General features: G+C 44.9%; 41 protein-coding genes. 11 read left to right on the top strand and 30 right to left on the bottom strand.

The window, feature by feature from the left end; genetic code table 11:
- Positions 1 to 145 precede the first annotated feature (145 nt).
- Positions 146 to 772 (bottom strand): uracil phosphoribosyltransferase, encoded by a 627-nt coding sequence (upp, locus tag R7Q39_RS27055; protein ID WP_005380401.1) that lies wholly within the window; start codon positions 770 to 772, stop codon positions 146 to 148.
- A gap of 179 nt (positions 773 to 951) precedes the next feature.
- Here upp and purM point away from each other — a divergent pair, with 179 nt between their 5' ends.
- Positions 952 to 1992 carry a phosphoribosylformylglycinamidine cyclo-ligase gene (gene purM, locus R7Q39_RS27050; protein ID WP_262689175.1) on the top strand — a complete coding sequence of 347 codons (1041 nt, stop codon included), beginning with the start codon at positions 952 to 954 and terminating at the stop codon, positions 1990 to 1992.
- 151 nt (positions 1993 to 2143) lie between these two features.
- The gene (purN, locus tag R7Q39_RS27045) at positions 2144 to 2800 is read left to right on the top strand and encodes a phosphoribosylglycinamide formyltransferase (protein ID WP_318077075.1); all 657 of its coding nucleotides are present in this window, start codon (positions 2144 to 2146) and stop codon (positions 2798 to 2800) included.
- A gap of 389 nt (positions 2801 to 3189) precedes the next feature.
- On the opposite strand, the gene R7Q39_RS27040 is transcribed toward purN, so the two are convergent.
- Entirely contained in the window at positions 3190 to 4035 is an 846-nt protein-coding gene (locus R7Q39_RS27040; protein ID WP_005385395.1) for a class II glutamine amidotransferase, read from the bottom strand.
- A gap of 50 nt (positions 4036 to 4085) precedes the next feature.
- A complete protein-coding gene (lpcA, locus tag R7Q39_RS27035) occupies positions 4086 to 4661 on the bottom strand; it encodes a D-sedoheptulose 7-phosphate isomerase (RefSeq protein ID WP_005380392.1) in 576 nt (191 codons plus the stop codon).
- 376 nt (positions 4662 to 5037) lie between these two features.
- On the opposite strand from lpcA, the gene fadE reads away from it, so the two are divergent.
- Positions 5038 to 7482, top strand: coding sequence for an acyl-CoA dehydrogenase FadE (fadE, locus tag R7Q39_RS27030; protein ID WP_206225626.1), 2445 nt, complete (start codon positions 5038 to 5040; stop codon positions 7480 to 7482).
- Positions 7483 to 7688: 206 nt separating this feature from the next.
- Positions 7689 to 9464, top strand: a complete 1776-nt coding sequence (locus R7Q39_RS27025) for a SulP family inorganic anion transporter (RefSeq protein ID WP_005380390.1) — start codon at positions 7689 to 7691, stop codon at positions 9462 to 9464.
- 73 nt (positions 9465 to 9537) lie between these two features.
- Here R7Q39_RS27025 and R7Q39_RS27020 read toward each other — a convergent pair whose 3' ends face one another.
- The 5 genes from R7Q39_RS27020 to dnaQ form a co-directional block, all read right to left on the bottom strand.
- Positions 9538 to 9948: a GNAT family N-acetyltransferase gene (locus R7Q39_RS27020; protein ID WP_017633770.1), complete on the bottom strand. Its 411-nt coding sequence runs from the start codon at positions 9946 to 9948 to the stop codon at positions 9538 to 9540.
- Positions 9949 to 10032: 84 nt separating this feature from the next.
- Entirely contained in the window at positions 10033 to 10425 is a 393-nt protein-coding gene (locus R7Q39_RS27015; RefSeq protein ID WP_318077074.1) for a DUF1353 domain-containing protein, read from the bottom strand.
- A gap of 191 nt (positions 10426 to 10616) precedes the next feature.
- Positions 10617 to 11147, bottom strand: coding sequence for a hypothetical protein (locus R7Q39_RS27010; RefSeq protein WP_031780222.1), 531 nt, complete (start codon positions 11145 to 11147; stop codon positions 10617 to 10619).
- 224 nt (positions 11148 to 11371) lie between these two features.
- The gene (locus tag R7Q39_RS27005; RefSeq protein WP_054574852.1) at positions 11372 to 12622 is read right to left on the bottom strand and encodes a TIGR03503 family protein; all 1251 of its coding nucleotides are present in this window, start codon (positions 12620 to 12622) and stop codon (positions 11372 to 11374) included.
- A gap of 8 nt (positions 12623 to 12630) precedes the next feature.
- Entirely contained in the window at positions 12631 to 13353 is a 723-nt protein-coding gene (gene dnaQ / locus R7Q39_RS27000) for a DNA polymerase III subunit epsilon (protein WP_318077073.1), read from the bottom strand.
- A gap of 59 nt (positions 13354 to 13412) precedes the next feature.
- On the opposite strand from dnaQ, the gene rnhA reads away from it, so the two are divergent.
- A complete protein-coding gene (gene rnhA, locus R7Q39_RS26995; protein WP_005380384.1) occupies positions 13413 to 13877 on the top strand; it encodes a ribonuclease HI in 465 nt (154 codons plus the stop codon).
- Here the strand turns inward: rnhA and R7Q39_RS26990 are convergent.
- Complete coding sequence (locus tag R7Q39_RS26990; RefSeq protein ID WP_017636046.1) at positions 13874 to 14620, bottom strand: class I SAM-dependent methyltransferase; 747 nt, start codon at positions 14618 to 14620, stop codon at positions 13874 to 13876. The genes rnhA and R7Q39_RS26990 overlap by 4 nt on opposite strands.
- Positions 14621 to 14657: 37 nt before the next feature.
- Between R7Q39_RS26990 and gloB the strand changes: the two genes are divergently transcribed.
- From gloB to R7Q39_RS26975, 3 genes are all read left to right on the top strand, one after another.
- On the top strand, positions 14658 to 15416 hold the full coding sequence (gloB, locus tag R7Q39_RS26985; RefSeq protein WP_005380380.1) for a hydroxyacylglutathione hydrolase: 759 nt from the start codon (positions 14658 to 14660) through the stop codon (positions 15414 to 15416).
- Between the two features lie 254 nt (positions 15417 to 15670).
- A complete protein-coding gene (locus R7Q39_RS26980) occupies positions 15671 to 17254 on the top strand; it encodes a LysM peptidoglycan-binding domain-containing protein (protein WP_318077072.1) in 1584 nt (527 codons plus the stop codon).
- Positions 17251 to 17937, top strand: coding sequence for a YIP1 family protein (locus R7Q39_RS26975; protein ID WP_005380375.1), 687 nt, complete (start codon positions 17251 to 17253; stop codon positions 17935 to 17937). The genes R7Q39_RS26980 and R7Q39_RS26975 overlap by 4 nt, the downstream gene beginning before the upstream one ends.
- Before the next feature lies 1 nt (position 17938).
- On the opposite strand, the gene R7Q39_RS26970 is transcribed toward R7Q39_RS26975, so the two are convergent.
- From R7Q39_RS26970 to rpsB, 21 genes are all read right to left on the bottom strand, one after another.
- Positions 17939 to 18784 (bottom strand): endonuclease/exonuclease/phosphatase family protein, encoded by an 846-nt coding sequence (locus tag R7Q39_RS26970; RefSeq protein ID WP_025768251.1) that lies wholly within the window; start codon positions 18782 to 18784, stop codon positions 17939 to 17941.
- A gap of 140 nt (positions 18785 to 18924) precedes the next feature.
- Entirely contained in the window at positions 18925 to 19263 is a 339-nt protein-coding gene (glnB, locus tag R7Q39_RS26965) for a nitrogen regulatory protein P-II (RefSeq protein WP_005380372.1), read from the bottom strand.
- Between the two features lie 186 nt (positions 19264 to 19449).
- A complete protein-coding gene (locus R7Q39_RS26960) occupies positions 19450 to 19764 on the bottom strand; it encodes a c-type cytochrome (RefSeq protein ID WP_017636043.1) in 315 nt (104 codons plus the stop codon).
- Positions 19765 to 19834: 70 nt separating this feature from the next.
- The gene (gene tilS / locus R7Q39_RS26955; protein WP_213867013.1) at positions 19835 to 21145 is read right to left on the bottom strand and encodes a tRNA lysidine(34) synthetase TilS; all 1311 of its coding nucleotides are present in this window, start codon (positions 21143 to 21145) and stop codon (positions 19835 to 19837) included.
- 107 nt (positions 21146 to 21252) lie between these two features.
- The gene (accA, locus tag R7Q39_RS26950) at positions 21253 to 22212 is read right to left on the bottom strand and encodes an acetyl-CoA carboxylase carboxyl transferase subunit alpha (protein ID WP_104975538.1); all 960 of its coding nucleotides are present in this window, start codon (positions 22210 to 22212) and stop codon (positions 21253 to 21255) included.
- 46 nt (positions 22213 to 22258) lie between these two features.
- Entirely contained in the window at positions 22259 to 25738 is a 3480-nt protein-coding gene (dnaE, locus tag R7Q39_RS26945) for a DNA polymerase III subunit alpha (protein WP_005385364.1), read from the bottom strand.
- Between the two features lie 81 nt (positions 25739 to 25819).
- The gene (rnhB, locus tag R7Q39_RS26940) at positions 25820 to 26455 is read right to left on the bottom strand and encodes a ribonuclease HII (protein WP_005380361.1); all 636 of its coding nucleotides are present in this window, start codon (positions 26453 to 26455) and stop codon (positions 25820 to 25822) included.
- 9 nt (positions 26456 to 26464) lie between these two features.
- Complete coding sequence (lpxB, locus tag R7Q39_RS26935; RefSeq protein ID WP_017636041.1) at positions 26465 to 27604, bottom strand: lipid-A-disaccharide synthase; 1140 nt, start codon at positions 27602 to 27604, stop codon at positions 26465 to 26467.
- 119 nt (positions 27605 to 27723) lie between these two features.
- The gene (gene lpxA / locus R7Q39_RS26930; protein ID WP_047102604.1) at positions 27724 to 28512 is read right to left on the bottom strand and encodes an acyl-ACP--UDP-N-acetylglucosamine O-acyltransferase; all 789 of its coding nucleotides are present in this window, start codon (positions 28510 to 28512) and stop codon (positions 27724 to 27726) included.
- 1 nt (position 28513) lies between these two features.
- Positions 28514 to 28966, bottom strand: coding sequence for a 3-hydroxyacyl-ACP dehydratase FabZ (gene fabZ / locus R7Q39_RS26925; RefSeq protein WP_005380349.1), 453 nt, complete (start codon positions 28964 to 28966; stop codon positions 28514 to 28516).
- A gap of 233 nt (positions 28967 to 29199) precedes the next feature.
- Positions 29200 to 30231: a UDP-3-O-(3-hydroxymyristoyl)glucosamine N-acyltransferase gene (lpxD, locus tag R7Q39_RS26920; protein WP_170894017.1), complete on the bottom strand. Its 1032-nt coding sequence runs from the start codon at positions 30229 to 30231 to the stop codon at positions 29200 to 29202.
- A gap of 6 nt (positions 30232 to 30237) precedes the next feature.
- Positions 30238 to 30747 (bottom strand): OmpH family outer membrane protein, encoded by a 510-nt coding sequence (locus R7Q39_RS26915; protein WP_005391804.1) that lies wholly within the window; start codon positions 30745 to 30747, stop codon positions 30238 to 30240.
- A 13-nt stretch (positions 30748 to 30760) separates the two neighbouring features.
- Positions 30761 to 33175, bottom strand: a complete 2415-nt coding sequence (gene bamA / locus R7Q39_RS26910) for an outer membrane protein assembly factor BamA (protein WP_005391802.1) — start codon at positions 33173 to 33175, stop codon at positions 30761 to 30763.
- A 44-nt stretch (positions 33176 to 33219) separates the two neighbouring features.
- Positions 33220 to 34578 (bottom strand): sigma E protease regulator RseP, encoded by a 1359-nt coding sequence (rseP, locus tag R7Q39_RS26905; protein ID WP_005380334.1) that lies wholly within the window; start codon positions 34576 to 34578, stop codon positions 33220 to 33222.
- Positions 34578 to 35783, bottom strand: a complete 1206-nt coding sequence (gene ispC / locus R7Q39_RS26900; protein WP_054577587.1) for a 1-deoxy-D-xylulose-5-phosphate reductoisomerase — start codon at positions 35781 to 35783, stop codon at positions 34578 to 34580. Before ispC ends, rseP begins: the two co-directional genes overlap by 1 nt.
- Before the next feature lie 50 nt (positions 35784 to 35833).
- Positions 35834 to 36676, bottom strand: a complete 843-nt coding sequence (locus R7Q39_RS26895; RefSeq protein ID WP_170894015.1) for a phosphatidate cytidylyltransferase — start codon at positions 36674 to 36676, stop codon at positions 35834 to 35836.
- Positions 36677 to 36688: 12 nt separating this feature from the next.
- Entirely contained in the window at positions 36689 to 37444 is a 756-nt protein-coding gene (locus R7Q39_RS26890) for an isoprenyl transferase (protein WP_005380331.1), read from the bottom strand.
- A 96-nt stretch (positions 37445 to 37540) separates the two neighbouring features.
- Positions 37541 to 38098: a ribosome recycling factor gene (frr, locus tag R7Q39_RS26885; RefSeq protein ID WP_005380330.1), complete on the bottom strand. Its 558-nt coding sequence runs from the start codon at positions 38096 to 38098 to the stop codon at positions 37541 to 37543.
- Between the two features lie 100 nt (positions 38099 to 38198).
- Positions 38199 to 38924, bottom strand: a complete 726-nt coding sequence (gene pyrH / locus R7Q39_RS26880) for a UMP kinase (RefSeq protein WP_005380329.1) — start codon at positions 38922 to 38924, stop codon at positions 38199 to 38201.
- A gap of 147 nt (positions 38925 to 39071) precedes the next feature.
- Positions 39072 to 39917: a translation elongation factor Ts gene (gene tsf, locus R7Q39_RS26875; protein WP_005380328.1), complete on the bottom strand. Its 846-nt coding sequence runs from the start codon at positions 39915 to 39917 to the stop codon at positions 39072 to 39074.
- 132 nt (positions 39918 to 40049) lie between these two features.
- Complete coding sequence (gene rpsB / locus R7Q39_RS26870; RefSeq protein ID WP_005380327.1) at positions 40050 to 40778, bottom strand: 30S ribosomal protein S2; 729 nt, start codon at positions 40776 to 40778, stop codon at positions 40050 to 40052.
- Between the two features lie 384 nt (positions 40779 to 41162).
- Here rpsB and map point away from each other — a divergent pair, with 384 nt between their 5' ends.
- The 3 genes from map to R7Q39_RS26855 all read left to right on the top strand — a co-directional run bounded on the left by map (position 41163) and on the right by R7Q39_RS26855 (position 45300).
- Positions 41163 to 42041, top strand: coding sequence for a type I methionyl aminopeptidase (map, locus tag R7Q39_RS26865; RefSeq protein ID WP_005380326.1), 879 nt, complete (start codon positions 41163 to 41165; stop codon positions 42039 to 42041).
- Between the two features lie 108 nt (positions 42042 to 42149).
- Positions 42150 to 44774 carry a bifunctional uridylyltransferase/uridylyl-removing protein GlnD gene (glnD, locus tag R7Q39_RS26860; protein WP_017636037.1) on the top strand — a complete coding sequence of 875 codons (2625 nt, stop codon included), beginning with the start codon at positions 42150 to 42152 and terminating at the stop codon, positions 44772 to 44774.
- Between the two features lie 142 nt (positions 44775 to 44916).
- Positions 44917 to 45300 carry a DUF3461 family protein gene (locus tag R7Q39_RS26855; RefSeq protein ID WP_005380322.1) on the top strand — a complete coding sequence of 128 codons (384 nt, stop codon included), beginning with the start codon at positions 44917 to 44919 and terminating at the stop codon, positions 45298 to 45300.
- Positions 45301 to 45389 lie beyond the last annotated feature (89 nt).

Genomic DNA, 45389 nt, shown 5'->3' with positions numbered 1-45389 from the left:
AGTTCTTTTAGTTGTTGATTTCATAACACTCTCCAATTTTGGGGGTGGAAAGTGTCAACCTTATTTAGGACGGCACAGTAGATACAAAAAAGGCTTGGTTTTCACCAAGCCTTTTTCTGTTCAGTCATAGTAATACATCAAAGAATTACTTAGTACCGAAGATCTTATCACCTGCATCGCCTAGACCCGGAACGATGTAGCCTTTGTCATTAAGCTTCTCATCGATTGCCGCAGTGTATAGCTCAACATCTGGGTGTGCTTTTTCTAGCGCTTCAATACCTTCTGGTGCAGCAACAAGTACCAGCACTTTGATTTGGTTACAACCTTTCTCTTTTAGGAGATCGATCGTAGCAATCATAGAACCACCTGTTGCAAGCATTGGGTCAACAACAAGCGCAATACGCTCCTCGATGTTTGAAGCAAGCTTGTTGAAGTAAGGAACTGGCTCAAGCGTTTCTTCATCACGGTAAATACCCACAACACTGATACGTGCGCTTGGCATGTGCTCAAGAACTCCATCCATCATGCCTAGACCTGCACGTAGGATTGGCACTACGGTTACTTTTTTACCTTTAATCTGGTCTACTTCTACCGGACCGTTCCAACCATCAATGGTCACTTTTTCTGTTTCAAAGTCTGACGTTGCTTCGTAAGTAAGTAGGCTACCGACCTCAGTCGCTAACTCACGAAAACGTTTTGTGCTGATGTCACCTTCTCTCATTAGACCAATTTTATGTTTTACTAGAGGGTGCTTTACTTCAACAACTTTCATGTCCATCTCCGGCTATAGTTGGCAATATTTAAACAAACCTTCAGATTATACATGATTTCCACAGGGATATCAGGATAAATCACTAAAGAAAAAAACAGACGCAAACGTTTGCTATCTATGTTTAAGCACTGTTAGAATAGCGCCGTTTTCATATCCAACTTAATACCGAGGACTTCCCTGTGAGTGGTAACAACTCTTCTCTTAGCTATAAAGACGCTGGTGTAGATATTGATGCAGGCAACGCGCTTGTGGATCGTATTAAGGGTGCGGTAAAACGTACTCGTCGCCCTGAAGTTATGGGTGGTATCGGTGGTTTTGGCGCGCTATGCGAATTGCCAACTAAATACAAACAACCTGTACTGGTTTCTGGTACTGATGGCGTTGGCACAAAACTTCGCCTAGCACTGGATATGAACAAGCACGACACGATTGGCATCGACCTAGTGGCAATGTGTGTAAATGATCTTATCGTGCAAGGCGCAGAGCCACTGTTTTTCCTAGATTACTACGCAACAGGCAAACTAGACGTTGATACCGCAGCGGATGTTGTTTCAGGTATCGCAGAAGGGTGTGTTCAAGCAGGTTGTGCCCTAATTGGTGGCGAAACTGCGGAGATGCCGGGCATGTATGAAGGCGAAGACTACGACGTAGCTGGTTTCTGTGTTGGCGTAGTAGAAAAAGAAGACGTGATTGACGGCACGAAAGTCGCTGCTGGTGATGCACTTATCGCTGTTGGCTCAAGCGGCCCACACTCAAACGGTTACTCCCTTATCCGTAAGATCCTAGAAGTATCTGGTGCAGATAAGAGCGAAGAGCTAGCAGGCCGCACTATTGGTGAGCACCTACTGGAACCAACAACAATTTACATCAAGTCAGCACTTAAGATGATTGAGAAACACGACATCCATGCGATTTCTCATATCACTGGTGGTGGTTTCTGGGAAAACATCCCACGCGTACTGCCTGAAGGCACGAAAGCAGTTATCGATGGTAACAGTTGGGAATGGCCAGTTATCTTCAAGTGGCTACAAGAGAAAGGCAACGTCGACACACACGAAATGTACCGCACATTCAACTGTGGTGTAGGTCTAATCGTCGCACTACCGAAAGACCAGGCAGATGCAGCAGTTGCTCTTCTTAAAGAAGAAGGCGAAAACGCGTGGGTGATTGGTCAAATCGCACAAGCAAACGCGAACGAAGAGCAAGTTGAAATCCAATAATTTGCAAATCGAGCTCAAAAGATAAGAAGAATGAGGACACTAGATGACTAGGTCCTCATTTTGCTATCTAGAACACTAAAAACCATTCTATTAGTAGGTAGTTTAGAAGCTACATAACTCCAACCTACAATACCAAGGCGCTCTCGACATCATGAAAAACCATACCCTAAAAAACATTGTGGTCCTCATCTCGGGTAACGGAAGTAACCTGCAAGCTATCTTGGAAGCTTGCGAAGACAGCATGCCAAACGCACGAGTGGCAGCCGTGTTCTCTAACAAAGCAGATGCTTTGGGTTTAGAACGTGCAAAAAAGTTTGATGTGGACGGTCACTTTGTCGACCCTAAAGCATTCAGATCGCGTGAAAGCTTTGATGCAGAGCTAATGAGTCAAATAGATGAATACCAACCAGACGTGATTATTCTTGCTGGTTACATGCGCATTCTGAGCAGCGCATTTGTTTCTCATTACATGGGTAAGATGATCAATATCCACCCTTCTCTTCTACCAAAATATCCTGGGCTACACACACACCAGAGAGCAATTGATGCTAGCGACAAAGAACATGGTACGAGTGTGCACTTTGTAACGGAAGAGCTTGATGGTGGCCCTGTCATACTGCAAGCAAAAGTTCCTGTGTTCGAAGACGATGATGCTAGTGTACTTGCGGCACGTGTTCAGGCGCAGGAGCACCGAATCTACCCTATGGTGGCTAAGTGGCTGGTAGACGAGCGGTTGATCATGAAGGATGGTAAAGCCTATTTAGATGGCGCAGAGCTTGGCGTACATGGGTACGCCTCAGATGAGTAGCCCTGAATAATAAACTCCAAGCACAAAAGAGCAGCCTGAGGGCTGCTCTTGGTTGTTTTAATACTTATAAACTTGATTCAAGAAAGCCGTAGTGAGACTAGAAACCTAAAACCCAACATTCTAAAAAATCCCATAACCACTTGAGTAACATAACACTCGGAAAGTAGATTCTGAATCTGGTTCGTTCTTCACCGTTCAGACTGACGAGGTGTTTTATGAGAAATTTCTATCAGTTACGTCTTTACAGCAAGCCTTAGCGAGACTAGGACTCTACTACCAGCACTCTAGAAAGTAAGAATGCTCATCCGTATCCGCCCTCGGTTTAAAACGCATAAAAATAAAGCTCGCGATTAAGCGAGCTTTATTTTTATATTCAGAGTAAGAGACCATCACTCTAACGGTTCGGTTGGCGCTTGATTGCCCGGCTTAGCCGCCGCAAACGGCACATTTACCAGTTCAGAGGCATTATTTTTGACTAGTTCACCTAGGTGAAACAAGCCGTATTCGCCAGGTTTCATACGCTGCCAAGCTTCGTTGCCCGTCAAAGGTTGAGTTGCAATCACAGAAACGATGTCGTGTGGCGTTGTTTCTTCTTGGAAGTTAATTTCCACATCTTCATCAAGCAACGCGGCTTTTCCAAACGGTGCGCGTCTTGTGATCCAATACAAATGATTGGTGCAATACGTCATTACATACTCACCATCACTCAGAAGCATGTTAAATACACCCTTCTCTTTTAGCTCATCACAACATTTAGCAACATATAAGAATACCGACTCCATATCCTTTGGTGGCTCAGGATATCGATCTTCCATTTGCTTCAATAACCAGCAAAATGCCAGTTCACTATCTGTCTCACCGACAGGTCGATGTCGACCTGTATGCAAGTCTTGGTAGCCAGAGAGCTGACCGTTATGCGCAAACGTCCAATACCTACCCCACAGCTCACGTGTAAAGGGATGAGTATTTTCTAAATTAACACCACCACGATTCGCCTGTCGGATATGACTAACGACCGCACGACTTTTGATGGGATAATTTTGTACCAACTCTGCTATTTTAGACTCACAACTTGGCTTGGGATCTTTGAAGGTTCGAAAGCCCTTCCCTTCGTAGAAGGTGATCCCCCATCCGTCACGGTGTGGGCCGGTTCGACCTCCACGCTGCATGAGCCCAGTAAAACTGAAACAAATATCCGTTGGAACATTAGCGCTCATACCGAGCAATTCACACATGGTTTAAAAAACTCCCTAACAACACAGCTCGAAACGGTGGCCGTAAACGATTATTCCATCTCTTTTTCGATCAACTGAATGATGATATGAATAATCTTAATATGAATTTCCTGAATGCGGTCTGCATAACCAAAGTGTGGCACGCGGATTTCAATATCTGCAAGGCCTGCCATTTTGCCGCCATCTTTACCTGTTAGCGCAATCGTCTTCATGCCTTTCGCTTGTGCTGCTTCAATCGCTTTCAGGATGTTACCTGAGTTACCTGAAGTCGACAGACCAAACAGTACGTCACCTTTTCGACCAACCGCTTCTACATAACGTGAAAACACGAAGTCATAACCAAAGTCATTACTCACACAAGAAAGGTGGCTTGGATCTGAAATAGCAATACCAGCATAGCCAGGACGATTTTCTCGGTAACGGCCTGTTAGCTCTTCGGCAAAGTGCATTGAATCACAGTGAGAACCACCGTTACCACACGACAATACTTTACCATCTTGCTTGAATGAGTCAGCAATCATTTTCGCCGCTGCTTCGATTTGCGCAATGTTATGGTCATCGCTTAAAAATTTGTTGAGCACTTCAGCAGCTTCGTTTAATTCACTTCTAATCAGATCATGGTACATAAGACGTTCTCTTTATTATTTCGGCTTCAGTCAGCTCTTGACTCACTGAGCAAATTGTTCTGATACCAATTTGGTATCAGACATTTCATAAACCTGAACTCGGGTTTGATTACTCTGAGTTTACCCACAAACGAGAATTAGTGTCGATAGTGAACCAACAGATTTAGATTAGTGATGGTAATAAACTTGTCAACTTGCTCATGAAACCATCACTCAAATCTCAACTTTAGAATTTTAACTCTACTTAGATCACTTTTTATCCAATCTTATGTTTTACATTTCCTTAATATTTTGATTACACTTAAACCAACTGGTTAGACCTCTTACCTAACATACAGACGTACAAAACTTATAAAGTCTGAAAAGGAAAATACATATGGACATCTTGCTCTCAATCATCACGATGGCGATCGTGCTAGGCATTACGCTCTACCACCGCATGTCTCTCGTGAAATCTATTAGCTTACTCACCGCAGCCATGCTAGCTTTTACAGTAGCTGGAACTGTCGGCGTTATTGGTTGGGCTATTTACGTTCTCGCCGCAGCTGTGCTCGCGGTTCCTGGCGTACGTCAGTCTTTAATTAGCCGCAAAGCGTTAGTGCTTTTCAAGAAAGTGCTGCCAGCTATGTCTCAAACCGAAAAAGAAGCGTTAGACGCAGGTACCGTCTGGTGGGAAGCCGAACTATTTAAAGGCAAACCAGAGTGGCAAAAGCTACACGCAATTCAAGCACCTAAGTTAAGTGCGGAAGAACAAGCCTTTTTAGACGGCCCTGTAAATGAAGTGTGCGCCATGGTGAGTGATTTCCAAGTGACCCATGAACTCGCGGACTTACCGCCAGAAGTTTGGCAATACCTGAAAGATCATAAGTTCTTCGCCATGATCATTAAGAAAAAGTACGGTGGTCTGGAATTCTCAGCATACGCGCAATCTTTGGTGCTACAAAAATTAACGGGTGTTTCTGGCGTTCTATCGTCTACCGTTGGTGTTCCTAACTCTTTAGGCCCTGGTGAACTACTGCAACACTACGGTACTGAAGATCAAAAAAATCATTACTTACCGCGTTTAGCTGAAGGTAAGGAAATCCCTTGTTTCGCCTTAACGAGCCCAGAAGCGGGTTCTGACGCAGGCTCTATTCCAGATTACGGTGTGGTCTGCAAAGGCGAATGGGAAGGAAAAGAAGTACTGGGTATGCGCCTGACTTGGAACAAGCGCTACATCACCCTAGCGCCAGTCGCAACGGTACTAGGCTTAGCATTTAAACTTCGCGATCCTGAAGGTTTGCTAGGCGACAAAGAAGATCTTGGCATCACTTGTGCGCTTATCCCAACTGATGTCAAAGGTGTTGAGATTGGTAACCGACACTTCCCACTCAATGTGCCATTCCAAAATGGTCCAACGCGCGGTAAAGACATCTTTGTTCCTATCGATTTCATTATCGGTGGCGAAAAAATGGCGGGCCAAGGTTGGCGTATGCTGGTTGAGTGTCTGTCGGTTGGACGTGGTATCACGCTACCTTCAAACTCAACAGGTGGCATCAAAACTGCGGCAATGGCAACCGGTGCTTACTCACGTATTCGCCGTCAGTTCAAACAGCCGATCGGCCATATGGAAGGAGTTGAAGAACCATTAGCACGCTTGGGTGGTAATGCTTACGTGATGGATGCAGCAAGCAACTTAACCGTTGCGGGTATCGATTTAGGTGAAAAGCCATCAGTAATCTCAGCTATCGTGAAGTATCACTGTACGCACCGCGGCCAGCAAAGCATCATCGATGCAATGGACATCGTAGGCGGTAAAGGTATCTGTATGGGACCTTCTAACTTCCTAGCTCGTGGTTACCAAGGTGCGCCAATCGCGGTAACGGTTGAGGGTGCTAACATTCTAACACGCTCAATGATCATCTTTGGCCAAGGCGCAATTCGTTGCCATCCGTACGTTCTTGAAGAAATGAACGCGGCGTATTCTGAAGCAAGTAATGCTGTCGAGAAATTTGATAAAGCGCTTGCTGGTCACGTGAGCTTTACAATGAGTAACCTAGTGCGCAGTATCTGGTTTGGTTTGAGCGACGGTCTGGGCTCTTCATCACCAACCAAAGATGCAACCAAGCGTTACTACCAACAATTGAACCGTTACAGTGCAAACCTTGCTCTGCTATCGGATATCTCAATGGCAGTGCTAGGTGGCTCTTTGAAGCGTAAAGAGCGTCTATCAGCGCGTCTTGGTGACATTCTAAGCCAGCTATATTTGAGCTCTGCGACGTTGAAACGTTTTGAGCAAGATGGCCGCCCAGTCGAAGATTTACCATTAGTACACTGGGGTCTACAAGACAGTTTGAAACAAGCGGAAGTGGCAGTAGATGAGTTCTTAGCAAACTTCCCGAACAAAGTGATTGGCCGTGCGCTACGCGTGTTAATCATGCCATTTGGTCGCGTACGCAAAGCACCAAGCGATAAACTAGACAGTAAAGTGGCACGCATTCTACAAACGCCAAGTGCAACGCGCTCACGCATTGGTCGCGGTCAATACCTTGAACCAACCGAGCACAACGCAGCAGGTAAGATTGAGCTGGCGCTGTCAGTCATTCTTCAAGCTGAACCTGTGTTTGACAAAGTATGTAAAGCGCAAGGTAAGCGTCGCCCATTCTTACGTTTGGATATGATTGCTCAGGAAGGGCTAGAGCAAGGCTTTATCACGCAAGAAGAAGCCGATCTACTCAGAGAAGCGGAACAGCATCGTCTAGATACAATCAACGTTGACGATTTTGAGCCGGAACTGCTTGCCGCAAAGCCGCTATACCCTCAGATGGATAGTGTCGCGTAACTCTAGAATCTGAGACCACAAACGGGAGTATCAGCTCCCGTTTTTTATTGCTTCCAGAATCGCATTCATAACACCTCACACCACGAAGCCCCTGCGCAATCGCAATAAAAGCCACGCACTCCAATCTTTCCCCCGATTTCCAGTGATAACTAACTCACAGACGTTCCAACTAAGCGGTGTATACTTTAAGTAACTCACTCACATATATGGTAAATCCGTTGGCTAAAATATTACTCGCACAGTGGTTCCCAGGGCTTGTTCAGCTTAAGCATTATCAAAAAGAATGGTTTGTTAACGACTTTAGAGCCGCCTTTTCTGTTGTCGCGGTTGCACTGCCAGTTGCCATAGCTTACGCACAGTTAACTGGTGTATCCGCAATTGTCGGTCTGTATTCGTGTGTACTGCCAATGTTGGTTTACGCCATGATGGGCACATCTCGACAACTCATTGTCGGACCCGATGCAGCAACCTGTGCAGTGATTGCTGCTGTTGTGACACCACTTGCCGCAGGTGACCCCACAAAACATTGGCAGTTGGTTATGACCATGACAGCGATGACGGGGATTTGGTGTGTACTGGCAAGTCGTTTCAAGCTAGGGGTATTTGCAGATTTCCTTTCTCGTCCGATTCTTTTGGGTCTACTCAACGGTGTTGCTCTCACAATTATCGTTGGTCAGTTTGCGAAAGTAGTCGGTTTGAAATACGAGCAACGTTATTTACTGGAACGTTTATGGGAAGCTCCACAACGATTAACCGATCTTCATTGGCCTACTGTAACTCTGAGTATCGTGACAGTTGTCGTTTATTTGCTCACCAAACGCTACCGACCAACTTGGCCTGCTGCCATGCTGGCGATCCTCGTAACTACTGCGTCAGTTTGGTTTTTCCATTTACAAGAGATGGGCGTATCGGTTGTCGGACTCACTCAAGGTGGCTTCCCTCAGTTTCAAACACCGGAGTTTGAGCTAGGTGAAGTTCGTGAACTAGTGGTCCCGGCTCTCAACCTTGCGATTGTCAGTTTTGTTAGCATGATGCTCACCGCCCGCAGTTTCGCTGCTAAAAACGGTTATGATATTGATGCTAATAAAGAGTTTCAGGCGTTGGGTTTTGCCAACATTGCCTCAGCGTTTTCGCAAGGTTTCGCGATAAGCGGCGCTGACTCACGCACAGCCGTCAATGATGCAAATGGCGGTAAATCTCAATTAGTTTCGATTGTCGCCGCAATCACCATTGCCATTATTGCGGTATTTATTTACGAGCCTTTGCAGTTCATCCCTATCGCTTCACTTGGTGTTGTATTGATCATTGCGTCCCTATCGCTGCTCGATCTTAAAGCAATTTGGAAATTAAAATCTCGTGACAAAGATGCATTTTATCTGGCCATCATTACTTTTATTTCTGTGTTGATCGTGGGTGTAATACCGGGGATCACTTTGGCGGTATTGCTAGGGCTGTTTCAATTTTTACGGATTGTCATGCGACCGAGTGATCAGCTACTTGGCTTGGATGAAAAAGGTACCATTCGGACCATCGACGACTCAGGAAAAGCTTCGCCTATTCCTGGAATGGTGATTTACCGCTTTAACTCACCGCTAACTTACTTCAATGCTCCTTACTTTAAACGTAGAGTGTTAGAGCAGGCAGAGCATCACAAAGACGCAAGTTGCGTTGTCATCGACGCCGTATCGAGCTTTACTCACTTGGATCTCAGTGTGATGGCCACTCTGGCAGATATTCACAATACTTTGAAAAAGAGAGGCGTACGTTTAATCCTCGCAGGAAGGAAACGACGTCTTCGTCAATGGTGTGAGCTTACTGGTATCAGCACCAGTGAAGGAGGCATCTTACTGCGAGCTGATATGTACCTTGCCATTAAACTTAGTGGCTGTTACATCAGTGCTGTGGGTGAGGGACAGATTCCTACTGTTCAAAAAGAGCCTGATTTAGAGCAGCCACCCAAACCAATTCCAGAAGTGGCTTAAATACAAATTTAATATAGAAAACAGGAAATTAAACTCCTGTTTTCTAGTGCTTATCTTCACAGCTGAATACGTGTTACGCCTTTGGCTTAAACTTTTTTGTCATCCCTTGGCTTTTAGGAGCCACCAGCCTATATCCAAGCTTTTCGTAAAAGACCGGTTCATCAGCAATCATAGAAACGTAAGAGCCTTCAAGTGCAACAGATGAAAGATAACCGTCGATGTATTCCATGACTTTTCTACCTAAACCGTTACCTTGATAATCAGAATCAACGGCAACGTCGACAATTTCGAAGTTACACGCCCCGTCACCAACAACCCGACCCATTGCAATGAGCTTTCCTTCATCCCGAACAGATACGCCATATAACGAATTTGGTAGACCAATTTCAGCAGCTTTCAACGATTTGGGTGATAGCCCGGCTTTGACACGCATATCACAGTATTCTTTCGGGCTTGGCACATGCTCTTCATATCTTATTGTCATTATGTACTACTCCTTTGTATCACCTTGGAGCTTACATAACTAAACTGTATAAATAAACAGTTAAACGTTGGAAAGATGTTCCCATTAAGCACACAAAGTATCAGGTCTAGAAAAGAAGCCACCGACAACTCTGACGCCATAATAGATATAAGTTGCTCTGAAGCTAGACATTCCTTTTTCTAAACATGTTTCTCTCAACAACGTATCCGCATGCTTTCGAGCACTTTGAGGCAACACCTCTTCCCTCATGAGTTGGTAAAGAGCATCATGCACTAAAGAAGCTTTCATAATGTTTTTTGTGTCTAACGCTGGCCCACTCGCTCCATCCCATGCATAGCCCTTTTTAATCGTTAACACGCCTTGTTTGGACAGACTAAGAAAAGGGCTGTCATACGCCTGACTCACTGAAATGTGCGTCTCAATCTTTTTTTCAGAATGGAGAGTGTATTTATACTTCTGACGCTTTTTGTATTTCATCAGAGACCTCGCGTTTACTTATTCTTATTTATCACGCACAGCTGAATATTTATCCAGAAACCCTACAAGATCGGCTCTTGTTATTATGACGTACTACCTATTACAAAGCCCAAATCAATATAAATAGAACTCCATGCAATCAATAAAGCCAGAACCCCTGACTTTATTGATCAAAATTTAACCAAGAATCCTTATTCTGAAGGAAGTCTACTCAATTTTTTATGGATATCTTCTACAAAATTGGCTTGTTCACTTGGAGAAACCTCTAGAACATAATGAAAAAACGGACTTGTATGCTCAGTAATTTTATACTCTTCACTTAACAGCTTAATTACTTGTTCATGATTAAATCGTGCGGAGACTAAGCCACTCTCGGTTTCTTGAGTTATAACTATATAGTGAGCGGTTGGAAAAACCGTAAACCTTCCTTCGACAGGAAACCAGGGAGCAAAAGAAATAATCTCGTCATCAATTATGTATGCTTGAGGTTTACTGACATAAGTGTAAGGGTACTTTTCATCTAAATAGGGTCTTGCTGTATCAAACAAGCCATCATAATAAGTTGGTATTTCTACTTTTTGGATTTTACTTAAGGGATCAAAAGTGAAGGTATCAAGTGATTTTAAATTATTACTTCCCGCATCTGGATTATTAATACCATTATCAATAGAAGAGCAACCTACAATTATCACTGCACAAAAAAAAGCTAAAATTTTATTCATTATTTCTTTATCTTTAATTGATTATTTTGAAAGTTAGTCACATAAAAAATGCAACCAATTTAGAAAGTAAAAATGATATATTATTTATATAAAATCCAAAACATATATTTGAGTACAGTAAACTTAAATATTCATAATTTATCCATTTTTCTTCTTCCAATTTGGTAACTTGAAAAAAAACGGAGCCGATTGGCTCCGTTTCTCGCTTTATGTGTGTGTTACTACTATTTCTTTGGTACTTCTAATTGCATCTCTGGCATGGCATCGCGCTTCGCTTTAATTTTGCGCCAAACTATCCATGCAATGATCACAATCAGCAGCATTATCAAGTTACCTACCGCGATAATAATCATGCTGCGCTTACGCTCAGCCTCCCGCTCAGCGATAATTTGCTTTTCCATTTCAATACGGCGCTGCTCGGCTAATTCAGCTTCTTTTGCAATTCGAGCAGCTTCTAGATCAACTTCATCAACAACACTGAAAGTTTGCTCTGGAATAGGAAACACCAACGGACGCTGGGTTGCAAAATCAGTGGCAAAGATCTCGCCGCGCCATGCGTACTTACCAAGCTCAGCATCGTTATTGAGGTCCAACGTAACTCTCATTCCATCTTTAGAGACCTGTCCTTGGCTGTAACTAATGAAGCCATCGGGAGCGTCCTTTTTCACTGTGACTGCAATGGAGCCTGGTGCAATCATACCTTGCTCGCCACTCACCACTAATTGGTGTGGCTTATCGGGATTACGAGCCTGAATAAAAGTACGAGAAATTGGGTTCGGATAAACCAAGATGACTTGTTCTTGCGCTCGTAAGAATACGCCATTGCCAGACGTGATGCGCGCGCGGTACTTACCAGGCTCAACGTCTATTGGGAGCTGAACCGTAAACACACCATCCCCTGCTTTTTCATCCAAGCCGCGGCCGTCATCAGAAAACTCACCCACAACCATCGGCACTGGACGAGCTTCTTTGATCAGCTCATCTTCATTTTCGACAAACTTGGTAAATGTCACGCGCAGATTCACGCGTTCAAGGAAGTCGCGCAGTACAAGAGGTTTGCCGTCGGAGGTCAGGCGAGCTGTAAACTTAAGCGCTTCCCCATTATATAATCGGTTTGGGAACAGATCCGTACTGAGCTTTAGGTGAGAAATTAAGCGGATGTTATTTTTAGGCGTAACTTTCCCCACAGCCTGCCATGGACCTGGCATAGGGTTATCAACGGAAATAATATCGAGTGAGGCTTCTTGATACCAACGTACATTGTCGTAAGAGCCCCAAGCATAGTATTTTTTACCGTCAGGACGGACTAAAACAACTGGCTGAGAACTTTGCTCACGATAAACCAAAAACGTGATCTGCTCGATGGTTGGATCAACTCGAAAGCGATTGTCTAACAAAGACATTGTAGATTCACTCGCAGCACTCGAGAGACTACTCCATATCGCTAAAAACGCGACCAACAAAGCCCTCAACATAGCTTCTCCTATTGATGCCAAATACAGTCGTTCACCAACTCTAATCTTTTTTGGTGAGCTTCTAGTTCATCGGCACTTGCGCGCAAAACCTTTAGCGCTTTTCTTCCTTCAATACGACGAATGGTTTCTACCCCACCCTCTTGTTTATTCGCGTTAAATTCTAGACTCGTTTGACCACCCGTCATAAAGAGGTAAACGTCGGCTAGAATCTCCGCATCGAGCAAAGCTCCGTGGAGTGTACGGTGCGAGTTATCAATACCGTAACGTTCACATAAGATATCAAGGTTGTTTCGCTTACCAGGGAAGATTTTCTTCGCCATTGCAAGGGTGTCGGTCACCTTGCAGTAGTCGTCCGTTTTGCCGATGTTAGGATCGAGCATGCCAAATTCGTAATCCATAAATCCGGTATCGAAGGGCGCGTTGTGGGCAACAAGTTCTGCGCCTTTAATAAACTCAAGAAACTCTTGGTGCACGCTCGCGTATTCCGGTTTATCAACCAAGAATTCATCCGTAATACCGTGAACTTCAACCGCTTCTGGTTGGATTTCACGATCGGGTTTTAAATAAACGTGGAAGTGACGACCAGTCAGCTTACGGTTGATGATCTCCATGGCACCGATTTCAATAATGCGGTGTCCCATGTAGTGAGGACCACCCTCGCGGTTCATACCTGTGGTTTCGGTATCGAGAACGACAATGCGGTTATATTCAGAATTGCTGCTGGTATTCATAAGGTTATGTATGTCAGACTATGCTTTATTAAATGTTTCGGCTAATAGTACCAAAAAATATGACCAAACACGTTGAGATTTTCACTGACGGTTCTTGTTTAGGTAACCCAGGACCAGGTGGTTACGGCATAGTATTGCGTTACAAAGACGTAGAAAAGACACTTTCCAAAGGCTATACGTTAACTACCAACAACCGCATGGAAATGTTGGCGGCTGTCGTCGCGCTGCAGACGTTAAAACAACCTTGCAAAGTCACTTTAACGACTGACAGCCAATATGTGCGCCAAGGTATTACTCAGTGGATCCATAACTGGAAGAAGCGTGGTTGGAAAACAGCGGATAAAAAACCCGTGAAGAATGCCGATTTATGGCAAGCTCTAGACAAAGAAACCGCACGCCATCAAGTTGAATGGCATTGGGTAAAAGGCCACGCAGGCCATCGTGAGAACGAAATGTGTGATGAGCTAGCCCGGACTGCTGCAGAAAACCCAACTGAGGAAGATACAGGTTACCAACCCTCTTAGCGAGATTCTTTCCTCATAGTGTTACCCTCTCGATTCATCACCCCAAGTGGTGTGAGCTTTTTCTTCAAGCGCCAATGCGGTTTGATAGGCTTGAGAGGGTATGTCCGTTTCCGCGCGACTATGTAATACAAACTCCCAGCGGGTGATGCCCAATCACCAAGACTATTTTCCAACCATGTCCACATCGTACGGTAACGTTTCATCGGAAACAGCGCATAACGATCACAATGAATCACTTGATAATTAAGTAACCCTAACCAGTCTTTGATGCGGTTTGACGTAAACATTCGTCCACTCCAAGGCAAATTATGTTTACGCCATGGAAGCAAACTCGCTAATCCAGTCAAGCTTAATGGGTTGAATCCAGTAATAATTACATAGCCATCATCCATCATCACTCTATCGACTTCACGCAACAAACGGTGTGGATCGCTTGCATAGTCGAGCTGATGAGCGAGTATCACAACATCAAAGCTTTTTTCCAAAAAGGGTAATTCGTAACCATCCGCAATCACATTATGCAACGGGTTCTGGATATCTACGTTGACTTGGTGTTGAATGTTACAATTACAGCTGGTTAGCTCACAGCTCAACCCGCCCAGTTTGAGCATATGGTAGCCGAAGAGTTTCGGGCACCATTCATCAAGTCGGGTCTGGATTGACTCAAGCACCCACGGACCGTTGTTCATTGCTGACCAAGTCGACGGGTGTGGTATAGTTTTGTTGCTGAGTGCTGGTTTCATTAACCACCTGACTAAAATGGGTGACGGAGAACGAATCGTGTTAGAGATCAAAAGCATACCCGCATTTAATGATAATTACATCTGGCTGATACAAAATAGCGATAAGCGCTGCGCAGTCGTTGATCCGGGCGATGCGAAGCCAGTATTAGAATTTCTGCAGGCTAACGAATTAACTTTAGAAGCGATTTTAATTACGCACCACCACAACGATCACATTGGTGGCGTTCCAGACTTAGTGCGTGCATTTCCTAACGTCGCCGTTGTGGGCCCAAAATCAGAGCCAATTCCAACCCTAACGACACCAATGGAAGAAGGCGACAAGCTAGAGTTGTTTGGTGAGATTTTCTTAGTACTTGGGTTACCCGGTCATACTTTGGGCCATATCGGTTACGTTGGAGACGGAAAACTGTTTTGCGGTGATGTGCTCTTTTCTGCTGGCTGCGGTCGTATTTTTGAAGGTACGCCTGAGCAAATGTTTGAATCACTGAGCAAACTAACGTCTCTACCAGAAGAAACTCAAGTCTTCTGCGCACATGAATACACGGCGAGTAACGTGGCGTTTGCTCTAGCGGTTGAACCTGACAATGAGCAACTTCGCCAATATCGCGACGATGTAAACCGACTGCGAGCACTCAACATTCCGACACTTCCAACAACAATACGCAAAGAAAAGTGGATTAATCCGTTCTTGCGAACCTCTAACCCTGACGTGGTTCAATCTGTTGCTAGTCGCATTAAAAATAGCGATCCATGCTCGGTTTTTACTGCTTTACGCGAGTGGAAGAACGAATTTTAACCATTTTCTGCTTGTAAGTTTGCAAGACCCCAGTATTATCAGGGACTGATTTTTCGAGAAGCGCCACTGGCGCTTCTCTTACGTTTGGGGTTGATATAAATCTATTTGAATTTCTCCCCATTGCATAATTAGAAGCTCTTTGCCTCTATAAATTAGTTAGTGTTTAAAAGATGTCTATTATCTTGCGACTGCCACGCACATTACGTTGCGCGACAGGCAGGTGAAGATAAACAGGCCCTAAATAGGCTGAATCCATGCGTTTGAAGTATACTTGGGCGTTGGCGTTGTTATTATCTGGCTGTCAATTGACTCAGTCAGATTCAACGTCTTCTACACCAGAAACCAATAAATCTGAGCAGACTGCAAAGCAAAATGCAGTAAAAGCTCAACCGGGCAATAAATCGTCACTAGCAAAAAAATCCGCTAACGACGCGCCTAAAGTTCTCTCCCCCCAAGAACAAGAAGATGTGTGGCAACGTATCGCCATGCAGCTGGACATGGATATCCCAAACCACAAGAAAGTGGACTACTACCGTACGTGGTATTTAAAGCACCCAAATCACCTTTACACGGTATCTAAGCGTGCGACTCCTTTTCTATACATGATCACAAAACGTATCGAAGAGCGCGGACTCCCAATGGAGCTTGCATTACTTCCTGTAGTGGAAAGTTCATTCGATGCCTTTGCCTACTCACATGGTAGCGCGGCTGGGTTGTGGCAATTTGTCCCAGGCACCGGAAAAATGATGGGATTAGAGCAAAACTACTGGTATGACGGTCGCAGAGATGTGGCAGCAGCAACGGATGCAGCGCTGGACTACCTAGTACAACTAAACGAGCGTTTTGATGGTAACTGGGAACATGCAATCGCCGCTTATAACAGCGGTGGAGGCCGAGTTTCTAGCGCAATTCGTAAGAATAAAAAGCTCGGTAAACCTATCGATTTCTTCTCATTAGACTTACCAAAAGAGACCAGCAGTTACGTTCCTAAGCTATTGGCCTTGGCTGACGTTATCGCAAACCAAGACAAGTACGGACTTAATATTCCTGCAATTCCAAACAAGCCTGTTCTAACGCTTGTTGATCCAGAAGAGCAGTTAGATCTGGCTATTGCCGCAGATTATGCCGGCATTAGCGTAAAAGAGTTGCAGAGTTACAACCCAGCATACAACCAGTGGTCGACAGCGCCTGAGGGGCCGCACCAACTTTTGATTCCCGTAGAGAAAAAAAAGACTTTTCTCACCAAGGTGGAGAAAAATCGCGGTAAAGGGATGAAGGTCGCTCGCTACAAGGTGAAATCTGGCGACTCTTTAAGCGTGCTAGCTAATAAATACGGCACAACCACGAAAGTCATTCGACGTGCCAACGGCCTATCGAATAACAATATTCGTATTGGTCAATACCTGTTGATTCCGACATCAACAAAAGACGATGCAAAATACGCATTAACGGCACAAAACCGATTAAACAAGACTCAATCTCGTGCTCGTGGTCAACTCAAGCTCACCCATGTCGTTCAGTCTGGAGAAAGTTTGTGGTCAATCGCACGTAACAATAAAGTGTCGTATAAATCGTTAGCTAAATGGAATGGTATGAGCCCTAAAGATCCATTGCGTGTGGGTCAAAAGCTAGTGATATGGAAGGACTCAGACAAAGGTTCTGTGATCCGTACCGTTTTCTACAACGTTCGCTCTGGCGACACCATTAGCGGCATTGCAAGCAAGTTCAAAGTAAAAACGAACGACATCGTGAAATGGAACTCGCTACACAAGAAAAAATACTTACAACCAGGTCAAAAGCTTAAGTTGTACGTTGACGTAACGAAGGTAAGTGTATGAACCCATCAAGCAATCCACTTGTGATGCTGTTGGACATTTTTCGTTCTCCAACATCTTGTTTTCTTGCGCTTTATCAACGCGGTGGATGGGGATGGCAACCGTTCATCTTCCTGATGCTTAGTCCGTTTTTATTCTGGGGTGCTTACTTTTCGAATGTCGATTTCACGTGGCTCAGTGACCAACTTGCTGCGCAATTTCAGCAAATCGACCCGAAGCAGATTGAGCTATTAGAACCAAACACGCTAATGGCAAGCGCGATCATCAATGATGTATTCAACCGCTTTGCCACCTTACTATTGCTCGCGCTTTGGTTCTTTCTTGCAACAAAGGCAAGCAAACAACAATACGGTTACTGGAAATGGTTTGCCGCATCGTGTGCTATCTTATTCCCAGCAGTATTGGGCGATGTAGCAAGCTACGCGAGCTTGCTACTCAAGCATGGTCAGGTAATGACTTACGCTGCCGATTTAAATAGCCTCAATGGTCTATTAAAGCTGCCTCTTACTAACGAATGGTCTCATTTCGCTAGCTCGTTACCTTTGCTTCTGCCTTGGTACATTGTGCTCGGCTACGGCGTTGTACTGACGTGGACGGAGTTTGAACGTGGCCAAGCTTTGGTGATAGCAAGCCTGCCATGGGTATTCTTCTACGTTATTTGGGCACTTTATATTGTGGTAACCTAAGCTAGTTATTTAACGTAAATGACAATAACAATGGGTTATGATCGGAAGCGTCGCTCTGCGGCGCTTTTGCGTACTTAAGCGTCAGACCTCGGTAAAACACATGGTCCAGTGGTAACCCTGTTATAAATTGGACTCGATGATCCGGCAAGAACGTCACCTCTTGTAAGTCCGCAGCCTTTAAGGCCTGCCTCATCGCATTAACGCGAGATTCACTCCAGCTATTGAAGTCTCCAGCAAATAGAATTGGCCCCACATGATGCTTTAAAAGCATTTCAAGCGCCGTTAACTGAGATACATACTCTTTTGTACCCACGGTGAAGTTAATTGCATGTACATTCACCACTGCGAGTTTCTCGCCATTACTCAAGTGATACTGGCTATATAATGCAGACTTAGGTAAGCGAAGCCACGGCTCTTTAGAGGTGTAAGCGCAGGCTTTTTCTGGTTGCCCTTGAGCAATACTAATTACACCGGCACCGCTACCCAGCGCCTTAAAAGCACTCACTTGATTACTAACCCAGCGACCATCCACCAACCACTGTTTAAATGATGGTGTCATGCTGGCTTCTTGCAATAACAGTAACTGCTTATCAGCAGAAAACTCATCGAGTGCACGTTGCCAATTAGCCCGGTTCTGTTTGTAGATATTCCAGACAAGCACATTGATTTTGCCGTCATGATCGAGAGCTTTTGAATCGCTAAATTCGATGCACCTGATATCTTGTGTCAGCTCGGTACCTGTTTGAGTAATAATTTGCGGCTGATCTGGTACGGTGAAAATAACCTGGAAGCCAACCAATACCGCCATTACGAGAAAAGCTAACGCCAGAAAAAAACGCTTAAACATACGACAAACCTGAATGTAGGCTCCCGAAATCTAGAACAACAAATCTCGGGTTAAATGATTTCACTAATAAGCAAACAACAAAAAAGGAGCCACTTGGCTCCCTTTTAGCATAATAAATACGAAACAAGTGACAAGAAACCTTAGATCGCGTCTTCGTCTTCTTCACCAGTACGAATACGAACCACACGCTCAATATCAGTGACGAATATTTTACCATCACCAATCTTACCAGTTTGCGCGGTTTCAATGATTGTCTCTACGCATTTATCAGCCACATCTTCCGTTACAACGATTTCGAGCTTCACTTTAGGTAGAAAGTCCACCATGTACTCTGCACCACGGTAAAGCTCGGTGTGACCTTTTTGGCGACCAAAGCCTTTCACTTCAGAGACGGTCATCCCTGTAATGCCAACTTCAGCTAGCGCTTCTCGAACATCATCCAGTTTAAATGGCTTGATAATCGCTTCAATTTTTTTCATGTTCATCCCTTAAGCTTCAATCGATTGCGCTTATTATCGTTTAGCGTTTCGCAACATTCAATGTTTGTCTCTGATCCACCAGCGAAAATCCAGGCTGAGCAAATTAACATAGCGAATATCGTGAGTTGATAAAACCCAATGAGGACTGCTCAATGCCCAATCGTCCAAGCTTTTTCAGACTCGCGTTTACTTCAAACTTGCGTAGTAAGCCGCTAGGTTAGCGATATCTTCATCAGACAACAATGAAGCTTGAGCTTGCATCACAGCAGCAAGCCCACCTGTTCGCTCTTTATTTTTATAAGCTTTAATTGAACTGATAATATATTGCTCATTTTGCCCTTTCAGATTTGGGTAACCCGGAATGACAGCAATACCATCAGCGCCATGACACGCCGCGCATACTCCCGACTTTGCTTGACCTGCTGCAGCATCTCCCGCAGCTAGAGCCTGCCCACTGAACATGGTTAACGCCACCATTGCACCCATGATTGTTTTCTTCATTGCTTCACCTAATCAATTATTATTTAAGGATTTTTATATTTTATAATCGACATTGTGGCATGAATTTTCATTACCTGCGCCAAATAAGTTCACAATCTTGACCATTAAACGCCTGATCAACGAACAGATCTGCCACAGCAACGACTCGGTCTTGGTACATTAAAATCGGAATTTGACGACGCAGCCAGCTTGGCACATTGTATTCTTGGAATAACTTCTTCAGTTTTCGACTGTGATTACGCGTGGTTGGATGCGCTGATAAGCCTTCCGGATTGAAGGTCACGCGAAGCAATTCTGGCTGACTCGGTAGCGCAATCGTTGCGTTACTAGAACTCGTCGTTAAGGTCAGCTCCCCTAGCCGCTCTGGAAGCGATAAAACGGTATCGACTTGAATCGTACTTTGCCACTCAGTGACGTCAGCGATTTCCGTTACCCAATAGAGACGATTTCGAAAACGGCGCACTTCACCTTGTTTAAGTTGTAGTTTGGGGTTGGCATCTTGCTGAGCTAATGCGACTTCATTCCAGATAAGATTGAGTTGTACCTGAGTCGGCATACTAGTATTAAGCTTAGCCAGCCACATACGAATCAAGCGCGCACGCGCTAATTCACTGTGCTTAGCCAGTTCTTCAATACTCAAACTAAGATCCGTTTGTAAAGCGCGTTCAAACACCGCGCTCAATAGTTCATCCAATAGCGCTTCTTGTTGAGCACATAAACTTGCACTGCGCTGAACCGCTTGATGGATACTCGGCCAGCGACCAGACAATTCAGGAATAACACAATGACGAAGAAAGTTACGATCATAACGGGTATCTTGATTGCTTTCGTCTTCCACCCACTCCAAGCCTAATTTAGTAGCGGCTTCTTCGATGGTCTTCCGCTTGATAGTAAGCAATGGTCGAACTAGAGATCCGCAAGAAAACGGCATACTCTCCGCCATCGAAGATAACCCTTTAGGCCCGCTGCCGCGCTTAAGCGCAAGGAGAAAAGTCTCTATTTGATCGTCGGCATGTTGACCAGTCAACAGTATATCGCCTTCTTGAATGTACTTAGTTAAGGCTTGGTAGCGAGCTTCACGAGCAAGAAGTTCAATACTTTCACCATTGCTGATGTCTAAGCTCACTCGCTCGATCGAGCACGATATCCCCACTTGTTGTGCCCAAAGTAAGCATTTATCGGCCCAATTATCGGCATTCGAGCTTAAACCATGGTGCACATACACAGCGTGACACTCTACAGAGTGCGCCTGTTGGTAGCGACTGAGTAATTCGAGTAAAAGACGTGAATCCACTCCTCCGCTAAACGCCAAGACAACCTTAGTGCCTAATTGATAGTAGCGGCCGAGAACTTGAGCAAAATGCGGGTAAAGCGATTCCATAAGCGATCCGATAGGTACAAAAAAAGGGCTGGACTCTCATCCAACCCTTTCTATTTTAACTGTTATCACTTGAGATATCAGCTAACGCTTAATAGCAATCACCGAAATTAACAGTAACCGTAGCTCATTAGACGCTGGTAACGACGCTCACGTAGCGTCTCTTCATCCAATTGTTCTAGATCTTTTAGCTGACGAAGTAATGTCGCTTTCATATTCGCTGCCATTTGAACATGATCGCGATGAGCGCCGCCTAGTGGCTCTTCAATGATTTCGTCGATCAGTTCAAGCTCTTTAAGACGCGGAGCAGTTAGACCCATTGCCTCTGCCGCTTGTGGCGCTTTGTCTGAATCACGCCATAAGATTGAAGCACAACCCTCAGGAGAAATTACTGAGTACGTAGAGTACTGAAGCATGTTCACGTAGTCGCCTACACCGATTGCTAGTGCACCACCAGAACCGCCTTCACCAACAACGTTACAGATTACTGGCACTTTAAGACCAGACATCACTTTTAGGTTTTTCGCGATAGCTTCAGATTGACCACGCTCTTCTGCGCCCACACCTGGGTATGCACCAGCCGTGTCAATAAATGTGATGATCGGCATGTTGAAACGCTCTGCCATTTCCATCAAGCGTAGAGCCTTACGGTAGCCTTCTGGTTTCGGCATACCAAAGTTACGTTTCACCTTTTCTTTGGTCTCACGACCTTTTTGGTGACCAATGATCATCACAGGGCGGCCTTCAAGGCGAGCCATGCCACCCACAATCGCTTTGTCGTCTGCAAACGCGCGGTCACCGGCTAATTCATCAAACTCCTCAAAAGCGTGTTGGATGTAATCCAGCGTGTAAGGACGTAGTGGGTGACGAGCCAGTTGAGCTGTTTCCCATGCACCTAGGTCACTGAAGGTTTTTTTCTTCAGCTCTAAGCTTTTCTTCTCAAGCTGTTCGATTTCTTTATCCAGGTCAATCGCAGAATCACCACCGTGACGAGAGACATCACGTAATGCTTCAATTTTCGCTTCTAGTTCTGCAATTGGCTTTTCAAATTCAAGAAAGTTTAGGCTCATCTATGAATCCTTGTTTACTCAGCGTCTAACATATTGCGCTGAATTTTTAGTTAAATTCGAGTTCTACCTGGCTTTTGCCAAGCAACTGTTTTAAATCGTCGAGTAATGTATCACTTGGCGTAACTCGCCACTCGGTGCCCAATGTTAACCGCGCTCTGGCGTCGGCACGCTGGTAGTATACATTGACGGGTACGGTTCCGGCTTTGTGCGGTTCTAAAATACGGCTGAACTGCTCAAAAAACTGATCGTTGATCTGATTTGCATCTATCGATACCGACAAACCACGAGCGTATTTCTCGCGCGCACTGCCGAGATCCATAACTTCACGCGCCGACATTTTAAGGCCACCGTTGAAGTCATCAAAGCTGACCTGTCCAGAAACGACCAAAATTCTGTCTTTTTCGAGAAGTTCAGCGTATCGATCCAGCGCATCTGAGAACAACATCACTTCCATGCGGCCACTTCGGTCATCCAGTGTCATAATACCAATTCGTGTACCACGCTTGGTCGTCATTACACGAGCGGCAATAACCAGGCCGGCTACCGTGACAGATTGATCGCGGCGAGTGGGCGTTGCGTCTTTTAGTCGACAACTGGTGTATTTGTTTAGTTCCTTTACGTAGGCGTTAATTGGGTGCCCTGTCAAATATAGACCTAGGGTATCACGCTCGCCCTCTAACCACACTTTTTCTGGCCAAGGCGGAACCTGCGTATACTTATGCTCTACTTCTTCAGGTGCATCCGTTAGCACACCAAACATATCCGTTTGACCAAACGCCTCAGCTTGGTGATGTTGACTTGCTGCTTTTACCGCATCATTGAGTGACGCCATCATCGCCGCGCGGTGTGGGCCTAGTCGATCCAACGCGCCCGCGTAAATCAGCTTCTCTATCACTCGTTTATTGACACGTTTTAGATCAACTCGAGCACAGAAATCAAATAGGTCTTTAAAGTGACCACCTTTATTTCTCGCCTCAAGAATCGCATCGATAGGGCCCTCACCAACCCCTTTTATCGCACCAATACCGTAAACAATTGCGCCATTTTCATCAACATTAAAGCGATATAGGCCAGAGTTGATGTCTGGTGGCAGCACGGTAAGCTTCATACGGAAACACTCATCGACCAAGCCAACGACTTTTTCCGTGTTATCCATATCGGCTGTCATTACCGCAGCCATAAATTCGGCAGGATAATGTGTTTTCAGCCAAAGAGTTTGATAAGAAACCAATGCATAAGCAGCAGAGTGCGATTTGTTAAAACCATAACCGGCGAACTTCTCTACCAAGTCGAAGATTTTCATCGCCAACTCGCCATCGATACCGTTCTTTATCGCACCTTCTTCAAAGATAGCACGTTGTTTTGCCATCTCTTCTGGCTTTTTCTTACCCATTGCACGACGAAGCATGTCCGCACCACCTAGCGTATAACCCGCTAAGATCTGCGCAATCTGCATTACCTGCTCTTGGTATAGGATGATGCCGTAGGTTGGATCAAGCGTCTCTTTTAGCGACTCGTGTTGCCACTTTTCATCTGGATAAGAGATCGCTTCTCGACCATGTTTACGGTCGATAAAGTTATCTACCATGCCCGATTGCAAAGGACCCGGACGGAAGAGTGCTACCAATGCGATAATGTCTTCGAAACAGTCTGGCTGAAGTCGTTTGATCAGCTCTTTCATGCCTCGAGATTCAAGCTGGAATACTGCTGTCGTTTCAGAGTTTTGCAACAAACGGAAAGAGGCAGGGTCTTCTAACGGTATGGATTCAATTTGAACCGGTTCTTTCCCTTCTCGCTCTAGGCGTGGGTTAATCAGCCCTAACGCCCAGTCAATAATGGTTAAGGTACGTAAACCTAAGAAGTCAAACTTAACTAGGCCAGCGGTCTCAACATCGTTTTTATCAAATTGAGTAACCGGAAAGTGACCTTCAGCGTCTGCATAAATTGGCGCAAAATCGGTAATTGTTGTAGGTGAAATTACAACACCACCAGCGTGTTTACCGGCGTTTCGCGTACAGCCTTCCAAAATATGACACATGTCGATGAGTTCTTTAACTTCCTCATCGGCCTCATACAATTCAGGTAGTGCAGGTTCAGCTTTAAACGCTTTATCTAGCGTCATACCTGGATCGGGCGGGATCAGCTTTGAAATACGATCAACAAAACCAAATGGGTGGCCCAATACGCGGCCAACATCACGGATTACCGCTTTTGCCGCCATGGTACCAAACGTGATGATCTGAGACACCGCGTCACGACCGTACATTTCCGCAACGTGGTCAATAACCTGGTCACGTTTATCCATACAGAAATCGACGTCGAAATCGGGCATCGAAACACGTTCTGGGTTCAAGAAACGTTCGAACAGCAAGTCGTATTCTAGTGGATCCAGATCGGTGATTTTTAGTGCGTAAGCCACCAAAGAACCAGCACCGGAACCACGTCCAGGACCGACAGGAATTCCATTATCTTTTGACCACTGGATGAACTCCATTACGATCAAGAAGTAACCAGGAAATCCCATTTGGTTGATAACATCTAGCTCTATCTGAAGACGTTCATCATATTCAGGGCGGCGACGTTTTCTCTCTTCCTCATCTGGAAATAGGAACTCTAAACGCTCTTCCAACCCCTCTCGGGATTTCATGACTAGGAACTCAGTCTCTTTCATCCCTTCGGTTGGGAAAGCTGGTAGGAAGTACTCACCTAAGCGCACAGTCACGTTACAACGCTTCGCTATCTCGACACTGTTTTCTAACGCTTCAGGAATATCAGCAAACAGCTCACACATTTCTTCTTCTGTACGAAGATATTGCTGCGGACTGTAGTTTTTTGGCCTACGCGGATCTTCTAATGTGTAACCATCGTGAATCGCTACGCGTATTTCATGAGCATCAAATAGGTCTGGACTCAGGAATACAACTTCATTGGTCGCCACTACTGGCAAGTCTTGCTGCTCTGCCAATTCAACCGCAAAGTGAAGATAAGTTTCTTCATCTGGACGACCGGTACGAAGTAGCTCAAGATAAAAGCGATCTGGAAAATGCTGTTTATAAAAATCAACACACCCCTGCACTATTTGACGGTTGCCTTTCAAAAGGCCGCGACCAATTTCCCCGCTTTTACCGCCGGATAATACAATCAAGCCTTCAGACATTTCAGCCAACCAGGCTTTATCAATCACAGGGTGGTGTTGAACATGTCCACGTAAGTACGCTTTTGATATCAATAACGTCAGGTTCTTATAACCCACATTATCCGCCGCAAGCAAAGTCACTTGAGTCAGCTCTTCACCAAACTCGTCCGACTGCATTTTAAAGTCAGCACCGATGATCGGTTTAACACCACTGCCATGCGCCGTACCGTAAAACTTCACCAAACCACATAGGTTGGTAAAGTCGGTCAACGCCATTGCGGGCATACCGAGCTCAGCAACTTTCTTTACGATTGGCGGAACTTTGTTGAGGCCATCCACCATCGAGAAGTCACTATGAACACGCAGGTGGATGAATTTGGGATCTGACATTAACAGGTACCGTGTAACTCTATTTTGTTGGGGATTCTAACCTAAAGAGGTTGGGTTTATAACAACAATTAGATCGTTTGATTATTCTATGCCTAACGCTTTTTTTACTGGCTTGAAACTCTTGCGGTGTTCACTGATCACTCCGTGTTGCTCAATCGCTTCAAAGTGCGCTTTAGTTGGGTAACCTTTGTGCTTCGCGAAGCCAAATTGTGGATGAAGTTTATCCAACTCTTCCATCTCTTGGTCACGCACGACTTTGGCAATAATGGAAGCCGCACTGATTTCGGCAACACGTAGATCGCCTTTTACTACAGCTTGAGCATCCATTGGCAGCTCCGGACAACGGTTACCATCAATCAACACCAAATCAGGTTGAACCTGTAACCCCGCCACTGCACGCTGCATCGCAACCATAGTCGCCTGTAAAATATTCAGTTGATCAATTTCTTCAGGAGAACAACGCCCGACCGCCCACGCCAATGCTTTTTCTTTGATTTCAGGAAGCAACGCCATGCGTTTCTTTTCGGTCAATTTTTTCGAATCGTTCAACCCTTCGATAGGATTGTTAGGATCAAGGATAACCGCAGCTGTGACGACGTCTCCCACCAAAGGGCCACGTCCGACCTCGTCGACTCCGGCCACAAGCTGGTAACCTTGCGGATATTCAAACGGAGGGAGTTCAACTTTGGTTTTGGTCGCTTTTGGTTTAACAGCCATGATAAATCTCTATTTTTCAATCAGTTTTAGAACCGCGTTTGCGGCTTGTTGATCCGCATCTTTACGGATCCAATGATGCATTTCCGTAAACTTATCTAACATCGGTTTATTGTCGCTTTCCAATAAGCGAGAAACCTCAGTAAACAAATTGTCTGGTGTGCACTCATCTTGTAGATATTCTTTGACGAGCTCATCATCCGCCAAGATATTCGGCAATGACACATACTTCGTTTTCAATAGACGTTTAGCTAAGAAAGCAGTAAATGCATTCACACGATAACCCACCACCATTGGACGCTTGAGAAGCATACACTCCAACGCTACGGTACCGGAGGCCAACATCACAGCATCGGATGCGGTGATGACGTTGCGTGCGGTATCATCAACTAACTTGAAGTCCAACTCTGGCGCTAGCTCTTTCCATGCTTGTTCAAACTGCTCACGGCGTTTTTGATTAACAAGCGCGACAACAAACCCCAGTTCTGGAAATTTTTTATGGAGTAACTTGCAGGTTTCAATAAATGGCTCTGAGAGCATTTTTAACTCGCTACCACGACTGCCTGGCAGGACAGCAAGCCACTTTTTATCTTGTTCTAAACCAAGCAACTCACGTGCAGGCGCTTGTTCTGATTCTAGTGGGATGGCATCAGCCAAGGTATGACCAATGAACTCGCAAGGTACATTAAATTTGTCGTAGAACGCTTTCTCAAACGGAAGAAATGCTAGCACCAAGTTCGTTGCCGCTTCTATTTTAAAGATGCGCTTCTGACGCCAAGCCCAAACAGACGGACTCACGTAATGAACGGTTTTAATGCCCGCTTGCTTGAGGTCAAGCTCCAGGCGTAAGTTGAAGTCAGGAGCATCGATCCCGATGAAAACATCAGGCGGATTCTGAGTAAAATACTGAACGAGCTCAGCTTTCACTTTAAGAAGTCTCGGTAAGCGGCCTAAAACCTCGACTAATCCCATCACCGCAAGCTCTTCCATATCAAACAGAGACTCGCAACCTTGGGCTATCATTTTCGGACCACCAATGCCTACGAACTCTGCGTCTGGATATTGTTGCTTTACTGCTTTGATAAAGCCTTCACCTAGCGTATCACCAGACAATTCTCCGGCAATGATGCCAATACGTAATGGTCTTTCCATATCTACTTCGCTATTTTTCCTGTGCGCTATGGATAACGGTTTGCCTTATCCATAAAACACAAAAAGATCGTAACCTCAAATTTGGTCACGATCTTTTTATTTATTGGTTCATTCGCCAATTAACGAATAATGCCACGTTCCGTCGTTTCCAGAATATCTGAGAAACGCTTCACAGCCGGCCACTCTTGAGCCATTTCAGCCAGAATAGGCTTCACTTCTTCTAGCGTCTTACCTGAACGGTAGATTTCTTTATACGCTTTTTGTAGCGCACGAATCTCTGGTTTCTCAAAGCCATTACGCTTCAAGCCAACAAGGTTCAAGCCGAATGGAGCAGCGTGGTTACCTTGCGCGAGTACATAAGCTGGGACATCTTGCACCACAGCTGAACAGCCGCCAATGTATGCGTAAGCGCCCACTGTACAAAACGGATGAATCGCAGACAGTGCCATCACACCGGCATAATCATCAACAGTAACGTGACCACCAAGAATCGAGTTATTACCGATATGAGTGTGGTTACCAATAACAACATCATGCGCAACGTGTGCATTCACACACAATAAGTTGTCATCACCAATGATCGTGGTTGCTTTGTCTTGCACTGTGCCGCGGTGAACTTGGACCGCTTCACGAATGACGTTACGGTCACCGATAACCACAGTTGTGTCTTCACCACCGTATTTTTTGTCTTGGTTTTCTTCACCAATGACAGCATGTGGGAAAATACGGTTATCTTTGCCAATAGTTGTGTGACCTTTGATCACAACGTGAGACATCACTTCTGTGCCTTCACCAATTTCAACCGTAGAGGTGATGTACGTAAAAGGACCTACTGTTACGTTAGCACCAATTTTGGCGCCCTCTTCTACCACCGCTGCCGGGTGGATTTTAGCGGTTTCATGAATCATATTAAAACTCTCGACGAGCACACTTCAGTTCTGCAGAACATACCACTTCGCCGTCAACTTTTGCTACACCGCTAAATGCAGCAATGCCGCGACGTTCTTTCAGAAATTCTACCTCAATAACCAATTGGTCGCCCGGAACCACTGGTTTACGGAATTTCGCGCCGTCTACGCTTGCAAAGTAGTACAGTTCATTTTCTGTTGGTGCACCAAATGATTTAAATGCAAGTAAGCCTGTTGCCTGAGCCATTGCTTCTAAAATCAAAACACCTGGGAATACTGGTAGTTGAGGAAAGTGACCTGTGAACTGAGGTTCGTTAACCGACACGTTTTTAATCGCGTGAAGGTACTTCTCTTCTTGGAAGTCTATCACTCGGTCGATCAATAAGAATGGGTAGCGATGAGGTAGTAGCTCTTGAATTTCAGAGATGTTCATCGTTTTCTTTTCAGTAGTCAAAGTCGTCTTCCTATATCAATTTTTTTGCCGCCAAGATGGCAAACGTGGCAACAGGTCGTAAAGCCGAATCGCTTTGCAATATACTAGCAAAATACGCACCATCTTGGAGTTAAATCTACTTAGAGCGCGTCATTATAGAAGAAAAAGACCCGCATTTCGCGAGTCTTCGTACAGAATATGGAACTAGAGCCTGTTAGCTTTCACGTTAAATACAGAGCGAAAGATAACTTGTTCTAAATTTCTTCTTTCTGTTCCAGCTGTTTTTCAACCGCTTTCAGGCGCTTATTCATCTCATCAATACGGTGAACTCGAGTTGCAGTTTTACGCCACTCTCTGTTCGTTTGTAGTGGAATACCTGATGAGTAAAGGCCTTTTTCTTCGATACTGCGCATTACCATGCCCATACCTGTAATCGCCACACCATCTGCGATAGTGATATGGCCATTCAGAACAGACGCGCCGCCAATCTGGCAGTACTTACCAATTTTTGTACTGCCCGCGACAATAGTACCACCAGGCATCACGGTACCATATCCGATCTGCACGTTGTGCGCGATTTGAAGTTGGTTATCCAGAATGACATTGTCTTCAATGATAGTATCTTCGAGTGCACCGCGGTCAATCGTAGTACAAGCACCAATCTCAACGCGGTTACCGATACGCACTGAACCAAGCTGAGGAATTTTGATCCACTCGCCTTTGTCATTCGCATAACCGAAGCCATCAGAGCCAATGACGGTACCCGATTGAACGAGACAGTCATCACCCAATGACACTTCATGATAGATAGTGACATTAGCCCAAAGCTTGGTGTTATTCCCTAGCTTGGCGTTCTTACCGATAAAACAACCAGCTCCAACGCTTACGTTATCGCCGAGTTCTACGCCCGTTTCAATCACAGCGTTAGCGCCGATTGTAACGTTCTCACCCATCTTAACGTCAGCGGCAATCACAGCACTTGGTGCAATATCGTCTGCCGGTTTTGGTGTGGTATCCATCGCTTGGACCACACGAGCAAATGCGACATAAGGGTCTGAAACCACTAGCGTATTTCCAACGCATTGATCTTTATGCTCAGCCTTTACCATAACGACGGTAGCTTGGCACTCAGAAAGGTGTTTTGCGTATTTTGGGTTAGACAAGAAGGTTACGTCACCTTCTTGTGCTTTATCCATTGGAGCAACACGGCTTACAACGAGAGACTCGTCACCAAACAGCTCACCCCCGGTAATTGTCGCCAATTCGGCTAATGTTAATGTCTTCATAACTTCTTATTTTAGAGCTTTAATTACGTCTTCAGAAATATTGTATTCTGGCTTGCCGTACTGCAAAGCAGAGATATCAATCACAAGATCGTAACCATTTTTGTCTGCGACTTTCTTAACTGCATCTTGAATCGTTTTGAAAAGCTTCGCTTTTTCTTCAGCTTCACGACGCGCACTTGCTTTTTCAAGTGCTTGTGCTTTCACTTTGTACTCGCTGTCTAGCTTCGCGATATCGATACGTAGCTTTTCTACTTCGTCTTGACCCAAAAGCTCACCGTCACGTTGTAGCTTTTCGATCTTTGTTTTAGCTTGCGCTTGGATTGACTTCAGTTCATCAGCTTTGCTTTTGAAGTCTTTCTGCATTTTTTGTAGTACAACTTCACGTTGAGGAAGAGCTTGGAAAACTTGAGCTGTATTTACGTAAGCAATTTTCTGTGCAGCTTCTGCCGCATTTGCAAACATTGAAGAGCTCAGTACAAGAAGGCCAATCCCAGCCGCTTTGATCATTTTATTCAAAATATTTTCCTCTTTAGAAAGTTCTACCGATAGTGAATGTGAAGAACTCTTCATCATCGCCATCAAATTTCTTAATTGGTTTCGCTAGTGAGAAGACTAGTGGCCCCATTGGAGACATCCACTGCAACGCCGCACCGTAAGAAGAGCGGTAGTTGGTTGGATCTGAGTAATCGTAGTAGTAACGGTCACCATATTCCGCACCTGAATCGCGGTAGTCAAACTCCGTATCCCAAACACTTGCCATATCAAAGAAGATACTGGTACGAATTTGGTTTTGTACTTCTTCTGATGCAAATGGTGTTGGGACAATCAACTCAACACTTGCTAGCGCTACGGCGTTACCACCAACAGAGTCATCTGTTGCTGTATCTGCGCCATTGTTTGAACCAGATGTATCACGGTAAACCGCTTTAGGACCAACAGAGTTTGAGCCAAAGCCACGAAGCGATGTAAAGCCACCTGCGTAGTAGTTTTCGTAGAATGGGAACAAGTTATCGTTACCATCCGTTTGACCGTAACCATTACCGTAACCTAAGCGGCCACGGAACAAGAGGGTAAACTCGTGCTTTTTAGTCAATGGCACATACTGGCGAACATCGTACTGCATTTTGAAGTATTGAACGTCAGAGCCAGGTACGGTCATTTTATAGAATGCACGTTGATGGTTACCTGCTGTTGGGAAATAGCCACGGTTTAAGTTATTACGTGTCCAAGAGATATTGAAGTCGAAGTCGTTTGTGTTCAACGCTCCACTAGAATCAATGTTGTCTGCTTGTGCTCGTAAGAACTGCTCTACCTGCAAGTAAGGCGATAAGTTACCGATCTTGTTGTGCGTATAACCGACACCGAATTCAAAACGGTTCAACTCATCGAATGGGAAGCCCCACGTTAAGCTCGCGCCATAGCTTTCGTTGGTATAGTCAACGATATTGGCTTCTTTAGCTTCAAATTCGTTATAGAAAACCTTACCACCTAAGCTTACACCGTCTAAGTTCCAGTACGGATCACGGTAATCTAGACTGATGTTTTTCTGGTAGTCATTCATCATCGCGTTGATACCAACACGGTTACCGCTACCAATAAAGTTATCTTGTTGCAGGCCAACCTGGAAGCTCACACCCGATTCTGTACCGTAGCCAACACCGAAGTTAACGCTACCAGAGTTCGCTTCTTTGACAGAGTAAACTAGGTCAACTTGATCATCACTACCAGGAACTCGAACCGTCTGTACTTCAACATTTTCAAAGTAGCCCAACCGATTTAGACGAGTTTTACCCGTTTCAATCGATTTCGAGTTCAACCAACTGCCTTCCATCTGACGCATTTCACGACGAAGGACTTCATCTTTGGTTGAGTTATTACCCGTGAAGCGAATGTCACGAACATAAATTCGGTTACCCGGATCTACGTTAACGACCAAAGAAACTTCTTGATTCTCGTCGTCAAACTCAGGAATGGTATTCACTTGAGGATAAGCATAACCGGACTCACCAAGCACACGCTTAATCCCTTCTTCCATTGAAGTAACCAACGAGCCGTTGTATGTCTCATTGTCTTCAAATGGCACAAGTCTTTCGAACGTCGCTTCCTCACCAATCAAATCACCACGGAACTTCACGTCCTTAACGGTGTAAACCTCGCCCTCTTCTAGACCAAGAGTAATGTATACCCCTTTCTTGTCAGGAGAGATTGCAACTTGTGTCGAATCAACGTTAAATTTTAAGTAACCACGATCCAGGTAGAATGATTTGAGTGCTTCAATATCACCTGCAAGGACTTGCTTTTGATACTTTTCATCAGAAAGGAAATTCCACCACGGCACATCAACATTTAAGTTAAAGCGCGAAAGCAGCTCTTCATCACTGAACACTTCATTACCGATAAAGTTGATTTGCTGAATTTTTGCCGACACACCTTCAGTAAAGACAAACTTAAGGTCAGAACGATTACGTGGTAGTGGAGTAACCACCGCTTTTACTGTTGCGTTGTATTTACCTACGCTGTAGTAAAAGTCTTCTAAGCCTTTTTCAATGTTGCTTAGCGTGGTGCGGTCAAGCGCTTCACCTTCACGAACACCAGACGCGTTCAGGTTTTCTTGTAGCTGCTCGTCCTTGATTGCTTTGTTACCTGAAAAAGAGATGCTTGCAATGGTAGGACGTTCTTTGACTTGAACCATCAGAACACCACCGTCACGCAACACTTTCACATCTTCAAAGTTACCAGATGCATACAGGGCGCGGATAATTTCTGCAACATCGCCTTGGCCAATGGTATCACCGACACGTACAGGCATTTTCAACAATGCAGCACCCAGTGCTACACGCTGCAATCCATCGATTTCAATATCTTGAACTACGAAGTTCTCTGCTCCATTTGCAGATACACTGGTCGCCAGTAAACTTGCAAATAGAATTCGCTTAATCGCCATACTTGTTCTAATTATTCCTTGCTACTGCTTTTGTCTCTGAACTATCACAGACGAGTAAAATCATTAAATAGCGCTAACGCCATGAGCGAGAAGATGATCGCACCACCAATTCTAAAGCCCATTTCCTGCACTTTCTCAGGAACAGGACGTCGAATGACTGCTTCAATTGCAAAAAACAACAAATGACCGCCATCCAACATTGGTAAAGGAACGAGATTAATAATACCTAGGTTAACACTAATTAGAGCGAGAAAACCTAAAAAGTAGACCAAACCATAATCTGCTGTCGCGCCTGCGCCTTTGGCTATTGATATTGGTCCACTCAGATTATTCAGACCAACGTCTCCAACAATCAGCTTCTTAAGCATGCTGATTGTCAAACCAATGACTTGGCCAGTTTTGTCTACTGCTTTACCTATTGACTCGAATACACCAAACTGAAGATCGAAGCGATAACTTTCTGGCCATTCTGCGACTTTAGGTGCAATACCTGCAAAACCAACGACTTCTTTGTTAGCTAGCTCACGGCTACCGGGCGTCAGCGTCAATGTTTGCTCATAACCCTGACGTAACACCGTCAATTCAAGCGGTGTATCAGGATTAGAACGAACCGCTTCAACCACTTGCTTCCATTCGGTTACGCGTTGTTGACCAATTGCGACAACCTCATCACCTGGAAGCACACCGGCTTTTTCCGCCGCTCCACCTTGCGAGACCTGCTCGATAACTCGATACACCTCCGGTGTATACGGAGCAAAACCTAACGACTGCATCGCTGACTGAGTTTCTGGGTCGAACTTCCACTCACGTAAATCGAGCGTTTTCGTTACTTCTGAACCAACTTCATTCGCTGACGTTAGTGTTACCGTCATCAAATCATCGCCAATATGAGAAATCAATCCCATATTTACTGATTCCCAATCCGGAGTTTTGATACCAGATATCGATTTAAGTTCCATTCCAGATTCAATTCCAGCTTCCGCAACAATCGAATTGGGCGTAACTTCACCAATTACAGGCTTAACAGCTGGGATACCAATTAGAAATACCAGCCAATAGGCAAAAATTGCGAAAAGAAAATTAAAGATGGGGCCAGCCGCAACAATAGAGGTTCGCTTCCATAACGGCTTCTTATCAAACGCTAGGTGCTTCTCATGCTCTGGCACCTCATCGACACGGCTATCAACCATTTTCACATAGCCGCCGAGAGGGATCATTGAGATGCTGTACTCCGTTCCGTCTTTGCCTACTTTACTCCAAATAGACTTGCCGAAGCCGATTGAAAACTTTTCAACTTTAACGCCGCAACGGCGAGCAACCCAAAAGTGCCCAAATTCGTGCACGGCAACAAGAATGCCCAGTGCGACGATAAAAGAAATGAGATTCCACAATATACCAGTCATCAGCTACGCTCGCGTATGGTTTCTAGGGCAATAGTTCGTGCCATTCTATCTAGCTCGAGCAAGCTTTCCAAGCTATTCGCATTCTCAGCTTTGCAGCTTGCGTTGATTTTATTCAACACAGACTCATTGATGCGAGCAATATCGGTAAAACCTAGTCTGTTATTTAAAAATGCATCAACAGCGACTTCATTAGCTGCATTCAATGCCGTTGTTGCGTGTTGACCTTCATAACAAGCATCAATTGCGAGTTTTAAACATGGGTAACGAGCAAAGTCAGGCTGCAAAAACGTCAGCTCACCAACTTTCGTGAAGTCTAGCGGCTTAACCCCAGCTTCTACTCTTGACGGGTATGACATGGTGAGCGCAATTGGCGTCGCCATATCCGCTTCTCCCATTTGTGCCAAGACCGAACCATCACGATACTGAACCATAGAATGAATTACCGATTGAGGATGAATAACCACCTTCAGTTGTTCGCGAGCAGCATTAAATAGCCACTTAGCTTCTATATACTCAAGGCCTTTATTCATCATCGTGGCAGAATCAACAGAAATTTTTGGCCCCATCGACCAGTTTGGATGAGCGATCGCCTGAGCGGGTGTCACCTGCTCCAGTTCTGCGATGTCAGTGTAACGGAAAGGACCACCAGATCCAGTCAACAAAATATGAGAAATGCCATGTTCTTGTAAATTGCAACGACCTAGATTGGTTTGTACTTGCTGTGGTAAACATTGGAAAATGGCGTTGTGTTCACTGTCGACGGGAAGTAGCTCTGCGCCAAATTCTTCTACAGCATCAATAAATAGCTGGCCTGACATTACAAGTGCTTCTTTATTTGCCAACAAGACTCGCTTACCTGCTTTCACTGCAGCCATGGTAGGCAATAAGCCAGCGGCTCCTACAATAGCAGCCATTACACTGTCGACCTCGTCCAGCGAAGCTATATGACATAGCGCATCAGTACCACCTAGCACTTCGGTACCTGGCGAAACCGAGTGTAGCTCAGCTTGAAGTTTAGACGCCGCAGCTTTATCTGCCATGACCGCATATTTAGGTTGCCACTGACGACATAGACCGATCATCTTTTCAACGTTAGTGCTTGCCGCTAAGGCAACGACAGAAAACAGATCTGGGTTTTGTTCGACCACTTTAAGCGTGCTTGCACCAATTGATCCAGTAGCACCAAGAATCGTTAACTTTTGCATGTTGTAAGACCGTTAGAAAGCTCAGGAGCGACGACGCCGCTCCTGATAAATTAGAATACGTAGTAAAGAAGAGCAAAAACTGGGAATGCTGCGGTTAGGCTGTCGATACGATCTAGCACACCACCGTGCCCTGGGATAATGTTACTGCTGTCTTTAATGCCTGAGACACGTTTGAACATACTTTCAACCAGATCACCAAGCACTGAAATAACGACAGTAACCAGCGTAATCAGCACCATATGGACAGGGCTAGTGAACTGGATATCGAACCAATCAGCAAATGCCCACGCTACGATTAATGCCGTGATAATGCCACCAATTAGCCCTTCAATGGTTTTATTAGGGCTTACATGAGGAGCCATCTTACGTTTGCCTAAGCTTTTGCCTGCAAAGTAGGCGCCGCTATCTGCAGCCCATACCAAGAAACAAACGTACAACACAAGCTTTGCGCCGTGGTATGGATCTACAGTGATGTCATACGCTCTGAGAATAATCACACTCCAAAGGAATGGGATTAATGTCAGAAAACCAAATACATGACGTAAAACAAAATTACTTTGCCAAGATTTCGTCGTTTTGGGGTAAGTAATCGCCATTAAGCTAGCAATAATCCACCAAACAAAACCAATACCCAAGACGACATAATGAGGTGTCGTTAAGTGATTGAGGCTATATGCATCAGGCGAGATGTATAGAAAACTAAGTCCGGTCATAATGATTGCCGGCACAAGGGCAGCAATGCGAGAGTTGCTTCCTGTAAACTGAGTCCACTCCCAAAAACCTAATAGCGTTATTGCAGTTAAAGCGGCAATAAAGCCCATTAACGGTAATTTAAAAATGCCTAAAATAACCAGGGGAGCTAAAATTAGTGCTGTTATTATTCTCTGTTTCAAACTAACTAGTCCTTATTGAGCTGCCATCAATGCCTTTATTTGTTCACCTGTACAGCCAAAACGACGTTCTCGGTTGATAAACCAAGTTACAGCTTCTACCAAACTGTCTTCATCGAATTCTGGCCAGTACTCTGGTGTAAAGTACATTTCTGCATAAGCCATTTGCCACAACATAAAGTTGCTGATGCGGCACTCTCCACTGGTGCGAATTAAAAGATCCACTTCCGGTAGGTCTGCCATGGTCAAATGCTCAGTGATTAGCTGCTCATTGATATCCTCTACACGAATTTCACCGTTACGTGCTTTTAGCGCTAACGTTTTAGCAGCTTCTGTGATGTCCCATTTACCGCCATAGTTGGCTGCAATGTTGATCACCATACCCGTGTTATCTGCCGTTAGGTTTTCTGCTTCTACAATTTTCTTTTGTAGACGCTCACTAAATCGACTGGTATCACCGATCACGCGCAACCGTAAGTTATTTTTGTGTAGTTTTTTTACTTCACTAGACAGGACCGTGATAAACAGTTCCATCAAAAGACCCACTTCTTCCTCCGGACGACGCCAGTTTTCACTACTAAAAGCAAACAGCGTCATGGCTCTAATGCCTAGTTTTGAAGCAGCAGCCACGGTCTTACGAACGGCACTAACGCCTTTTTTATGACCAAATACGCGAGGTTTTCCTTTGGACTTAGCCCAACGGCCATTACCGTCCATAATGATGGCAATATGCTTAGGAAGGGAATCAGAGAAGGCTTGAGAATTTTGCATAGGGAGTTAATTGAGTTCCATCAGTTGGATAGACTAACATAAAAAAACGCTGAGCTGTGAGCACAGCGTCTTCCAACAGTGATGTGTGTGGGAGTATTAAACTTCCATCAACTCTTTTTCTTTTGCAGCAAGAACTTCATCGATCTTCTTAACTGCAACGTCAGTTAGCTTTTGAATTTCGTCTTGTGCTTTACGGTCTTCATCTTCAGAGATTTCTTTATCTTTTAGAAGCGCTTTAAGATCGTTGTTTGCGTCACGACGGATGTTACGAACAGCAACACGACCACCTTCAGCTTCACCACGGACGATCTTAACTAGGTCTTTACGACGTTCTTCCGTTAGCGGTGGAAGTGGAACGCGGATGATAGTGCCAGCTGACATAGGGTTTAGACCAAGGTCAGACGTCATGATCGCTTTTTCTACTTTCGGCGTCAGCTCTTTATCAAAAACCGTGATTGCAAGTGTACGCGCATCTTCAGCAATAACGTTTGCTACTTGGTTTAGAGGTGTTGCTGCACCGTAGTATTCTACAGAAATACCAGATAGTAGGCTTGGGTGTGCACGACCTGTACGAATTTTAGAAAGGTTGTTCTTAAGCGCTTCAACGCTTTTATCCATGCGCTCTTGCGCGTCTTTTTTGATTTCGTTAATCACAGTTTCACCTTAAAAATGTCATCTTTCCTGAAGAAAGCCTAAAACGGTTGAGCAAAGCAAGCACCACCCTAACGCTTTGGAGTGGCACCTTAAGCCAAGCTTATTCGTTGATGAGCGTGCCTTCTGCTTCGCCCATAACCACGCGACGTAGTGCGCCTGGCTTGTTCATATTAAATACGCGGATTGGCATTTTGTGGTCACGAGCTAGCGTAAACGCAGCCAAGTCCATAACTTTCAGCTCTTTATCCAGAACTTCTGCATAAGATAGCTTATCATACAGCTCTGCGTCTGGGTTTGCTACAGGGTCAGCAGTAAATACACCATCAACTTTCGTCGCTTTTAGTACAACATCCGCTTCAATTTCGATACCACGTAAACAAGCAGCAGAATCCGTTGTAAAGAACGGGTTACCAGTACCAGCAGAGAAGATGACAACTCGGCCTTGGCGAAGCTCACGGATCGCATCAGCCCAATTATAGTCGTCACATACGCCTTTTAGAGGGATTGCAGACATAACGCGCGCATTTACGTATGCACGGTGAAGAGCATCACGCATCGCTAGGCCATTCATTACTGTAGCAAGCATACCCATGTGGTCACCAACTACGCGGTTCATACCAGCTTCAGCTAGGCCTGCACCACGGAACAAGTTACCGCCACCGATAACTACACCAACCTGAACACCCAGTTCAACCAGTTCTTTAACTTCTTGTGCCATACGATCAAGGACCGCAGGATCAATACCAAAACCGTCTTCACCTTGAAGAGCTTCACCACTCAGTTTTAATAGAATACGTTGATACGCTGGTTTAGGGTTCGTAGTCATGGAGTTTACCTTCCAAAGAGAGTTGTTGATTAACAGTCATGAATAGACACAACTTCAGTTATGGCTATTCATCACGGCTAATCGTTCACTGCTCATAAAAAGACCGCAGCCTTGGCTACGGTCTAATCTTTATACAGTCTCTAAGGATTAACCTTTTTGAGCTGCTGCAACTTCTTCAGCGAAGCTCATTTCTTCTTTCTTCTCGATACCTTCACCTACTTCTAGGCGAACGAACGTAGAAACTGAAGCGCCTTTTTCTTTCAGCATTTCGCCTACAGTTTTCTTAGGCTCCATGATGAAAGCTTGACCTGTTAGAGAGATCTCGCCAGTGAATTTCTTCATGCGGCCAACAACCATCTTCTCAGCGATTTCAGCAGGCTTGCCTTCGTTCATTGCGATTTCAACTTGAACCGCTTTCTCTTTTTCTACTACGTCAGCTGGTACGTCTTCTGGGTTAACGAACTCTGGCTTAGAAGCAGCAACGTGCATTGCAACGTGCTTAAGAGTTTCTGCGTCGCCTTCACCAGCAACAACAACACCGATTTTCTCACCGTGACGGTAAGAAGCGATTGCAGTGCCTTGAACGTATTCTACGCGACGGATAGTGATGTTTTCACCGATTTTAGCTACTAGAGCTACACGTGCGTCTTCGAATTGTGCTTGTAGTTCTTCAACAGAAGCTTTTGAAGCTAGAGCTGCAGCTGCAACTTCTTCTGCGAATGCAGTGAAGTTACCGTCTTTAGCAACGAAGTCAGTTTGGCAGTTAACTTCAAGAAGAACAGCAACGCCGTTTTCTTCTTTGATGATGATTGCGCCTTCAGCTGCAACGTTACCAGCTTTCTTAGCTGCTTTCGCTGCGCCAGATTTACGCATGTTTTCAATTGCTAGTTCGATGTCAGCGTTTGCTTCTACAAGCGCTTTCTTACATTCCATCATGCCAGCGCCAGTACGCTCGCGAAGTTCTTTAACTAGAGCAGCAGTTACAGTTGCCATTCTGTCTTCCTCGTTTGATTCGAAATAAGGTAAAAAACAGGGGCCTAACATTGTCGGCCCCCATTGCTAACTATAACTTAGTTTATGCTACACAAAGGTTTCACATAGACCAAGTGTGACACAGAGCCGCTATTATTCAGCTTCTACGAAACCGTCTTTTTCAGCAACTGCAGCTACGTCTTTGTTACGACCTTCAGATACTGCTGAAGCAGCAGCGTTCAGGTATAGCTGTACAGCGCGGATCGCGTCGTCGTTACCTGGGATTACGTAGTCAACGCCGTCTGGGTTAGAGTTAGTATCTACCACAGCGTATACTGGAATACCTAGGTTGTTAGCTTCTTTAATTGCAATGTGTTCGTGATCAGCGTCGATTACGAATAGAGCGTCTGGTAGGCCGCCCATGTCTTTGATACCACCAAGAGATTTCTCTAGCTTCTCCATTTCGCGAGTACGCATTAGAGCTTCTTTCTTAGTTAGTTTGTCAAAAGTACCGTCTTGAGATTGAGTCTCTAGTTCTTTTAGACGCTTGATAGACTGACGAACTGTTTTGTAGTTTGTAAGCATACCGCCTAACCAGCGGTTGTTCACGTAAAACTGGTTGCTTGCGATTGCAGCTTCTTTAACAGCTTCAGATGCAGCGCGCTTAGTACCTACGAATAGAACCTTACCTTTCTTCTCGCCAACTTTAGCTAGTTCAGCTAGAGCATCGTTGAACATTGGTACAGTTTTTTCTAGGTTGATGATATGAACTTTGTTACGAGCGCCAAAGATGAATGGCTTCATTTTTGGGTTCCAGTAACGAGTCTGGTGACCGAAGTGAACACCAGCTTTTAGCATATCGCGCATTGATACAGTTGCCATTTTAAAATCCTCTATGGGGTTAGGCCTCCACATTCCCCATAACTCCGACCAAGCTTCTGCTCAGCACCCCGGAATATGTGACGGAATGTGTGTGATTTAAAGATAAAAGGTTATTCGGATGAAGCTTGCTTCGCCGCTTAACTTTGCTAAACGAAGAGAACAGTCCTCTATTCCGGCGCGCTTTATACCATATTTTAGCTCACTGTGGCTAGTAAAAATTATTTCTTCACCGAGCCACTTTCTCCTATTTACAAGCAAAACTTTAAACATATGATCGAATTAAGAATGATGCATATTCCTATCTAACTTGGGTTAACGCCCCGATGTCTGATAGAATGCGGCCATTCGCACGTTTACGTGCTTAGGAATAAGTAGAGAAAGCCAATGTCAATCAAGATTAAAACTGCTGAAGAAATAGAACGCATGCGCATTGCGGGCAAGCTAGCCGCAGAGATTCTAGAAATGATCGAACCACACATCAAAGTTGGTGTGACGACAGAAGAGTTAAACAAAATCTGTCATGAGTACGCTCTAGAAAAAGGTGCATACTCTGCTCCGCTTGATTACCATGGTTTCCCTAAGTCGATCTGTACTTCAATCAACCATATCGTATGCCACGGTATTCCAGCGGAAAAAGACGAAATCGGTAGCAACGGCCAAATGAAGCCGGCGGTACTAAAAGATGGCGACATCTTAAACGTTGATATTACCGTAATCGTTCCAAATGATGAGAATGCCGATCTGAGCGTGCGTCCTCAGGGGTACCATGGTGACACTTCTAAGATGTTCCTAGTCGGTGATGTTTCGCCTGCAAACAAACGTCTATGCATGGTAGCTCAAGAAGCACTGTATGTTGGTATGCGTACCGTTAAGCCAGGTTCAACGGTTGGTGACATCGGTACAGCTATCGAGAAGTACATCAAAGAGAACAACAAGAACAATCCTCGCAACAAGTTTTCTATTGTGAAAGACTTCTGTGGTCACGGTATCGGCGATGAGTTCCATGAAGAACCACAAGTGGTTCATTACAAGAACAAAGACCGCCGCGTATTAAAAGAAGGCATGTGCTTTACTATTGAGCCGATGATTAACGCAGGTAAATTTGGTTGCTCTGTTGATGCACAAGATGACTGGACTGTTTACACGGGCGACGGCAAGAACTCTGCGCAATGGGAACATACCATTGTTGTAACAAAAGAAGGTTGTGAAGTACTGACGCTTCGTAGCGACGATACGATTCCTCGCCTAATGAAAAACGCGTAAAGCTGACGACCACTCGTTGTTTACTATATCCCTGCTTCGGCGGGGATATTTTTTATCTGCCGCAAATTTGTTAGATTGTTATTAGATTAGCTTGCACGGATGGCAAATATGACACTTCAGTCCCCTCTTACCTTTTCCGATGAACAAATCAATATCGGTGAACTCAAACAAGAATTAGAGAAGTTTAGCTCTAATCAAAACCAAGAGTTTCTCAATCATCATCCGGTAACAAGCTTGGTTTTAGCCAGAGCTGAATATATGGATCTGCTTCTCAATCGTTTGTGGCAACATTTTGGCTTCAAGGATATTTACAACATTTCTCTGGTTGCCGTTGGTGGCTACGGACGCGGCGAGCTGCATCCGCTCTCCGATATCGATATTTTGATTCTGTCGAACAATAAACTGCCAACCGCGTTAGAAGCAAAAATCAGCGAATTCATTACGCTGTTGTGGGATTTAAAACTCGAGGTCGGACACGCTGTTCGCACCGTTACTGAATGTGCTGAAATTGGTAAAGCCGATCTAACGGTCGCGACAAACCTGCAAGAAGCGCGACTGCTGTGTGGAAGCGAGGACACCTTTCAGGCACTGAAGAAAGTCGTGTTATCAGACTCCTTCTGGCCAAGTGAGACGTTTTACCGCGCTAAAATTCAAGAGCAGCGCGAACGCCATGCACGTTACCACGACACGACCTACAACTTAGAACCGGACATTAAATCAACCCCTGGCGGGCTGCGCGATATTCATACATTAAGCTGGGTCGCTCGACGTCACTTTGGTGCTACTTCATTGTTGGAAATGAGCCGATACGGATTTTTAACTGACGCAGAATACCGAGAATTGGTTGAATGTCAGGACTTCCTTTGGCGAGTACGTTTCGCTCTGCACATGGAGCTTCGCCGCTATGACAACCGCTTGACCTTTGCCCATCAAGCACAAGTTGCGGAAAATCTAGGCTACGTCGGAGAAGGCAATCGAGGCGTAGAAATGATGATGAAAGAGTTCTACCGCACGCTTCGTCGTGTGGCAGAGCTCAATAAAATGCTACTCAAACTCTTTGACCAAGCGATCATTAATGGTGGGGCGACAGAAAGTGCCGAGATTCTCGATACGGACTTTCAACGTCGCGGTTCTTTAATTGAAGCGCGGAAACCCGCATTGTTCCAAGCTCGCCCAGAAACTATTCTGGATATGTTCTTACATATTGCTAACGACTCAACTATTGAAGGGGTGAGCCCACCAACGCTGCGTCAACTGCGCACCGCTCGCCGTCGGCTCAACAAGTTTTTGCACACCATTCCTGCTGCGCGTGAAAAGTTCATGGCGTTATGTCGTCACCCTAATGCTCTGCACAAAGCATTCAGTCTCATGCACCGATTAGGGGTTATGGCGGCCTATTTACCGCAATGGAGTCAGATTGTTGGTCAAATGCAGTTTGACTTATTCCATGCCTACACAGTTGATGAACACAGTATTCGCTTACTTAAACACATCAACACTTTTAGTGACCCAGAAAATCATGCGAAGCACCCAATTTGCTGTGACGTCTACCCTCGAATGCAAAAGAAAGAGCTGCTGATTATTGCCGCTATTTTCCACGATATCGGGAAAGGTCGTGGCGGCGATCACTCAATTATCGGTGAAGGAGAAGCATACGACTTCTGCATTGAGCATGGCTTATCGAAGCCCGAAGCCAAACTTGTCGCTTGGTTGGTAAGACATCATCTATTAATGTCTGTCACCGCACAGCGCCGAGACATTTATGATCCTGATGTCATTACCGAATTTGCCAAAAAAGTCAGAGACGAAGAATCTCTCGATTATCTTGTATGCCTGACAGTTGCAGATATTTGTGCAACCAACCCAGAACTTTGGAATGCTTGGAAACGAACTTTACTTGCGGAGCTGTATTACTCCACACAACGTGCTTTACGTAGAGGCCTAGAGAACCCTGTCGATGTGCGTGAGCGAATTCGCCACAATCAACAAATGGCCTCCGCAATGCTGCGCAAAGAGGGGTTTGCCGCGCGCGAAATTGAAGTATTGTGGCAACGCTTTAAAGCTGACTACTTCCTTCGTCATACTCATACGCAAATCGCGTGGCACTGTGAACACTTACTTCGCATGGAAGATCCGACTAAGCCTTTGGTATTGATCAGTAAAAAAGCCACTCGTGGCGGCACTGAGGTGTTTGTATATACGAAAGACCAGCCTGCTTTATTTGCGACGGTCGTGGCGGAGTTAGATAGGCGTAATTTTAATGTACACGACGCGCAAATCATGACCAGCAAAGATGGGCACGTGATTGATACCTTTATGGTACTCGATCAACATGGCGAAGCGATCGATGAGTCTCGTCACGCGGCGGTGATTAAACACCTCACCCATGTACTGGAGGCGGGCCGACCAACCAAGATTAAAACGCGCCGTACTCCGAACAAACTTCAGCACTTTAATGTGAAAACCAAAGTCGACTTCTTACCAACCAAAGGTAAAAAACACACTTTAATGGAGTTTGTCGCGCTAGACACACCAGGGCTGTTGGCCAAAGTAGGCCGTACGTTTGCTGATTTAAATATCAACCTTCACGGTGCCAAAATCACCACAATTGGTGAGCGAGCAGAAGACTTGTTTATTTTAACCAGTGATGCAGGAGGAAGATTAAGTGAAGAACAGCAAGATGAGCTAAGAGAGAGATTGATCGAAAAGTTATCTGATGAGGTCGCAGCTTAGATAAAACCTGCCAATCTTTTCGGTTCAGGGCGAGAGCGATCTTGCCCACAAGTTAAGCATTTTGGCTAAATATCAGCTATCTAGCTCATACATAGGCTGCTACAGTTATATCAATATCAATTCGATGTAATAGAGGTAGCCTATGTATCCCCACCTCACTGGTTTGGGTATTCACGACCCTAAGCAGATTGAACGTTATTCCCTACGCCAAGAAGCACACAAAGACGTACTCAAGATCTATTTCCACAAGCAAAAAGGCGAACTATTCGCTAAAAGCGTTAAATTCAAATACCCACGCCAAATCAAAAATGTTCTTGTTGATAGTGGCAGTCACAAATATAAAGAAGTAACGGAAATCAACCGTAACCTCACATTAGTCATTGATGAACTGAATAAAATTACTAAGCCAACGAAACAACCTGAGGTTGATGTAAAAGAGAAAATTCTTTCAGACCTTCGTCATTTAGAAAAAGTCGTTTCGAGCAAGATCGCAGAGATCGAAGCGGATCTTGAAAAACTAAAGTAAAACGTTAAGTCTTAAATGACCCGTCCTGATATGGGTTGACACTTTTTAACTAAAACGCTCGATGTACTTCATCGGGCGTTTTGTATTTT

It is taken from the genome of Vibrio sp. 947, assembly GCF_033339115.1.
Classification (GTDB): domain Bacteria; phylum Pseudomonadota; class Gammaproteobacteria; order Enterobacterales; family Vibrionaceae; genus Vibrio; species Vibrio alginolyticus.
The sequence above is the reverse complement of the archived record's forward strand: the minus strand, read 5'-3'. Positions and strand labels throughout refer to the sequence as shown.

Coding starts and splice junctions, on each gene's coding strand:
- upp (WP_005380401.1), bottom strand. CDS start 772: ATGAAAGTTGTTGAAGTAAAGCACCCTCTAGTAAAACATAAAATTGGT.
- purN (WP_318077075.1), top strand. CDS start 2,144: ATGAAAAACCATACCCTAAAAAACATTGTGGTCCTCATCTCGGGTAAC.
- R7Q39_RS27040 (WP_005385395.1), bottom strand. CDS start 4,035: ATGTGTGAATTGCTCGGTATGAGCGCTAATGTTCCAACGGATATTTGT.
- lpcA (WP_005380392.1), bottom strand. CDS start 4,661: ATGTACCATGATCTGATTAGAAGTGAATTAAACGAAGCTGCTGAAGTG.
- fadE (WP_206225626.1), top strand. CDS start 5,038: ATGGACATCTTGCTCTCAATCATCACGATGGCGATCGTGCTAGGCATT.
- R7Q39_RS27025 (WP_005380390.1), top strand. CDS start 7,689: ATGGTAAATCCGTTGGCTAAAATATTACTCGCACAGTGGTTCCCAGGG.
- R7Q39_RS27020 (WP_017633770.1), bottom strand. CDS start 9,948: ATGACAATAAGATATGAAGAGCATGTGCCAAGCCCGAAAGAATACTGT.
- R7Q39_RS27015 (WP_318077074.1), bottom strand. CDS start 10,425: ATGAAATACAAAAAGCGTCAGAAGTATAAATACACTCTCCATTCTGAA.
- R7Q39_RS27010 (WP_031780222.1), bottom strand. CDS start 11,147: ATGAATAAAATTTTAGCTTTTTTTTGTGCAGTGATAATTGTAGGTTGC.
- R7Q39_RS27005 (WP_054574852.1), bottom strand. CDS start 12,622: ATGTTGAGGGCTTTGTTGGTCGCGTTTTTAGCGATATGGAGTAGTCTC.
- dnaQ (WP_318077073.1), bottom strand. CDS start 13,353: ATGAATACCAGCAGCAATTCTGAATATAACCGCATTGTCGTTCTCGAT.
- rnhA (WP_005380384.1), top strand. CDS start 13,413: ATGACCAAACACGTTGAGATTTTCACTGACGGTTCTTGTTTAGGTAAC.
- R7Q39_RS26990 (WP_017636046.1), bottom strand. CDS start 14,620: ATGAAACCAGCACTCAGCAACAAAACTATACCACACCCGTCGACTTGG.
- R7Q39_RS26980 (WP_318077072.1), top strand. CDS start 15,671: ATGCGTTTGAAGTATACTTGGGCGTTGGCGTTGTTATTATCTGGCTGT.
- R7Q39_RS26975 (WP_005380375.1), top strand. CDS start 17,251: ATGAACCCATCAAGCAATCCACTTGTGATGCTGTTGGACATTTTTCGT.
- R7Q39_RS26970 (WP_025768251.1), bottom strand. CDS start 18,784: ATGTTTAAGCGTTTTTTTCTGGCGTTAGCTTTTCTCGTAATGGCGGTA.
- glnB (WP_005380372.1), bottom strand. CDS start 19,263: ATGAAAAAAATTGAAGCGATTATCAAGCCATTTAAACTGGATGATGTT.
- R7Q39_RS26960 (WP_017636043.1), bottom strand. CDS start 19,764: ATGAAGAAAACAATCATGGGTGCAATGGTGGCGTTAACCATGTTCAGT.
- tilS (WP_213867013.1), bottom strand. CDS start 21,145: ATGGAATCGCTTTACCCGCATTTTGCTCAAGTTCTCGGCCGCTACTAT.
- accA (WP_104975538.1), bottom strand. CDS start 22,212: ATGAGCCTAAACTTTCTTGAATTTGAAAAGCCAATTGCAGAACTAGAA.
- dnaE (WP_005385364.1), bottom strand. CDS start 25,738: ATGTCAGATCCCAAATTCATCCACCTGCGTGTTCATAGTGACTTCTCG.
- rnhB (WP_005380361.1), bottom strand. CDS start 26,455: ATGGCTGTTAAACCAAAAGCGACCAAAACCAAAGTTGAACTCCCTCCG.
- lpxB (WP_017636041.1), bottom strand. CDS start 27,604: ATGGAAAGACCATTACGTATTGGCATCATTGCCGGAGAATTGTCTGGT.
- lpxA (WP_047102604.1), bottom strand. CDS start 28,512: ATGATTCATGAAACCGCTAAAATCCACCCGGCAGCGGTGGTAGAAGAG.
- lpxD (WP_170894017.1), bottom strand. CDS start 30,231: ATGAAGACATTAACATTAGCCGAATTGGCGACAATTACCGGGGGTGAG.
- bamA (WP_005391802.1), bottom strand. CDS start 33,175: ATGGCGATTAAGCGAATTCTATTTGCAAGTTTACTGGCGACCAGTGTA.
- rseP (WP_005380334.1), bottom strand. CDS start 34,578: ATGACTGGTATATTGTGGAATCTCATTTCTTTTATCGTCGCACTGGGC.
- ispC (WP_054577587.1), bottom strand. CDS start 35,783: ATGCAAAAGTTAACGATTCTTGGTGCTACTGGATCAATTGGTGCAAGC.
- R7Q39_RS26890 (WP_005380331.1), bottom strand. CDS start 37,444: ATGCAAAATTCTCAAGCCTTCTCTGATTCCCTTCCTAAGCATATTGCC.
- pyrH (WP_005380329.1), bottom strand. CDS start 38,924: ATGACTACGAACCCTAAACCAGCGTATCAACGTATTCTATTAAAACTG.
- tsf (WP_005380328.1), bottom strand. CDS start 39,917: ATGGCAACTGTAACTGCTGCTCTAGTTAAAGAACTTCGCGAGCGTACT.
- rpsB (WP_005380327.1), bottom strand. CDS start 40,778: ATGGCAACTGTATCAATGCGCGATATGCTAAAAGCTGGTGTTCACTTC.
- map (WP_005380326.1), top strand. CDS start 41,163: ATGTCAATCAAGATTAAAACTGCTGAAGAAATAGAACGCATGCGCATT.
- glnD (WP_017636037.1), top strand. CDS start 42,150: ATGACACTTCAGTCCCCTCTTACCTTTTCCGATGAACAAATCAATATC.
- R7Q39_RS26855 (WP_005380322.1), top strand. CDS start 44,917: ATGTATCCCCACCTCACTGGTTTGGGTATTCACGACCCTAAGCAGATT.